Origin of the sequence: Pantoea sp. MBLJ3 (assembly GCF_000816655.1) — a bacterium.
GTDB lineage: Bacteria > Pseudomonadota > Gammaproteobacteria > Enterobacterales > Enterobacteriaceae > Pantoea > Pantoea eucalypti.
In genome coordinates this window covers 172,408-230,078 of sequence record NZ_JSUT01000004.1, presented here as the reverse complement: position 1 = coordinate 230,078, position 57,671 = coordinate 172,408, and the positions used below count along the sequence as shown (strand labels likewise).

51 protein-coding genes and 3 tRNA genes (2 of these 54 only partly in view) are annotated in these 57,671 nt (G+C 54.8%); 38 read left to right on the top strand and 16 right to left on the bottom strand.

The features are described 5' to 3' along the window. From NP77_RS06350 to tldD, 4 genes are all read left to right on the top strand, one after another. A protein-coding gene (locus tag NP77_RS06350) for a nucleoside triphosphate pyrophosphatase (protein ID WP_003855266.1) crosses the window boundary here: on the top strand, positions 1-388 show its 3' portion. The gene continues 206 nt to the left of window position 1, outside the view; 388 of the gene's 594 nt are visible here — the last part of the coding sequence; its start codon lies off the left edge, out of view; its stop codon occupies positions 386-388. Next, positions 378-1,847, top strand: a complete 1,470-nt coding sequence (gene rng, locus NP77_RS06345) for a ribonuclease G (RefSeq protein ID WP_008925811.1) — start codon at positions 378-380, stop codon at positions 1,845-1,847. Before NP77_RS06350 ends, rng begins: the two co-directional genes overlap by 11 nt. Before the next feature lie 150 nt (positions 1,848-1,997). Beyond that, positions 1,998-5,837, top strand: coding sequence for an AsmA2 domain-containing protein YhdP (gene yhdP / locus NP77_RS06340; protein ID WP_003855269.1), 3,840 nt, complete (start codon positions 1,998-2,000; stop codon positions 5,835-5,837). Between the two features lie 64 nt (positions 5,838-5,901). Next, on the top strand, positions 5,902-7,347 hold the full coding sequence (gene tldD / locus NP77_RS06335) for a metalloprotease TldD (RefSeq protein ID WP_039659443.1): 1,446 nt from the start codon (positions 5,902-5,904) through the stop codon (positions 7,345-7,347). Positions 7,348-7,380: 33 nt separating this feature from the next. Here tldD and aaeR read toward each other — a convergent pair whose 3' ends face one another. Further along, complete coding sequence (aaeR, locus tag NP77_RS06330; protein ID WP_003855274.1) at positions 7,381-8,298, bottom strand: HTH-type transcriptional activator AaeR; 918 nt, start codon at positions 8,296-8,298, stop codon at positions 7,381-7,383. A 232-nt stretch (positions 8,299-8,530) separates the two neighbouring features. Between aaeR and aaeX the strand changes: the two genes are divergently transcribed. The 5 genes from aaeX (at position 8,531) to NP77_RS06305 (ending at position 13,528) form a co-directional block, all read left to right on the top strand. Next, positions 8,531-8,734 (top strand): p-hydroxybenzoic acid efflux pump operon protein AaeX, encoded by a 204-nt coding sequence (aaeX, locus tag NP77_RS06325; RefSeq protein ID WP_003855277.1) that lies wholly within the window; start codon positions 8,531-8,533, stop codon positions 8,732-8,734. A 7-nt stretch (positions 8,735-8,741) separates the two neighbouring features. Further along, positions 8,742-9,674, top strand: coding sequence for a p-hydroxybenzoic acid efflux pump subunit AaeA (gene aaeA, locus NP77_RS06320; RefSeq protein ID WP_008925808.1), 933 nt, complete (start codon positions 8,742-8,744; stop codon positions 9,672-9,674). 9 nt (positions 9,675-9,683) lie between these two features. After that, entirely contained in the window at positions 9,684-11,636 is a 1,953-nt protein-coding gene (gene aaeB / locus NP77_RS06315; RefSeq protein WP_039659442.1) for a p-hydroxybenzoic acid efflux pump subunit AaeB, read from the top strand. A gap of 113 nt (positions 11,637-11,749) precedes the next feature. After that, entirely contained in the window at positions 11,750-13,201 is a 1,452-nt protein-coding gene (locus NP77_RS06310; protein ID WP_003855282.1) for an NAD-dependent succinate-semialdehyde dehydrogenase, read from the top strand. Positions 13,202-13,258: 57 nt separating this feature from the next. Continuing rightward, positions 13,259-13,528 carry a hypothetical protein gene (locus tag NP77_RS06305; protein WP_003855285.1) on the top strand — a complete coding sequence of 90 codons (270 nt, stop codon included), beginning with the start codon at positions 13,259-13,261 and terminating at the stop codon, positions 13,526-13,528. 53 nt (positions 13,529-13,581) lie between these two features. Here NP77_RS06305 and yhcN (NP77_RS06300) read toward each other — a convergent pair whose 3' ends face one another. The 4 genes from yhcN (NP77_RS06300) to argR all read right to left on the bottom strand — a co-directional run bounded on the left by yhcN (NP77_RS06300) (position 13,582) and on the right by argR (position 15,498). Continuing rightward, a complete protein-coding gene (yhcN, locus tag NP77_RS06300) occupies positions 13,582-13,845 on the bottom strand; it encodes a peroxide/acid stress response protein YhcN (protein ID WP_003855286.1) in 264 nt (87 codons plus the stop codon). Between the two features lie 92 nt (positions 13,846-13,937). Beyond that, complete coding sequence (locus tag NP77_RS06295) at positions 13,938-14,204, bottom strand: YdgH/BhsA/McbA-like domain containing protein (RefSeq protein ID WP_003855289.1); 267 nt, start codon at positions 14,202-14,204, stop codon at positions 13,938-13,940. A gap of 85 nt (positions 14,205-14,289) precedes the next feature. Continuing rightward, the gene (gene yhcN / locus NP77_RS06290) at positions 14,290-14,553 is read right to left on the bottom strand and encodes a peroxide/acid stress response protein YhcN (protein WP_003855290.1); all 264 of its coding nucleotides are present in this window, start codon (positions 14,551-14,553) and stop codon (positions 14,290-14,292) included. A gap of 474 nt (positions 14,554-15,027) precedes the next feature. Next, complete coding sequence (gene argR / locus NP77_RS06285) at positions 15,028-15,498, bottom strand: transcriptional regulator ArgR (RefSeq protein WP_003855293.1); 471 nt, start codon at positions 15,496-15,498, stop codon at positions 15,028-15,030. A gap of 440 nt (positions 15,499-15,938) precedes the next feature. Between argR and mdh the strand changes: the two genes are divergently transcribed. Then, a complete protein-coding gene (gene mdh, locus NP77_RS06280; protein WP_003855294.1) occupies positions 15,939-16,877 on the top strand; it encodes a malate dehydrogenase in 939 nt (312 codons plus the stop codon). Positions 16,878-16,926: 49 nt separating this feature from the next. Here mdh and mscM read toward each other — a convergent pair whose 3' ends face one another. The 3 genes from mscM to rsgA all read right to left on the bottom strand — a co-directional run bounded on the left by mscM (position 16,927) and on the right by rsgA (position 22,391). Continuing rightward, positions 16,927-20,256, bottom strand: coding sequence for a miniconductance mechanosensitive channel MscM (gene mscM / locus NP77_RS06275; protein WP_039659456.1), 3,330 nt, complete (start codon positions 20,254-20,256; stop codon positions 16,927-16,929). 14 nt (positions 20,257-20,270) lie between these two features. Continuing rightward, a complete protein-coding gene (gene asd, locus NP77_RS06270) occupies positions 20,271-21,170 on the bottom strand; it encodes an archaetidylserine decarboxylase (protein ID WP_039659441.1) in 900 nt (299 codons plus the stop codon). 171 nt (positions 21,171-21,341) lie between these two features. After that, the gene (gene rsgA / locus NP77_RS06265) at positions 21,342-22,391 is read right to left on the bottom strand and encodes a small ribosomal subunit biogenesis GTPase RsgA (protein ID WP_008925804.1); all 1,050 of its coding nucleotides are present in this window, start codon (positions 22,389-22,391) and stop codon (positions 21,342-21,344) included. Between the two features lie 101 nt (positions 22,392-22,492). Here rsgA and orn point away from each other — a divergent pair, with 101 nt between their 5' ends. From orn to NP77_RS06245, 4 genes are all read left to right on the top strand, one after another. Beyond that, positions 22,493-23,041: an oligoribonuclease gene (orn, locus tag NP77_RS06260; RefSeq protein WP_003855299.1), complete on the top strand. Its 549-nt coding sequence runs from the start codon at positions 22,493-22,495 to the stop codon at positions 23,039-23,041. A 154-nt stretch (positions 23,042-23,195) separates the two neighbouring features. Then, positions 23,196-23,271 (top strand) — tRNA-Gly (locus tag NP77_RS06255). Between the two features lie 28 nt (positions 23,272-23,299). Beyond that, a tRNA-Gly gene (locus NP77_RS06250) sits at positions 23,300-23,375 on the top strand. A gap of 26 nt (positions 23,376-23,401) precedes the next feature. Next, a tRNA-Gly gene (locus NP77_RS06245) sits at positions 23,402-23,477 on the top strand. A gap of 348 nt (positions 23,478-23,825) precedes the next feature. Here the strand turns inward: NP77_RS06245 and queG are convergent. Beyond that, positions 23,826-24,965, bottom strand: a complete 1,140-nt coding sequence (queG, locus tag NP77_RS06240; RefSeq protein ID WP_033763336.1) for a tRNA epoxyqueuosine(34) reductase QueG — start codon at positions 24,963-24,965, stop codon at positions 23,826-23,828. Here queG and nnr point away from each other — a divergent pair. The 15 genes from nnr (at position 24,964) to NP77_RS06165 (ending at position 43,260) form a co-directional block, all read left to right on the top strand. Then, positions 24,964-26,484 (top strand): bifunctional ADP-dependent NAD(P)H-hydrate dehydratase/NAD(P)H-hydrate epimerase, encoded by a 1,521-nt coding sequence (gene nnr / locus NP77_RS06235; RefSeq protein ID WP_039659438.1) that lies wholly within the window; start codon positions 24,964-24,966, stop codon positions 26,482-26,484. The two genes, queG and nnr, sit on opposite strands and share 2 nt — an antisense overlap. After that, a complete protein-coding gene (tsaE, locus tag NP77_RS06230; RefSeq protein ID WP_039659436.1) occupies positions 26,481-26,957 on the top strand; it encodes a tRNA (adenosine(37)-N6)-threonylcarbamoyltransferase complex ATPase subunit type 1 TsaE in 477 nt (158 codons plus the stop codon). The genes nnr and tsaE overlap by 4 nt, the downstream gene beginning before the upstream one ends. Then, positions 26,954-28,624, top strand: a complete 1,671-nt coding sequence (amiB, locus tag NP77_RS06225) for an N-acetylmuramoyl-L-alanine amidase AmiB (protein WP_003855309.1) — start codon at positions 26,954-26,956, stop codon at positions 28,622-28,624. Before tsaE ends, amiB begins: the two co-directional genes overlap by 4 nt. Positions 28,625-28,670: 46 nt before the next feature. After that, positions 28,671-30,536: a DNA mismatch repair endonuclease MutL gene (gene mutL, locus NP77_RS06220; protein WP_039659434.1), complete on the top strand. Its 1,866-nt coding sequence runs from the start codon at positions 28,671-28,673 to the stop codon at positions 30,534-30,536. After that, complete coding sequence (gene miaA / locus NP77_RS06215; RefSeq protein ID WP_033743148.1) at positions 30,529-31,479, top strand: tRNA (adenosine(37)-N6)-dimethylallyltransferase MiaA; 951 nt, start codon at positions 30,529-30,531, stop codon at positions 31,477-31,479. The genes mutL and miaA overlap by 8 nt, the downstream gene beginning before the upstream one ends. Positions 31,480-31,582: 103 nt before the next feature. Continuing rightward, complete coding sequence (gene hfq, locus NP77_RS06210; protein ID WP_003855314.1) at positions 31,583-31,897, top strand: RNA chaperone Hfq; 315 nt, start codon at positions 31,583-31,585, stop codon at positions 31,895-31,897. A 71-nt stretch (positions 31,898-31,968) separates the two neighbouring features. Next, positions 31,969-33,249: a ribosome rescue GTPase HflX gene (gene hflX, locus NP77_RS06205; protein WP_003855317.1), complete on the top strand. Its 1,281-nt coding sequence runs from the start codon at positions 31,969-31,971 to the stop codon at positions 33,247-33,249. Between the two features lie 224 nt (positions 33,250-33,473). Then, positions 33,474-34,712 carry an FtsH protease activity modulator HflK gene (hflK, locus tag NP77_RS06200; RefSeq protein WP_003855318.1) on the top strand — a complete coding sequence of 413 codons (1,239 nt, stop codon included), beginning with the start codon at positions 33,474-33,476 and terminating at the stop codon, positions 34,710-34,712. A gap of 3 nt (positions 34,713-34,715) precedes the next feature. Further along, on the top strand, positions 34,716-35,720 hold the full coding sequence (hflC, locus tag NP77_RS06195; RefSeq protein ID WP_003855319.1) for a protease modulator HflC: 1,005 nt from the start codon (positions 34,716-34,718) through the stop codon (positions 35,718-35,720). 56 nt (positions 35,721-35,776) lie between these two features. Beyond that, positions 35,777-35,977, top strand: coding sequence for a DUF2065 domain-containing protein (locus NP77_RS06190; protein ID WP_033743145.1), 201 nt, complete (start codon positions 35,777-35,779; stop codon positions 35,975-35,977). 164 nt (positions 35,978-36,141) lie between these two features. Further along, a complete protein-coding gene (locus NP77_RS06185) occupies positions 36,142-37,440 on the top strand; it encodes an adenylosuccinate synthase (RefSeq protein ID WP_008925795.1) in 1,299 nt (432 codons plus the stop codon). Positions 37,441-37,658: 218 nt separating this feature from the next. Further along, positions 37,659-38,102 (top strand): nitric oxide-sensing transcriptional repressor NsrR, encoded by a 444-nt coding sequence (nsrR, locus tag NP77_RS06180; RefSeq protein ID WP_003855325.1) that lies wholly within the window; start codon positions 37,659-37,661, stop codon positions 38,100-38,102. 16 nt (positions 38,103-38,118) lie between these two features. Continuing rightward, complete coding sequence (gene rnr, locus NP77_RS06175) at positions 38,119-40,608, top strand: ribonuclease R (protein WP_039659429.1); 2,490 nt, start codon at positions 38,119-38,121, stop codon at positions 40,606-40,608. A gap of 68 nt (positions 40,609-40,676) precedes the next feature. Then, positions 40,677-41,411 (top strand): 23S rRNA (guanosine(2251)-2'-O)-methyltransferase RlmB, encoded by a 735-nt coding sequence (gene rlmB / locus NP77_RS06170; RefSeq protein WP_003855328.1) that lies wholly within the window; start codon positions 40,677-40,679, stop codon positions 41,409-41,411. A gap of 220 nt (positions 41,412-41,631) precedes the next feature. Beyond that, positions 41,632-43,260, top strand: a complete 1,629-nt coding sequence (locus tag NP77_RS06165) for an isovaleryl-CoA dehydrogenase (protein WP_039659428.1) — start codon at positions 41,632-41,634, stop codon at positions 43,258-43,260. On the opposite strand, the gene bsmA is transcribed toward NP77_RS06165, so the two are convergent. After that, positions 43,234-43,560, bottom strand: a complete 327-nt coding sequence (gene bsmA / locus NP77_RS06160; RefSeq protein WP_003855330.1) for a biofilm peroxide resistance protein BsmA — start codon at positions 43,558-43,560, stop codon at positions 43,234-43,236. The two genes, NP77_RS06165 and bsmA, sit on opposite strands and share 27 nt — an antisense overlap. 56 nt (positions 43,561-43,616) lie before the next feature. Further along, on the bottom strand, positions 43,617-45,548 hold the full coding sequence (locus NP77_RS06155) for a methyl-accepting chemotaxis protein (protein WP_008925792.1): 1,932 nt from the start codon (positions 45,546-45,548) through the stop codon (positions 43,617-43,619). A 159-nt stretch (positions 45,549-45,707) separates the two neighbouring features. Between NP77_RS06155 and yjfP the strand changes: the two genes are divergently transcribed. After that, positions 45,708-46,457, top strand: a complete 750-nt coding sequence (yjfP, locus tag NP77_RS06150) for an esterase (RefSeq protein WP_008925791.1) — start codon at positions 45,708-45,710, stop codon at positions 46,455-46,457. A gap of 49 nt (positions 46,458-46,506) precedes the next feature. On the opposite strand, the gene NP77_RS06145 is transcribed toward yjfP, so the two are convergent. Further along, the gene (locus NP77_RS06145; protein ID WP_003855333.1) at positions 46,507-46,713 is read right to left on the bottom strand and encodes a hypothetical protein; all 207 of its coding nucleotides are present in this window, start codon (positions 46,711-46,713) and stop codon (positions 46,507-46,509) included. 404 nt (positions 46,714-47,117) lie between these two features. Here NP77_RS06145 and rpsF point away from each other — a divergent pair, with 404 nt between their 5' ends. Genes rpsF through rplI form a run of 4 tightly spaced genes read left to right on the top strand, consistent with a single transcriptional unit; the run spans position 47,118 to position 48,558 of the window. Continuing rightward, positions 47,118-47,513 (top strand): 30S ribosomal protein S6, encoded by a 396-nt coding sequence (rpsF, locus tag NP77_RS06140; RefSeq protein WP_003855334.1) that lies wholly within the window; start codon positions 47,118-47,120, stop codon positions 47,511-47,513. Between the two features lie 6 nt (positions 47,514-47,519). After that, a complete protein-coding gene (gene priB / locus NP77_RS06135) occupies positions 47,520-47,837 on the top strand; it encodes a primosomal replication protein N (protein WP_010256154.1) in 318 nt (105 codons plus the stop codon). Positions 47,838-47,841: 4 nt separating this feature from the next. Continuing rightward, entirely contained in the window at positions 47,842-48,069 is a 228-nt protein-coding gene (rpsR, locus tag NP77_RS06130) for a 30S ribosomal protein S18 (protein WP_002210155.1), read from the top strand. Between the two features lie 39 nt (positions 48,070-48,108). Beyond that, positions 48,109-48,558 (top strand): 50S ribosomal protein L9, encoded by a 450-nt coding sequence (rplI, locus tag NP77_RS06125; protein ID WP_003855506.1) that lies wholly within the window; start codon positions 48,109-48,111, stop codon positions 48,556-48,558. Positions 48,559-48,640: 82 nt separating this feature from the next. Here rplI and NP77_RS06120 read toward each other — a convergent pair whose 3' ends face one another. Continuing rightward, on the bottom strand, positions 48,641-49,315 hold the full coding sequence (locus tag NP77_RS06120) for a LysM-like peptidoglycan-binding domain-containing protein (RefSeq protein WP_156137289.1): 675 nt from the start codon (positions 49,313-49,315) through the stop codon (positions 48,641-48,643). Between the two features lie 220 nt (positions 49,316-49,535). On the opposite strand from NP77_RS06120, the gene fklB reads away from it, so the two are divergent. After that, positions 49,536-50,156, top strand: coding sequence for an FKBP-type peptidyl-prolyl cis-trans isomerase (fklB, locus tag NP77_RS06115; protein ID WP_003855508.1), 621 nt, complete (start codon positions 49,536-49,538; stop codon positions 50,154-50,156). Positions 50,157-50,200: 44 nt separating this feature from the next. Here fklB and NP77_RS06110 read toward each other — a convergent pair whose 3' ends face one another. Beyond that, positions 50,201-52,144, bottom strand: a complete 1,944-nt coding sequence (locus tag NP77_RS06110) for a bifunctional 2',3'-cyclic-nucleotide 2'-phosphodiesterase/3'-nucleotidase (RefSeq protein WP_039659424.1) — start codon at positions 52,142-52,144, stop codon at positions 50,201-50,203. A gap of 295 nt (positions 52,145-52,439) precedes the next feature. Between NP77_RS06110 and cysQ the strand changes: the two genes are divergently transcribed. Beyond that, the gene (gene cysQ / locus NP77_RS06105; RefSeq protein ID WP_003855511.1) at positions 52,440-53,183 is read left to right on the top strand and encodes a 3'(2'),5'-bisphosphate nucleotidase CysQ; all 744 of its coding nucleotides are present in this window, start codon (positions 52,440-52,442) and stop codon (positions 53,181-53,183) included. Positions 53,184-53,239: 56 nt separating this feature from the next. On the opposite strand, the gene NP77_RS06100 is transcribed toward cysQ, so the two are convergent. Then, entirely contained in the window at positions 53,240-53,797 is a 558-nt protein-coding gene (locus tag NP77_RS06100; protein WP_003855512.1) for a YtfJ family protein, read from the bottom strand. 314 nt (positions 53,798-54,111) lie between these two features. Between NP77_RS06100 and NP77_RS06095 the strand changes: the two genes are divergently transcribed. Continuing rightward, entirely contained in the window at positions 54,112-54,318 is a 207-nt protein-coding gene (locus tag NP77_RS06095) for a DUF1107 domain-containing protein (protein ID WP_003855513.1), read from the top strand. Positions 54,319-54,497: 179 nt separating this feature from the next. Here NP77_RS06095 and NP77_RS06090 read toward each other — a convergent pair whose 3' ends face one another. Continuing rightward, positions 54,498-55,820, bottom strand: coding sequence for a hemolysin family protein (locus NP77_RS06090; RefSeq protein WP_008925787.1), 1,323 nt, complete (start codon positions 55,818-55,820; stop codon positions 54,498-54,500). Positions 55,821-56,311: 491 nt separating this feature from the next. On the opposite strand from NP77_RS06090, the gene NP77_RS06080 reads away from it, so the two are divergent. Beyond that, on the top strand, positions 56,312-57,671 hold the 5' portion of the coding sequence (locus NP77_RS06080) for an autotransporter assembly complex family protein (RefSeq protein ID WP_003855515.1). 380 nt of this gene lie beyond the right edge of the window; 1,360 of the gene's 1,740 nt are visible here — the first part of the coding sequence; its start codon is at positions 56,312-56,314; its stop codon lies off the right edge, out of view.

The window sequence follows — 57,671 nt, the reverse complement described above, 5'->3', positions numbered from 1 at the left end:
GGATACCATCGTGGTGCTGAATGGCGACGTGCTGGAAAAACCACGCGATGCCGCCCATGCCCACGCGATGCTGCGCAAACTCTCGGGCCATACACATCAGGTGATGACGGCGGTAGCGCTGGCCGACAGCCAGCAGGCGCTGGATTGCGTTGTGACCACTGATGTGACATTCCGCACCTTAACGGAGACCGACATCGACGACTATATCGCTACCGGCGAACCGATGGATAAAGCGGGTGCATACGGTATTCAGGGCAGGGGAGGAAACTTTGTCCGAAAAATTAATGGAAGCTACCATGCAGTGGTCGGATTACCTCTGGTTGAGACAGCGGAGCTGATCAGCCATTTCCAGTCACTGCGTGCTGTAAGAGGTCAACATGACGGCTGAATTACTGGTTAACGTCACGCCTTCTGAAACGCGTGTTGCCTATATTGACGGCGGCATCCTTCAGGAAATACATATTGAGCGTGAAGCGCGGCGCGGCATTGTTGGCAATATTTACAAAGGACGTGTCAGTCGTGTTCTGCCCGGCATGCAGGCCGCCTTTGTCGATATCGGTCTGGAAAAAGCGGCCTTTCTGCACGCCTCTGACATCATGCCGCATACTGAATGTGTGGCGGGCGACGAAAAGAAAAACTTCATCGTGCGTGATATCGCTGAGCTGGTGCGTCAGGGACAGGATCTGGTGGTTCAGGTCGTCAAGGATCCACTGGGTACTAAAGGTGCCCGGCTGACGACGGACATTACCCTGCCTTCGCGTTACCTGGTCTTTATGCCGGGCGCATCGCATGTTGGTGTCTCTCAGCGCATTGAGAGTGAGAAAGAGCGCGATCGGCTTAAAGCGGTGGTGGCTGACTACTGCGACGACCTCGGTGGCTTTATCATCCGCACCGCCGCAGAGGGAATTGGAGAAGAGGAGCTGGCGCAGGACGCGGCTTTTCTCAAACGTCTCTGGACCAAAGTCAGCGAACGTAAAAAGCGCAACCAGACCCGCTGCCTGCTTTACGGCGAGCTGGCGCTGGCCCAGCGTATTCTGCGTGATTTTGCCGGCGCTGCGCTGGATCGCATCCGGGTCGACTCCCGTCTGACCTGCGACATGCTGGTGGAATTTACCGGTGAATATATCCCGGAAATGGCCGGCAAGCTGGAGCTTTACAACGGTAAACAGCCTATTTTCGACCTGTTTGATGTCGAAAATGAGATTCAGCGTTCGCTGGATCGCAAAGTTGAACTAAAGTCAGGCGGATATCTGATCATCGATCAGACCGAAGCGATGACGACTATCGATATCAACACCGGTGCGTTTGTCGGCCATCGCAATCTGGATGAGACGATCTTTAATACCAATGTTGAGGCCACTCAGGCGATCGCGCGTCAGCTGCGACTGCGTAATCTGGGAGGCATTATCATTATCGACTTCATTGACATGAGCAATGAAGACCACCGGCGCCGGGTACTGCATTCGCTGGAAAGCGCACTCAGTAAAGATCGGGTTAAAACCGGTATCAATGGGTTCTCGACGTTGGGTCTGGTGGAAATGACGCGTAAGCGTACCCGTGAAAGCATTGAGCACGTTCTATGTCAGGATTGCCCGGTCTGCAAAGGGCGCGGCACGCTGAAAACCGTTGAAACGGTTTGCTATGAGATCATGCGTGAAATTGTCCGGGTTCACCACGCCTATGATTCTGACCGTTTCCTGGTCTATGTTTCACCGACGGTCGGTGAAGCGTTAAAAACCGACGAGTCTCATGCACTGGCTGAAGTTGAAATCTTTGTCGGCAAGCAGGTCAAAGTCCATGTCGAAGCGCTCTACACTCAGGAGCAGTTCGACGTGGTGATGATGTAACACCAGTCCGAATACCGGTTTCTTCGGAAATCGGGCTGAAAAATCGCCCTTGTTTGAGATAAAATGCGCGCTTTTAACGCTTTCATCTGAAGACGGTCGGGTATTAAGAACCAACTATCCGTCGTTTACGGAACACAAGGAGAGGCGTGCGTGAGGCAGTTGCCGAGGATTTTGTTATTGCTGGTCGCGGCAATCATCGTGATTGTCGCGCTGCTGGTCAGCGGATTGCGTCTGGTGATGCCGCATCTCGACAGCTATCGCAGCAACCTTCTGCAATTCATCTCTGACCGCACAGGTGTGCCGGTTAACGCCAGCCAGTTAGAGGGCAAGTGGGAGAACTTTGGCCCGACTCTGCAGGTACGCGATCTCAACGTTGATCTTAATGAGAACGGTAAACTCTCGATCAATCGCATCAACCTGGCGCTCGACGTCTGGCAATCCCTGCTGCACTGGCGCTGGCAGTTTCGCGATCTGACCTTCTGGCAGCTGCACCTCGAGACTAATCGTCCTTTACTCGACAACGACAAAGAGAAAAACAGCTTCCGTCCGGCGCAGATTAATGAACTCTTTCTGCGTCAGTTTGACCACTTCGACCTGCGGGATAGCACCATCCGTTTCCGCACCCCTTCCGGCCAGCATGCTGAACTGGCGATTCCGCGACTCTCCTGGGTCAACGAAGACAACCGCCACCGGGCCGAGGGTGAAGTCAGTCTGTCGAGCTTTACCGGCCAGCACGGCGTAGTTCAGGTGCGGCTCGATCTCAATGACAGCAACGGCGTACTCAATGATGGTCGCATCTGGATGCAGGCCGACGACGTCGACATGCGTCCATGGCTGGGCCGCTGGGTGCGCGATAACACCCGCCTGGACAGCGCCCGCTTCAGCCTGGCAGCCTGGGTCAACCTGCGTGATGGCGACATTTATGCCGGTGATCTGCTGCTGCGCAAGGGGGGTGCCAGCTGGCAGGGCGAGACCGGCCGACACCGCATAGACGTCGATGGGCTGACCGCGCATTTGTCACGCTTCCAGAATGGCTGGGTCGTCAATGTGCCGCACACGCGGCTCAGCACTGACGGCCAGTCATGGCCCGCCGGCCACTTCTCTCTGTTATGGCGTCCTGAGGATAAACAGCTGCTGGGGCCGGACGGTCAGCCGGAAGTACGTGTTCGCGCGACACAACTGGTATTGAGCCATATTGCACCTATCGTTCCGCTGTTTGCGCCGCTCTCTCCGGCGCTGTTTGAAAACTGGCAGACGCTGCAGCCCCAGGGCACCGTCGATGGCCTGGCGCTGGATATTCCCTTACAGCAGCCTGAAAAAACCCGCGTCCAGGTAAAGTGGCGTGATTTCAGCTGGCAGCACTGGAAATTGTTGCCGGGCATCAGCCATTTAAGCGGTGAAGCGCGCGGCAGCCTGAGCAATGGTCAGGTCAGTGTAGATATGGGGGCGGCAACCGTTCCCTATGGCGATATGTTCCAGGCCCCTTTAGAGATTAAGCGCGTGACCGGTGCGGTGCGGTGGCTGCGTGATGAACATGGCCTCACGCTGGCGGGTGAAAACCTTGACCTGCAGGCTCGCTCGCTCTGGGCGCGTGGGGATTTCAGCTATCAGCAGAATAGCGGTGGTGAACCCCGTCTGGATATTCTGGCCGGAATCCGGCTTACCGATGCGGGCGATGCCTGGCGCTACTTCCCGGTACCGCTGATGGGCAATAGCCTGACGCACTATCTGAGTGGGGCAGTGAAGGGTGGCAGGGTGGACAATGCCACGCTGCTGTTTGCAGGTAACCCGGCACTGTTCCCGTTCAAGCACAATGATGGCATGTTCCAGGTCTGGGTACCGCTTCGCCAGGCGACCTATGCGTTTCAGCCCAAATGGCCGGCGTTGAGCAATCTCGATATTGACCTTAACTTCCTGAATGACGGTCTGTGGATGAAAGCACCCATTGCCCGACTGGGCGAGGTGGACGCGCATAATGTCACGGCGGTGATCCCGGACTATCTTAAAGAAAAACTGATCATCGACGGGGATATCAGCGGCGAAGGCCCGCAGATCGCTGACTATTTCGATCAGACGCCGCTGAAACCTTCATTGGGTGCCGCGCTGTCGGAGCTGGAAATCAAAGGCCGCGTCGGGGGCCATCTGAATCTGGATATTCCATTGGATGGCCAGCAGGTGCACGCCCGCGGCAATGTCGATCTGAACAATAATTCACTGTTTATCAAGCCGTTAAAAACCACGATCAACAACCTTTCAGGCCGCTTCCGTTACGACAATGGCAATCTGGAGAGTGAGGATCTGCGGGCAAACTGGTTTGGTCAGCCGATGGGCGTCCGTTTCAGCACCAAAGAGAACCCGGACGACTTTGGCGTGAACGTCAAACTTCAGGGCGACTGGCAACCCGCTAAAATCAGCGAGGTCCCGGCAGCTGTCAGTAAGCAATTGGGCGGGCATCTCCCCTGGCAGGGCGACGTGAATATCACGCTGCCCCATCATGGCGGGGCGCGTTATGACGTGGTACTGAACGGTAATGCCAAAGAAGTAAGTAGTCACTTACCTGCACCGCTCGATAAAAATGCCGGTGAGGCAATGCCGATTGCCATTCAGGCCAGCGGTGACCTGAACCATTTCGATCTCAGTGGCAGCATAGATGAAGACCACCGTTTTAACAGCCGCTGGTTGCTGGAGCCGACGTTGCGTGTTGACCGCGGCATCTGGCTGAATGATGCCCGGAAAACGCCGGCTCTGCCCGATCATGCTGGCATGGTGCTGAACCTGCCTGCGCTGGATGGCGAGGCCTGGGTGGCGATGATGGCTGCCGGAGGTTCTTCCGGGACACGTGCATCAGGCGGCGGTAGCGATTTCCAGACGGGTGGCGTCACGCTGCCGGGTAACATCACGCTGCGCAGTCCGGCAGTCACGCTGGCCGGGCAGCAATGGCATGATGTTGAGGCGACGCTGGCGCAGGGTTCAGGCGGCAATAGCCAGGTCAGCGTCAATGCGAAAGAGTTGCGTGGTGCGCTGCTAATGGCACCTAAAGCGCCGTGGCAAGTGAACCTGGATTACCTCTACTACAATCCGCAGTGGGGTAATGATGCAGGTGATGCCGATAAAGGCGGCAAAGCGTCTCCTCAGCAAGCCAAAAACATTAATTTCAGCCAGTGGCCCGCTCTGCAATTACGCTGTAAAGAATGCTGGGTGCTCGGCCAGAAATATGGTCAGATATCTGCGGCGCTGCAACCTGAAGGAGATAAGTTAGCGCTTACTAATGGTAAAGTGGATACCGGCAGTTCGCAGCTTAAAATTAACGGTGAGTGGATCAACCGTCCCGATGACCAGCGCACCTCGCTGAAGGGGACGCTCAAAGGCCCGAATGTCAATAACGCGACCAACTGGTTTGGTGTCAACACGCCGCTGCGCGATGCGCCATTTGATATTTCTTACGATCTGCACTGGCGCTCTGCCCCCTGGCAGCCCTCCGCAGAGACGCTGAGCGGTACCCTGAAGACCCACTTTGGCAAAGGCCAGATTGCGGATGTCAACACAGGCACAGCGGGAAAAATCCTGCGACTGGTGAGCTTTGATGCGCTGCTGCGCAAGCTGCGCTTCGACTTCAGCGACACCTTTACCAACTCGTTCTATTTCGATTCGATTAACGGCACCGCCTGGATCGAAAACGGCAGGATGCGCACCGATAACCTGCTGGTGGATGGGCTGGAAGCCGATATCGCCATGCAGGGCAATCTCGACCTGGTAAAACGTCAGATTGACATGGAAGCGGTGGTGGCGCCGGAAATATCCGCTTCAGTCGGCGTGGCAACCGCCTTTGCCATCAATCCGGTGATTGGTGCCGCGGTGTTTGCCGCCAGTAAAGTTCTGGGACCCCTTTGGAACAAGATATCGCTGCTGCGTTATCACATCAGTGGCCCACTGGATAAGCCGGAAATCAATGAAGTACTGCGTAAACCGCGTGAAACTGACAACAAGTGAATTTGACGCCGTACCGGAATTACCGCAGGCTATGATTATCTGAGCACATAATGAGTGAGAAACGATGACTCTGAACCTGGTAAGTGAGCAGTTACTGACTGCTAACGGCATTAATCAGCAGGACCTATTTTCCCTGTTAGGGCAGCTTTCAGAACGTCGTCTGGATTATGCCGATCTCTATTTTCAATCCAGCTTTCACGAATCCTGGGTGCTGGAAGATAAAATTATTAAAGATGGCTCATACCATATCGATCAGGGTGTGGGCGTTCGCGCGGTCAGCGGGGAGAAAACCGGCTTCGCCTATGCAGACCAGATCACACTGAATGCACTGCGTCTCTCCTCTGAAGCGGCACGTAGCATCGTACGTGAACAGGGAAATGGCAAGGCACACACGCTCTCTGCCGTAATGAACCGTCCGCTCTATTCTGCGGTCGATCCGCTGAGCAGCCTGACACGTGAAGATAAAATTGCCCTGCTGCATCGCGTTGATAAAGTGGCCCGTGCGGCTGATCCGCGCGTGCAGGAAGTCAATGCCAGCCTGACCGGTGTTTACGAACAGGTGCTGGTGGCCGCGACTGACGGCACACTGGCGGCTGACGTTCGTCCGCTGGTTCGCCTCTCTATCAGCGTTCAGGTTGAAGATCAGGGCAAGCGTGAACGCGGCGCAAGCGGCGGCGGTGCGCGTACCGGTTATACGTTCTTCCTTGAAGATGAAAATGGCGAAGTGCGCGCTGATGCCTGGGCGCGTGAAGCGGTGCGCATGGCGTTGGTTAATCTCTCTGCTGTAGCGGCACCTGCCGGCGCATTGCCGGTGGTGCTGGGTGCGGGCTGGCCTGGCGTCCTGTTGCATGAAGCAGTTGGTCACGGTCTGGAAGGCGACTTTAACCGCCGTGGCACCTCAGTGTTCAGCGGTAAAATCGGTCAGCAGGTTGCGTCTGAACTCTGTACCGTGGTGGATGACGGCACCCTCGAAGGGCTGCGCGGTTCACTGGCGGTGGATGATGAAGGCGTTCCCGGCCAGTACAACATGCTGATTGAGAATGGTGTGCTGAAAGGCTACATGCAGGACAAGCTCAATGCGCGACTGATGGGCGTCAGCCCGACCGGTAACGGACGCCGCGAATCCTACGCCCATCTGCCGATGCCGCGCATGACCAACACCTACATGCTGGCAGGCAAATCATCACCGCAGGATATTATTGAAAGCGTTGAGTACGGCATCTATGCGCCAAACTTTGGGGGCGGTCAGGTGGATATCACCTCCGGCAAATTTGTCTTCTCAACCTCAGAGGCTTATCTGATTGAGAACGGCAAAATCACCAAACCGGTCAAAGGTGCCACGCTGATTGGCTCCGGCATTGAAGCGATGCAGCAGATCTCGATGGTGGGTAACGACCTGGCGCTGGATAAAGGCGTGGGCGTCTGCGGTAAAGAGGGCCAGAGCCTGCCGGTCGGTGTCGGTCAGCCTACGCTGAAGCTGGATAAACTGACCATCGGCGGCACCGCCTGATGTGACCTCAACAACCCGCCACCTGGCGGGTTGTTAGCTTTTACGGTGCTGCTGATACTGTTCAGCCACCTGTTCAAAATAGCCGGTCAGGTAATCGATACAGACCTGCACCTTAAGCGGCAACTTATCTTTCTCGGTATAGAGTGCGTAGACCGGCCGCGGATCGGACTGATACTGCGGAAAAAGAATATCGATCTCACCCGCGTTGATCTCATTAATCACCCACATCATTGGCACATAGGCGATGCCATTGCCCGACTTCAGCCAGCGGATCAGCGTCAGAGAATCATTCGTCACGAAACGTCCCTGCGGTGACAGGCGGGTCACCAGGCCTTCCGGCGCAATCAGCTCGAAATTGTTGTCGGGCCGTACGCTATATTCCAGCCAGGAAAAATTATCAATGTCAGCTGGTTTCTCGGGCGTGCCATGCTGCGTCAGATAGCTTTTTGCAGCGCACACCACCATTGGCATGGCACCAAGACGACGTGAAAAGAGGCTGGAGTCTTTTAGTGCGCCCACCCGAATCACCAGATCCAGACCATCCGCAATCAAATCCGGCGCCGGTACACCGGTAACCAGATTCACACTCAGTCCCGGGTACTCCCGCAGCATGTCGCTGGTCATGCCGGCTAACACATTCTGCGCCATGGTTGAGGAGCTGCCGATTCGCAGCTCGCCAATGGGCGTGTTGTTAAACGCATAGAGCTGCTCATGCACCTGCGTCGCTTCGGCCAGCATACGGCGACAACCCTGATAATAGATTTTACCCGCTTCGGTCAGCCCGATACTGCGGGTGCTGCGATTCAGCAGCTTAACCTGCAATGCATCTTCCAGTTTCGCGACAATCTGGCTAATTGATGAGACGCTAAGATGAAGCTGGCGTGCCGCGGCGGTAAACGAACCCAGTTCGACCACTCTGGCGAAGACAGACATGCCTTTCAGTCGTTCCATTATTTACTCTGGCTTAAAAGTGATTTAGATCACATTCTGTAGAAAACGTATAGTCAGGCGCGTTACTATATGCGCGCCGGGGTATTTCCCGGTGATTCTTCATTGCCTGATACCCTTCGATGATACGCTATTATTAAGCCAGCTGCGGTTCGGATAGCGCTGCCAGATGGGTTTCCCGCGAAATCTGAAAAGGCAAAGGAGTATCCCGGCAAGGTCGAACTAAGGATTTTTGATGAGTGTGCTTCCGGTATTTGTCATGTTTGGGCTCTCTTTTCCGCCCGTTTTCATCGAACTTATTATTTCACTGATGCTGTTCTGGTTAGTGAAACGTGTGCTCACGCCGAGCGGTATCTACGATCTTGTCTGGCATCCGGCACTTTTTAATACAGCGCTTTACTGCTGTGTGTTTTACCTTGTCTCCCGTTTATTAGTCTGAGGTTGAAGTGAAAGCACTCATAAGAAAAATCGCGCGCTACGCGATCACTATTCTGCTGGTCATCATCGCTGTGGTAATCATTTTCCGCGCCTGGGTGTTCTACACCGAATCGCCCTGGACCCGGGATGCACGTTTCGCGGCAGACGTGGTGGCGATTTCGCCTGACGTCACCGGCCTCATTACCGATGTTCCGGTACACGACAATCAGCTGGTTAAAAAGGGCGATACGCTGTTTGTGGTTGATCGGCCGCGCTATCAGAAAGCGCTTGATCAGGCACAGGCGGATGTTGAGTACTATCAGGCACTGGTGAGTGAGAAACGTCGCGAAGCCGGACGACGAAATCAGCTTGGCACCTCCGCGATGTCGCGCGAGGCTATCGAGCAATCCAATAACGATCTGCAAACCAGCGAGCATCAGCTGGCGAAATCGGTGGCAACACGCGATCTGGCGGCGATTGACCTTGAACGCACCACTGTAAAAGCGCCATCCGACGGCTGGGTCACTAACCTTAATGTCTACCAGGGTGAGTTTATTACCCGCGGTTCTGTGGCAGTAGCGCTGGTTCAGCAGCACTCCTTCTATGTACTGGCTTACCTGGAAGAGACCAAACTGCACGGTGTTGAGAAGGGTTACCGCGCGGAAGTTACGCCGCTTGGCAGCAACATTGTATTGCGTGGCACGGTCGATAGTGTGGCGGCTGGCGTGACCAATAGCAGCAGCTCGGTCGACAGTAAAGGTATGGCAACAGTGGACTCCAACCTGGAGTGGGTCCGTTTGGCGCAGCGTGTGCCTGTGCGAATTCGGCTGGATGACCAGCCAGGTAATCGCTTCCCGGCAGGAACCACGGCAACGGTGGTGATAACGGGCCAGGTCGATCGTCAGCCTGAACAGGTGTCACCGATGATCCGACTGTTTAATCGCCTGCGTGAGTTTGGTTAAGAGGGCGATATGATCCAGTTTCTGCGTTTCCCGGTAAAACTCACCTTTGCGCTGGTATTAGCGCTGATGGTGGGGTTCCACCTGAACCTTGAAACGCCACGCTGGGCAGTGATGACCGCCGGGATCGTGGCGGGCGGCACCGCGTTTGCGGCCGGTGGTGATCCCTATTCCGGGGCGCTGCGTTATCGCGGTGTTTTGCGTATTATCGGGACATTCATTGGGTGTATTGCCGCGCTGACCATCATGATTGCCACCGTTCGTGCGCCGGTCGTGATGCTGCTGCTGTGCTGCATCTGGGCAGGGCTCTGCGTCTGGCTCTCGTCGCTGATCAAAGTTGAAAACTCTTACGCACTGGGACTGGCGGGCTACACGGCGCTCATTATTGTGGTCACGGCCAACGCCAGCGGCGGTCTGACACTGGTACCGCAATACGCCGTTGAGCGTTGCAGTGAAATCGTTCTCGGTATTTTGTGTGCCATTCTGGCCGACATGATCTTCTCGCCACGTTCAATCAAAAAAGTGATCGACGCCGAAGTGGATTCGCTGCTGGTGGCGCATTATCACCTGCTGCAACTCTGCGTCGCACATGGTGATAAAGAAGAGGTCGACAAAGCATGGGGAGCCCTGGTGCGTCGCACTTCAGCCCTGAACAGCATGCGCAGCCAGCTGATGATGGAGTCGTCACGCTGGAAGAACAGTCACCGCCGTTTGCAGATGCTGAACACGTTGTCGCTGACGCTGATTACGCAGGCTGCTGAAACCTTCCTCATTCAGAATTCTCGCCCTGACTACATTCCGCCTCAATATCGTTTGATGGTTGAAAAGCCCGCGTCGACGGTTGAAGAGGTGCACAAGCGGATGAAAGTGATGCGGCGGGTGATCGGTGCCAGTGGCAAATCGACGCCGGTCACGCTGGCCAGTTGGGTTAGCACTGCCACCGAATATCTCCTGCTGCTCAATGGTATCAAAAGCAACAGCCGAATCACCTCGCTGGAAGAGGAGATTTTACAGCGGGAAGTGGTGATTCAGGCGCGTTCCGCTGAAACACATCATGCGATGATCAACGGTATTCGTACCTTCGTTGCGACTGCGCTGGGTTCACTGTTCTGGCTTTATACCGGCTGGACCTCAGGCAGTGGCTGTATGGTGATGCTGGCGGTAATCACCGCACTGGCAATGCGTATGCCTAATCCACTGATGATGGCCAAAGATTTTCTCTACGGCATGACAGTCGCGGTTCCGCTGGGTGCGCTCTACTTTATGTATGTTCTCCCTGCTACTCAGCAGAGCGCATTGCTGCTCTGCATCGCAATTGGCGTGCTGGGCTTTATCGCTGGCATCTTTATTCAGCGGCGTCAGATCGGCACGCTGGGCGCCTTAATTGGTACTCTCAACGTCGTGGTTCTTGATAATCCGATGCAATTTCACACCAATGTCTTTCTGGACAACGTGCTCGGACAGGTTATCGGCTGCTTTGTGGCGATGATGGTGATCCTGTTAATTCGTGATAAATCAAAGGCGCGTACCGGACGCAAGCTGCTGAATCGCTTTATGTATGCGGCCGTCTCCGCCATGACCACCAATCAGGCGCGGCGACGTGAAAACCATTTGCCAGCGCTCTATCAGCAACTGTTTTTGCTGCTGAATCTGTTTCCAGGCGATATCAATAAATATCGCATCGCGCTGACACTGATCATTGGCCATCAGCGCTTACGTGATGCAGACGTGCCGGTTAACGCAGACCTCTCTGCGTATCACCGACAACTGCGTTACACCGCAGATCGGGTGATCTCCGCCAGCAGCGACGACAAGCGCCGTTACTACTTTGAGCGTCTGCTGAAGGAGCTGGATGTCTATCAGGAGAAACTGGTCCATTACGATGCACCCGTCAGCGTAACAGAACCCGTAAAACGACTGGCGATGATGCTGGATAAGTATCAGAACACGCTCATCCAAATCTGAAACTGGCCGCTGTCACCTGCAGCGGCCGGCGCAATCCCCGCCCGACACAAAATCTGTCGCTTTTGCCAACTATACTCTTCAGACGGAAGCGTAAAACTGACAGGAGCGAATCAATGAAATCACTGCAAGAGAGCGAACTGTTCCGGACCGGCTATTTAGCGGACGGTCAGTGGCATCAGGCTGCCTCCACTTTTGACGTCACTAACCCGGCAACCGGTGAGGTGATTGCGCAGGTTGCAAAAGCAGGGAAAGCTGAAACGGAACAGGCAATCGCCGCCGCAGAACGTGCCTTTCCTGCCTGGCGGGCGAAGACGGCGAAAGAGCGCGCTGACATTCTTACTCGCTGGTATCAGTTGATCATTGAGAATAAGCGCTGGCTTGGACAGCTAATGACGACCGAACAAGGCAAGCCCCTGAAAGAGGCGGAAGGGGAAGTCGAGTATGCCGCCAGTTTTATCCAGTGGTTTGCCGAGCAGGCGAAACGAGCTAATGGAGAGATCATTCCACCCGCAAAACCAGGCTCCCGTATTCTGGCCACTCGCGAGCCGATTGGCGTAGTGGCTGCCATCACGCCGTGGAATTTTCCGATGGCAATGCTGACCCGCAAACTGGGCCCGGCTCTGGCAGCAGGCTGTACCGGCATTATTAAACCCGCCAACAACACGCCACTTTCCGCCTTTGCCTTGCTGGCACTGGCGAAGCAGGCAGGCGTGCCAGATGGCGTACTGAACGCGGTCGCGGGTGATACTCATGCTATCAGCGATGCAATCATGGCCAGCAAAGGGGTGCGCAAAATCTCGTTTACCGGCTCTACCCAGGTGGGCAAGCTGCTGATGCGCAATGCCGCCGAAACCATGAAAAAAGTATCGATGGAGCTTGGCGGGAATGCCCCTTATATCGTGTTCGACGATGCCGACATTGAGGCTGCCGTTCAGGGTGCGATTGCCAACAAATTTCGCAATGCGGGCCAGGTGTGCGTCAGCGTTAATCGCTTTTACATTCACAACGCCGTCTATGACCGCTTCACACAACAACTGGCCGCCGAAGTGAACGCGCTGAAGGTGGGCAACGGGATGGAAGAGGGCGTCATTGTCGGCCCCTTAATTGAAGCATCAGCAGTGGAGAAGGTTGAGCAACACGTTAAAGACGCGGTAGCGAAAGGTGGCAAATTACTGGCGGGCGGCGAACGTCATGCACTGGGCGGCAACTTCTGGCAGCCGACCGTAATTACCGAGGCACACGAAGGTATGCAACTCGCCCAGGAAGAGACGTTTGGTCCGGTGGCCGCCTGTTTCCGCTTTGATGACGAAGAGGATGTCATCCGCCGGGCCAACGATACGCCGTTTGGTCTTGCCGCTTACTTTTACACTCAAAATCTGCAACGGGTGTTCCGTGTTTCAGCGGCGCTGGAAAGTGGCATGATCGGTATTAATGAATGTGCTGTTTCAACCGAGCTGGCACCCTTTGGTGGTGTTAAAGAGTCGGGTCTGGGTCGGGAAGGCTCGGTACTTGGCATGGAGGAGTATCTGGAGGTCAAAGCGCTGCATCTGGGCGGCTTGGACTAGCGGACATGAACGGGGGCGGCAAAGGCCGCCCGCAGACGGAGCATGGGAGCCGTCAGCATGAAAATCGAGCGTTTTGATTTTAATGAAATTGTCGATCAGGCCCATTTTTTCCGCCAGTTCAGCGAGCGTTTTACGCTGGAGGAACGCCGCATCTGCGACCTGGATGGATTATGGGATGTCGTGACGAGCGATCTGTTACCCATGCCACTGGAGATTGAATTTATAAATCTCGGCAGGGGACAGCGGCGTCGCTATGGTGCGCTGATTCTGTTATTTGATGAAGCGGAAGAGGAGCTGGAAGGCAGGCTGCACTTTAACGTCAGATAAAAAAAGGCCCCGGCGAGCGGGGCCAAAGGGTTCGTCATAAATCTGACGAGGAATTACTTATAAAGCTGTGCGGTGATGTGGTAGTTATCACCCGTGCGCGCTTCAATGACTTTATAGGCGCTGGCACCTTGTTCATCCGCTTTCTGTGAAAGCGCTGCACGGTAATCCATTGGTGCACCCGCGGTTCCACTGATGCTTACGGTGCCCGCAGGCTGCAGGTTCTGCGTCTGATCGCCGGTTACCAGCTGCGCAGCAGATGCGCCAAACGCCATAACGGAAAGCAGACTGACTGTAGCGATGGTTGTTTTGATATTCATGATTATCTCCTCAATACAATCAACAACCTGCGGTTACTCATAAAGGCGGGTCGTCGATATTTTCATGCGCCTTCAGGCGCCATCACGGTTAATTATTTATAAAGCTCAGCGGTGACATGCCAGGTGTTATCCTGGTTGTTTTCGATGATGCGATAGTGGCTTGCACCCTGTGCGTCCGCTTTCTCAGACAGGACCTGACGGACATGCGTCTGGTCACCGTTGCGTCCACCAATACTGATGGTCTGATTCATTGATTGCAGGCCCTGTGCCTGCTCATTGGACACCAGGCTTGCAGCACTGGCACCTACTGAGAACAGTGAAGCCAGACTCAGTGCGGCAATCGCTAATTTCGTTTTCATGGTCAAATCTCCTGAATTATTTGCTTCACTCCGGAGCGCAAAGGGCGCGTCAGACGGAGAACCACTGGCATTATCGGGCTACGCCTTAGTTATATAGTGCGGCGGTAGCGTGATAATTGCCGTTGTTGTAAGCCTCAATCACGCGATAGGCTTTTGCGCCCTGCTGATCGGCTTTGTCACTGAGTTGCTGCTTAATATCCATCGGTGAACCGGCAACGCCGCTGACACTGATGGTGCCGACTGCCTGCAGATCCTGTGCCTGAGAGGCATCGATAGATTCTGCGGCAACTGCACCAAATGAAAGGGCAGAGAGAATGCTCAGGGCAGCGATGGTAGTTTTTACGTTCATAGATATTTCCTCGTCGTCTATTTTTATCTTTTTAGTTAGTGTGATTTGCATCACGAAAAGAAGTATAGAACTAATAACGACAGAAATTAATACTCCGCTAATAATGTTTTTTTGTGATTCTTTATCCTTATGGCTACTTTTAATAACTTAACGTTATAAAAACGGGTTAAAAAGTAGCCTTTGAGGGTTTTATAATCACAAAAACAGTGAGATAGATCACTTTAACGTTTAGTGCGAAAGTTGGCGGGGATTGGACTGGAGTTTGATCTGGATCCGGGCAATGTTACCGGATCGGTGATGTAAAGCAGTGTAAAATAGCGCAAATAGTGAAGCAGAGTAAGCGATATGTCTGACGGTCAGGCGCATGAAAGCGGGCTTATGACATATTAAGCAGCGGAACAGTGTGATGTAACACGGTGAGAAGAGAAAACAAACTGACGACCTGGCACGGGAGTGCAGGCCGTCAGTCAGCAATCACAGTTCCTGTTCAAACAGGTTCAGGATTGCGCTGTGCAGTTGCTTAACCGTGAAGTCGCGCGCACGGGTGATAAAGATCGTGTCATCGCCAGCAATGGTGCCAAGAATTCCTTCCGACTTACCCAGTGAATCCAGCAGGCGTGCAATCAGCTGTGCTGCGCCCGGGCTGGTATGAATTACCACCAGGGCATCGTTGTAGTCGATATCCAGTACCAGGTTTTTTAACGGACTTGTCGTGGTCGGCACACCCAGCTCAGCAGGCAGGCAATAGACCATCTCCATCTTGGCATTGCGGGTGCGCACAGCGCCAAACTTGGTTAGCATGCGCGAGACTTTGGACTGATTGATATTTTCAAAGCCCTGATCCTGAAGCGCCTGAACAATTTCGCCCTGGGAACTGAATTTTTCTTCTTTTAATAAGGCTTTAAAAGCCTTGATCAGATCGTCTTGTTTCGATGGGTTTCGCATAGGTTACCAATAAATAGAGAGAATAACCGCGCAGCCGCCTGCGGCAGAGTGGTGATTATGCATTTTAATGCATTTTTATGCAATCGGTCGATTGATGAGCAGGGTTCGGGCGGCTAGCGGGCGGCGATAATAGCAAATAAATACGCTCAGACCAAAACCCCCGTCACAGCCCCGGAAGGCGAAGGTTGCAAAGTTGTTATATTATTGGTGGTGTAGTAACAGAAATAGCAACAGAAAACGCTCACAGCCGTTCTCTGTCTGACGACGGCAAAGTTGTCGGTCATTCAGGCGCAATGATAAGTAACTTTTGAATCCGGCGATTAACTGTGAAAACACGTAGAATTAACAGCGGATATTTATCATCGCCTGAGCAGTTGATTAAGGTCTGACACAGATAGAATTTCGGCCCATCTCTGCCCCACCTTAATAAGGAGTTAAGAATGAAAGTTGCCGTTCTCGGTGCCGCTGGCGGCATAGGCCAGGCGCTCGCACTTCTGCTCAAAACCCAGCTTCCCGCAGGTTCAGAACTCTCACTGTATGACATCGCGCCGGTTACACCGGGCGTTGCCGTCGATCTCAGCCATATTCCTACTGCAGTGTCTATCCAGGGGTTCAGTGGAGAAGATGCCACCCCCGCCTTACAAGGTGCAGATGTGGTACTGATTTCCGCGGGTGTCGCACGTAAACCTGGTATGGATCGCGCAGACCTGTTTAACGTTAACGCTGGTATTGTTCGGAACCTGATCGAACAGGTCGCTACCACGGCGCCTGAAGCATTGATTGGTGTTATTACCAATCCGGTTAACACCACCGTTGCGATTGCGGCAGAAGTGCTGAAAAAACATGGCGTTTACGACAAAAATCGCCTGTTCGGTGTCACCACACTGGACATCATCCGTGCCAATACCTTCGTGGCAGCGCTGAAAGGCAAACAGCCAGATCAGATTGAAGTACCGGTCATTGGCGGTCACTCTGGTGTAACCATTCTGCCGCTCCTGTCGCAGGTCAAAGGTGTCAGCTTCAGCGATCAGGAAGTGGCTGATCTGACCAAACGCATTCAGAACGCCGGTACCGAAGTGGTGGAAGCCAAAGCGGGTGGCGGTTCGGCCACGCTGTCGATGGGCCAGGCAGCTGCACGTTTCGGTTTATCACTGGTTCGTGCACTGAAGGGTGAGGCGAATGTGGTGGAGTGTGCTTACGTGGAAGGTGAGGGTGAACATGCCCGCTTCTTCTCTCAGCCATTGCTGTTAGGTAAAAACGGCATTGCTGAACGCATGCCAATTGGTACTCTCAGCGCGTTCGAACAGCAGGCGCTGTCAGGCATGCTGGACACGCTGAAGAAAGATATCGCTCAGGGCGAAGAGTTCGTTAAGCAGTAACTGACGGCTCAGAGTTGTAATAACGCCCGGCTTTGCCGGGCGTTTTGCATTACAGGCCGCCAGATTTATAGGCGCGGGCTGCAGGTGCCCCGTTGCTGGCAGGCACCTTCTTGCCCAGGGTCTCCATACGCATCTGGAATGGCGGGAACGGCATCTCAATACCGTGCTGGTCAAATCCGCTCAGAATCAACTGATGCAGCTCGTGGCGCAGCGGCATTCGGTGTCCCATCTCCGCAGCATGCACACGGAGTTCAAACAACTGAATTCCCTGCTGCAGATCGACCAGGAAGGCTTCTGGCTGCGGCGTGTCCAGCACATAGCTGCAGCGCTCAGCCGCCTGAATCAGAATGGTTGTGACCTGTTCACTACTCACTTTCGCCGGTGCCGGAATAGTCAGTACCACGCGCGTGACGGAATCTGACAGCGACCAGTTAATAAACTGCTCGGTGATAAAGGCCTTGTTGGGCACGATGATCTCTTTGCGGTCCCAGTCGGTAATGGTGGTCGCACGGGTATTAATCCGCGTGATACTGCCGGTCAGGTCACGGATCGTCACGGTATCGCCGATACGAATGGGCTTTTCGAACAGGATAATCAGGCCAGAGATAAAGTTGGCAAAAATCTCCTGCAGACCAAACCCCAGTCCTACACCCAGTGCGGCAACCAGCCACTGCAGTTTCGACCACTCAATGCCGATCATTGAGAAACCAATCAGTCCGCCAATCAGCAGCAGCAGATATTTGGTCAGTGTGGTGATGGCATAACCTGTGCCAGGCGTCAGATTGAGATGCTGCAACAACGCCAGTTCAAGCAGTGCGGGCATGTTACGCACAAGCTGCGTGGTGATAATAAACACCAGAATAGCGATCAGGACTGACCCCAGCGTGATGGGTTGAATCGACTCGACGCCCTGTACGGACGTACTGACATCCCACAGCTGAATATTCTCCAGGAAGCCGAAGGCCGAGTGGATCTCTGACCACAGCACAATCACAGAGACCAGAGCGATCAGCGTCAGGATCGAGCGCACCAGCCGCAGCGACTGCGCACTGATCGCATCCAGATCGATCACAGGCTCTTCGATCTCAATCGCGTCGGTATTGAGAGAGCCTTGCTCCTTCTCTTCTTCGCTGCGCGCACGATTAGCCAGCATATCGGCACGGCGCTGACGGGCGCGATCAAAGCCAAGACGGCGGCGCTGAATCAGCATCCAGCGGCGGATGATGTGATAGATAACCAGAAGCAGGAACCAGATGGCGACGGAGGTCTCCAGTCGCGCCAGCAGCGCCTGCGCAGTAGCCAGATAACCCACAGCAGAGGCGAGGGCAGCCATCAGTGGCATGGCGATCATCAGGTTCCACAGCATCCGGTTCACCATGTTCTCGCCATTTCCTTCTTTATCGAGATAAAGCGGAATGCCGGAACGTTTCAGGCTGACGGTAACAATGCTGATTGCCCCGCAAATCAGGATGAAACAGAGACGGCCCAGTGACGAGGAGAACTGTCGATCCTCCAGATTGCCAAAGGCGATCAGCAGCATAATAAGCGGCACAATCAGGCCGATACTCAGCGAGTAGTAGCGCATGGCGCGCGCCACCCGATTTTGCGGCCAGCGGAAATGCACAATGAAGAGTCCGTTGGGACGGGCAAAGGCGGCGCTGATCATAAACGCCCACAGCAGCGGCAGCGTGGCGGTAATACCATCACCAATTGCCACGGCGATAGGGTAGGGCCAGGCGTTCTGCAGACCATAACCCAATGCCCCCCACAATACCGGTAGCGGTAGCGCCACCAGGATCGACCAGAACACGGTGCGGATGGTCAGGCGGAAACGATCCTGGGTGACCTTGCCGACTTTGCTGGCGGAGCGATCAAGGAAAGCATTGAAGTGACGACGAGAACTGATGCTGAAGCCGACCAGCAGCAAGGCACCCATAATGGGGATCACCGAATTGCGGCTGGTAAACATCATCGCCATCGCTTTGCCAAGCTGACCCAGCGTATCCAGCGACAGCAGACGGGAAAGATCTTTGGCCAGATCCAGCGGATAACTTAAACCGATCGGACTGACATCGGCGGTCCAGAAAAGATAGCGGTGGGTCGCGTCTTTGACTTCCGTCAGCGCATCCTGCAACTGGGTGTTGCCGACTTTGAGCTTGGTAATCTCCAGAATCAGCGTGTCACAGCCAGATATCAGCGAATTAAGCAGCTCCCGCTGGGTGCGTAGCTGTGCATCAAGAATACGCTTCTGTTCAGCAGTAAAGGGTTGACCATCGGCCTGTCGTCCCTTGCGCAGCGTCTCCTGGCGCTCCAGCAGATCTTCATAATAGAGACGCTGTACGCGAAGCTGTGCCATCTCATTGTCAATCTGCTGCGACTTAGGCATCTCCGGCAGGCGCGCAACCTGTGCCCGAAGCGCTTCGCCCAGCAGATTAGAAGCCCCCAGCCACTGGGACTGCTCGCGCAGTGTAGAGAGCGCCTGACGGACCTGAATAATCTGATTAGTCGCCAGCCGCTGCTGCGATGCCACCAGATCCATGCGCTGCGCCTGTTGATTCAGGGCAACCGAGAGTTCACGGTTAACCCGAAACTGATCGCTAATCTCTGGGGGCAGATCGCCACTGTTTTCCGCCAGTTGCTCGGTACGGGCCAGTGCAACTTCCGCTTCGCGTTGCCGCTGATCGTTGAGCTGGTTACGCAGTGCCTGCAGATAGTTGTCGAGCTGAGTGGCTTTGCGCTGGTGGGCTTCAGCCCGCATCCGCGCCAGTTCCTGGCGATTATTGGCAGAGAGCTGTGCCAGCTCAAGTTCATCGACGAGTGCTTTATTCGCGGCACTTTCAGCCTGACGCGCTGCCAGCTGCAACTGGCCCTGCGGTGAACTGCTGCTGACGCCCTGCAGCCGGCGTTCACTCTCCGTCATCGCCCGACGCGCTTCCGTCTGCTGCTGTGGAAGCTGCGACAATGAATCACTGATCTCCCGCGCACGATCCTGCTCCTGGCGCGCCTGACGGCCCTCTTCCAGCAACTGGCTGCTAACCTGCAGGATCTCCTGATCCAGCTCGGCGCTGCTCATGTTGCTTCGCACCGTTTTTCCGTTGTCACTCAGCGCAGCAATCTGCTGACGCAATTCGCGCGCCAGACGCGGGAAGTCATCAATCACCTGCTGATATTGCGCCGCGCGCTCCAGGGAATCATCACGTTCTGAGAGGAAGTTTAAGGCGGCTTCAATTGTCTGGATCTGTTCGGCCTGAGCCGGAGAACTTTTGGCCGATTTTATCTCTTCCAGCTGCTGTTTGAGCTGGCTGGCGTCAGGAAGGCTGGCCGCAAAGGCCGGGCTGCTGAGCCACAGGCTCAGCAGCAGGAGGAGAATCGAACGCACAGAGGACACTCAATTTAATCGACAATGACGTCGGAAATGTCTGTGGAGACCGGCAGCGCAATCGCCAGCGGTTGACCCAGACGGGTTTTGCTTTCTGCTTCCAGGCTTTCCGCCAGCTTGACGCGACCGGGCGCGAACAGGTTGATGACGGTAGAGCCGAGTTTAAAGCGGCCCATTTCCTGACCTTTCAGCAACACCACGGCGCCTTCGTCGTCCGCAGCCGGATAATGCCAGCGCTTAATTACGCCTTCACGAGGCGGCGTTATCGTGCCAGCCCAGACGGTCTCAATACTGCCGACAATGGTGGCACCCACCAGGATCTGCACCATCGGGCCGATATCGGTTTCGAAGTAGCAGATAACGCGCTCGTTACGGGCAAACAGGTTAGGAATGTTACGCGCGGTCAGCGGATTTACAGAGTAGAGGTCTCCGGGCACGTAAATCATCTCACGCAGGATACCGTTACACGGCATGTGGACGCGGTGATAATCGCGTGGAGCCAGATAGGTAGTGACGAACTCACCCTCCACAAATTGAGCGGCCATCCGCTCATCGCCGGCCAGCAGGGCATCAATGGTGTAGTGATGACCTTTAGCCTGGAAAATCTGATCGCCATGAATATGGCCGAGCTGACTGATCGCACCATCCGCAGGCAGGGCAATGAGGCTGGCGTCAGCATCCAGCGGACGCGCATCGTCTTTGAGCGGACGAACGAAAAAGTCATTAAACGTGCGATAGCTTGCGGTATCAGGCTTACGCGCTTCCGCCATATCGACTTTGTAAAACCAGACAAAGATGTCAATGACCAGTTTGGTCAACCAACCACCGCGGCGACTGGCGCCCCAACCGGCAAGTTCAGTCAGCCATTTCTTCGGGAGAATATGATTCAAGCCGAGTTTTAAACGATCAAACACCTTAGCCTCCTGGCTATTTCAGGACGTTGTAAAAAAGGGGACGGATTGTAGCAGCGCCCCGTTCAGATGGCGACTATACGCGATTTCCGGCACGCTGCACGGCCTGAACGCACCACTGGAACGCACTTCGCAAAAAGCGCCGGCTTATCCGTTCAGACGCGGTTATACCGATTAATTTTCGCTATCAGGGAAATTTTTACGCGTTTTTACCTGCGCCATGCTCTCCAGGATGCGGTGGTAGTTAGCGAAACGGGACCGGTTGATTTTTCCCTGTTCGACCGCTTCACGAATGGCACATCCCGGATCGCTGTCATGTTTACAATCGCGGAATTTGCAATAGCCCAGGAAGGGTCGGAATTCGACAAAGCCGCGTGTTACCTGTTCCGGCTCCAGATGCCACAAACCAAACTCACGGACGCCAGGAGAATCGATCACGTCGCCGCCGTGCGGGAAGTGATACAGCCGCGATGCGGTCGTGGTGTGCTGGCCTAAGCCAGAGCCATCCGACACTTCGTTGGTCAGAATCGCGACCTGCTCTTCTTTGTCGAAGCCGAGCAGGGCATTCAACAGACTCGATTTACCCACACCGGACTGACCAGCAAAGATACTCACGCGGTCGGTCAGGGCCGCTTTCAGATCGTCCAGGCCGTTTTTTGCCCGGCTGGAGACCATCACTACGCGGTAGCCAATGTTGCGATAGATATCCATCTGTTGATCGACAAAGGCGCGCGCCTTGTCATCCAGCAGATCGGTTTTGTTCAGGACCAGTAACGGTTCGATGTCCAGCGTTTCGCTGGCGACCAGATAGCGATCGATGATGTTAAGCGACAGTTCCGGCAGGATCGCAGAGACGATAATGATCTGATCGATATTCGCCGCCATGGGCTTCACGCCGTCGTAGAAATCGGGGCGGGTTAATACGCTGGTGCGCTCATGCACCGCTTCAACAATGCCTTTGCCGCCGCTGGTGGCCGGACGCCACATCACCCGGTCGCCCGTTACCAGAGAACGGATCGTGCGGCGGATATTGCAGCGGTGGGTGACGCCTGCGCTATCCTCAACATCAGCATGCATGCCAAAACGACTGACAACGACCCCATCTGCAGCTTCACCAAACATGTTGTCATCCGCTTCCGGACGCTCTCTGCGTTGGTTGAGACGGCGATCGTGGTTAGCGCTTACGCGACGTTGTTGGCCCTTCGACAGTTTATTTTTACTCACTCACCCTCACAGCGTTAGCCAGATTTCGCCCGGCTGGGCAAAACGTCTATGATACACCTTATTCATCGTGAATGACGACTACAGCAACCGCAGGAAAAAGCATGGCTACTGGAAATGAACAGAATCTGATCTGGATTGATCTTGAGATGACCGGACTGGATCCGACGCACGATCGCATTATTGAGATTGCAACCCTGGTGACTGACGCCAACCTGAACATTCTGGCAGAAGGTCCGGTCATGGCGGTCCATCAGTCCGATGCGCAGCTGGCGCTGATGGATGAGTGGAATGTCCGCACCCATACCAACAGCGGTCTGGTTGCGCGGGTGAAGGAGAGTCAGATTGACGATCGCGCAGCAGAGCTGGCGACCATTGAGTTCCTGAAACAGTGGGTTCCGGCGAACACGTCGCCTATCTGTGGTAACAGTATCGGGCAGGATCGTCGCTTCCTGTTTAAGTACATGCCAGAACTGGAAGCGTATTTCCATTATCGCTATCTGGATGTCAGTACGTTGAAAGAGCTGGCACGTCGCTGGAAACCGGAGATCCTGCCTGGCTTCAAAAAAGGTGGTACGCACCAGGCGCTGGATGATATCCGTGAGTCTGTCGCGGAGCTGGCTTACTACCGCGAACACTTTTTGCAGCTTTAATCCACTGAGGGTGCGCATGAAATCACCAGTTTGCTGTTTTAATCATCAAACGCGCTGAAAGCGAAAATATTTGCTTTCAGACGCTTGCAGCAGCAACGATTTCTCGTATAATGCGCACCCCGTACCGGTGAAGAATTTATTAACGGTACAAGGCGCGGGAATAGCTCAGTTGGTAGAGCACGACCTTGCCAAGGTCGGGGTCGCGAGTTCGAGTCTCGTTTCCCGCTCCAGTTTTAAAATGTAAGCAGTAACCTCTTTGCGGGAATAGCTCAGTTGGTAGAGCACGACCTTGCCAAGGTCGGGGTCGCGAGTTCGAGTCTCGTTTCCCGCTCCAGTTTTGATTAAGCAGTGCCCTTCTATGCGGGAATAGCTCAGTTGGTAGAGCACGACCTTGCCAAGGTCGGGGTCGCGAGTTCGAGTCTCGTTTCCCGCTCCAGATTTACATCACCCTGTTTCAGTCCGTTTTCCGGCTGTTTTACGCCGCGGGGTTTTGATTGTTTCCTGAAGGTTATCCACAACACTGCATCCCATCATCTGCGCCCTTTACGGCGATCTGTAAATTGTTTTTGAACAGAGTTATCCACAGCTTTGTGCTTTAACCGAAGCGATAGCCTCATTATCAAATAAACACAACTTTTACATAAGTTATTGATATTTAGATAAATGAAGATATTTCAATGTGTTATTTCGCAGCGAAATCAGTGTTATTGCATTTGAATGACAACAGCTTTTTATTTTTATTCACAGCATGTGGAAAACGATAATTCACGATCGGGCTGTACAATCACGCATCACGCGGTAATCCCTTCTCTACTGCACGAACCAGCCGCTTCTGCTGGGCAGGCTGCACTTCAACCACGATTTGCTCGCGTTTCTGCTGCTGCTGTGCGATTGCCCACAGAATGTGTTCATCCAGTAGTTCACTCTCACCCAATCGTTGCTCCAGAATCTGAATAATTTCGGGTGACCAGGGCGCATTGCCCAGCGCGACAGCGATGTTACGCAGCCAGCGTAAATGACCAATGCGACGAATCGCTGAGCCTTCTGTTATGCGTAAAAACTTCGCCTCATCCCACTGAAACAGATCGATCAGTTCCGGTGCATGTAACGCCGCTCGCGGTGAAAAATCGCTTTCGTCACTAAGTTGTCCATAGCGATTCCACGGACAGATCAGCTGGCAGTCGTCGCAGCCATAAATCCGGTTGCCCATCAGCGGACGAAACTCTTCCGGGATAGCCCCTTCCAGCTCAATGGTGAGATAGGAGATACAGCGACGGGCATCGACGACGTAAGGCTCAACGATAGCGCTGGTGGGGCAGATGGTCATGCAGGCGACACAGCGACCACACTGCTCCTCCTGCGGGGCATCTGACGGTAGCGGAATATCGATGAGCAGTTCGCCGAGGAAAAACCACGAGCCCGCTTCCCGATTCAGAATCAGAGAATGTTTGCCCGTCCACCCCAGTCCTGCTTTAGCCGCCAGTGGGCGCTCAAGCAGCGGCGCCGAATCCACGAACGGTCGAAAATTCAGCTCGCCACAATGCTGCTGGATCATTTCTCCGAGCTTTTTCAGTCGATTGCGCAATACTTTGTGGTAATCGCGACCGAGTGCATAACGGCTGACATAGCCCAATTGAGGATTTTTCAGCGTGCTGGCAAAGGCGGCTTTGGCCGGAAGGTAGTTCATGCGAACGCTGATGACACGCAGCGTGCCGGGTAGCAGTTCATGAGGACGCGCCCGCATCATGCCGTGTCGCGCCATCCACGCCATCTCGCCTTGATATTGTTTGTCCAGCCACGCCTGCAGGCGCGGCTCTTCTGCGCTGAGATCGGTGTCGGTGATGCCGACCTGCTGAAAGCCGAGATCCAATCCCCATTGTTTAATCTGTTGTGCGAGTTGATGAAGATCGAGAGGGTATGACATGAGTGACCAGGATTCGAAGAAAAACAGCCGTAGTTTACCATATTCTGTCTGGCCTGCGCAGGCTGTGCCAACGCTTGAGCAACAGGGCGCCGATGTACTCGGAATTACCCTGTATGAGCTCATGCTGCGAGCCGGGCAGGCTGCTTATAACCATCTGAATGCGTACTGGCCTGATGCCAGCCACTGGCTGATTCTGTGCGGTCACGGCAACAACGGTGGTGACGGTTATGTCGTGGCGCGGCTGGGGCAGGCGGCTGGGAAAACCGTTACGCTGCTGGCGTGCGAAAGTGAAAAAGCGTTGCCGGAAGAGGCGCAGCGCGCGCGGGAGGCATGGCTGGATGCGGGCGGTGAAATTCATGCGGCCGATGCCGCCTGGCCAGAGCGGGTGGATGTGATTGTTGATGCGCTGCTGGGAACCGGCTGTAATCGTGCGCCCGGGAAACCCTATGTCTCACTTATCCAGCGGGCCAACGCCCACGCTGCACCCATACTCGCCATTGATATGCCTTCCGGCTTATCCGCCCGCAACGGCACCGCACCTGGTGAGGTGATTAATGCCAGCCATACGCTGAGTATGGTCGCACTGAAACCGGGTCAGATCACCGGCAAGGCGCGAGACTACATCGGACAGCTCTGCTATGCCGATCTCGGCCTGGCCACCTTTCTGGCGGGCGAAGCGGCGCCCATCGCGCGTTATGACGCCAGTGCATTAACCCGCTGGCTAAAACCGCGTAAGCCGACCTCCCACAAGGGCAGTCATGGGCGGCTGCTGGTCGTCGGGGGCGATGCCGGTACCGCGGGCGCGGTACGAATGACCGCAGAAGCCGCGCTACGCAGCGGCAGCGGATTAGTGCGAGTACTTACTCACAAAGATAATATTATTCCGATTCTTACCGCCCGGCCCGAAGTTATGGTCGATGAGCTGACCGATGAACGGCTGACTGAGGCGCTGGAGTGGGCCGATGTTATTGCGATTGGGCCTGGTCTGGGTCAGCGTGAATGGGGCAAGCGGGCGCTGGAGCAGGTCGCGCTTAGTGAAAAGCCGATGCTTTGGGACGCGGATGCGCTTAACCTGCTGGCAATCAGTGCGGAGAAACGTCAGAATCGCATTATTACGCCGCATCCTGGAGAAGCGGCGCGTTTACTGAATATAGAGACCAGTGAAATTGAGAGTGACCGCTTACATGCAGCGCAGACATTGGCGCAGCATTATGGTGGCGTAGTGGTTCTGAAAGGTGCCGGCACGATCATTGCCAGTGAGCGGGGCGAACTGGCCTTTGCGGATGTGGGCAACGCCGGCATGGCTTCTGGTGGTATGGGCGATCTCCTGAGTGGAATTATCGCCTCGCTGGTGGGTCAGAAACTCACGCTGTTTGATGCAGCCTGCGCTGGCTGCGTGGCACATGGTGCAGCGGCCGATGCGGTGGCTGCAGAACGCGGAACACGCGGTATGCTGGCAACTGATTTACTGGATCTGCTGTGGCAATTTGTTAATCCTGAGATGAATAAAGAAGCATGAAGACCTGTGTTATTTCTTTGCCCGATGAGGCGGCTACGCTCGATTTGGGCGCTCAACTGGCGCGCGCCTGTGGCAGCGCGGCAGTCATTTATCTCTATGGCGTTCTGGGGGCGGGTAAAACCACCTTCAGCCGCGGCTTTCTGCAGGCGCTGGGCCATCAGGGCAACGTCAAAAGCCCCACTTATACGTTGGTTGAGCCTTACTCGCTTAACAACCATACGCTCTATCATTTCGACCTTTATCGACTTGCCGATCCTGAAGAGCTTGAGTTCATGGGCATCCGTGACTACTTCAGTGGCGATGCCATCTGTCTGGTGGAATGGCCGCAGCAGGGTGCCGGTTTTCTGCCCTCGCCCGACCTTACGTTAACGCTGCGCTACGTGGGCGAAGCGCGTGAGGCAGAGCTGACGGCACAGTCGGCATCGGGCCAGAAATGGCTGGAACTGTTTGATCAGAGCAGGGATAAGACATGATGTCACGGATGAAAATAGCGCTGGTAACACTGCTGCTGCTGGTCTGTACGCCTCTTTTTGCCGCTACTCTGTCAGATATCAAAGTGGCCAATGGCGACAGTCAGGCCACCATCACCCTGAACTTTGCAGGACAGCCTGCCTATGCCTTTTTCTCACTGCACAACCCGAATCGTGTGGTGCTTGATGTTAACCAAAGCGGCGTGGTTCAGGGACTGCCACTCAATTTCAGCGGCGAAAATATCGTAAAGCGGATTCGTACCAGCACCCCTAAAGATAAACAGAGTGTGCGGCTGGTGTTTGAACTGACGCAGGCGGGTAAAACCCGAGCGGTCACCCAGCGCAATGGCAATAGCTATAGCGTGGTCTTCACAATTACCGGTAAGGCGCCTGCTATTACGCGCAGTGCGCCTGCGCCGGTCACGGCCCCGAGACCTGTGCCGACACAGAGTGCCGACGCGGTTAACCCATTTAATTCCAATCCAGTGACCTCAGTGACCAGCACGGCCAGCACCGTACGTCCAGGTCGTGCGGTCAGCCAGAATGACACCGTGATTGTGGCGATTGATGCCGGACATGGCGGTCAGGATCCGGGTGCTATCGGGCAGCGCGGGTTGAAAGAGAAGAACGTCACAATCGCCATTGCCCGCAAACTGCGAGTGTTGCTAAACAATGATCCGATGTTCAAAGGCGTGCTGACGCGTGATGGCGACTATTTTATCTCGGTCATGGGCCGCTCTGATGTCGCGCGTAAAGCCAATGCCAACGTGCTGGTGTCAATTCACGCTGACGCCGCGCCGAGCCATGCGGCGACTGGCGCATCGGTCTGGGTATTATCCAACCGTCGCGCAAATAACGAGATGGCTAACTGGCTGGAGCAGAAAGAGAAACAGTCTGAGCTGCTGGGCGGCGCAGGTGACCTGCTGGCCAACAGTCAGGCCGATCCTTACCTCAGCCAGGCGGTACTGGACCTGCAGTTTGGTCACTCGCAGCGCGTGGGTTATGACATCGCCCAGAAAGTGTTACAGCAGCTACGCAGCGTAACGTCGCTGCATAAACGTCTGCCTGAGCATGCCAGCCTGGGCGTGCTGCGTTCGCCAGATATCCCTTCTTTGCTGGTGGAAACCGGCTTTATCAGTAATTCCTCGGAGGAGCGACTGCTTGGCAGTAGCGCACACCAGGATAAGATTGCGCAGTCGATCTACAGAGGTCTGCGCACTTATTTCCTGGCGCACCCGCTACAATCCATCCCAAAGGAGGAAAACCGGCCGCTGGGCTCGTCGCCAGCGGTCAGCGTAGCCAGTAATCCGGCGACCGGTGTACCGCAATACACCGGTGTGACACAGCGTCATACAGTGACGCGCGGTGAGACACTTTCCGGCATTGCCGCAAAGTATGGTGTCAGCATGGACACGCTGCGTGGGATGAACGCGCTGAAGCGTGATGTGGTTTGGGTCGGACAGCGATTAAAAGTCCCGGCCAGTGCAGTGGCCAGTCGAACTGCGCGCGCGGCACCACGCGGTGTAGTACGCCATAAAGTGGTGGTCGGTGATTCGCTGACTGGCATTGCCGCACATTACGGCGTCAGCCCGAAAGCGATAATGCAGACTAATAATCTCAAGTCGACCAACGTCATGTTGGGGCAGAACCTGAAAATTCCTGCATCCTGATTGCTTGCCCGGCCGCTGCGCCGGGCTACCAGTTAAAAGGAAAACCATGCCGATTCAAATTTTACCGCCACAACTGGCTAACCAGATTGCGGCGGGTGAAGTCGTTGAGCGTCCTGCATCGGTGGTCAAAGAGCTGGTGGAGAACAGTCTGGATGCTGGCGCTACGCGCATTGAAGTTGATATTGAAAAGGGTGGCGCAAAGCTTATCCGGATCCGTGACAATGGCTGCGGCATCGTTAAAGCTGAGCTGTCGATGGCGCTGGCCCGGCACGCTACCAGCAAAATAGCCTCACTGGATGACCTGGAAGCGATTATGAGTCTGGGCTTTCGCGGTGAAGCGCTGGCCAGCATTAGTTCGGTCTCCCGCCTGACCTTAACCTCACGTACCGCCGATCAAACTGAAGCCTGGCAGGCCTATGCGGAAGGGCGTGACATGACGGTGACAGTTAAACCGGCAGCGCATCCCTGCGGCACCACGCTGGAAGTGCTGGATCTTTTTTATAACACCCCGGCACGCCGCAAGTTTATGCGCACGGAGAAAACCGAATTCGGCCATATCGACGAAGTGATTCGTCGTATTGCGCTGGCACGTTTTGACGTGGCGATATCATTAAGTCACAACGGTAAAATGATGCGTCAGTACCGTGCTGTCAGTGAGGAGAGTCAGCGTGAACGGCGACTGGCGGCAATCTGCGGCACCACCTTTATGCAGCATGCGCTGCGAATTGACTGGCAACATGATGACCTCTCGCTGCGTGGCTGGGTCGCCGATCCCGCAGGGTCGCGACAGGTCACCGATCTGCAGTATTGCTACGTCAATGGCCGGATGATGCGCGACAAGCTGATCAATCATGCTATCCGTCAGGCATTCCAGACACAGCTTCAGGATGACCAGCAGCCCGCTTACGTGCTTTATCTGGAGATCGATCCGCATCAGGTGGATGTCAACGTTCACCCGGCCAAGCATGAAGTACGATTTCACCAGTCACGTCTGGTACATGACTTTATTTATCAGGGCGTGGTCAGCGCGCTTCAGGCGATGGCGGCACCCACCTTACCCGCGCTGCAGGCCGAAGAACCCGCGCCACGCTGGCAGCCTGAAAATCGTCAGGCGGCCGGGGGAAATCATTTTGCGCAGCCTGCAGCGTCTGCCAGTGAGACAAAACCCTCGTCCGCGCGTGAAACACCGCCTGCCTGGCAAAACAAAGAGAATGTTTATCGTCAGCGTGAAGGTGCGGTTTATCAGCAACTGCTGAAAACCCCTTCTGGCCCCCCCTCGTCCGGCACCACACCGCCGCTGAGCGCCCGCGAGCCAGCACCGCGTCCGGCCGCGAAACCCTCGCCGCTGGCCCCCCATGCCCAGAGTTTTGGCCGGGTGCTGACGATTTTGCACAATCACTTTGCGCTGCTGGAGCAGGACCAGACATTAATGCTGATGTCGCTGCCGGTTGCGGCACGCTGGCTGAAACTGGCTCAGCTTGAACCGGGTGAAGAGGGGCTTAAGCCGCAGCCGCTACTGATTCCGGTCAGGCTGAAAATTGCGCTGAATGAACGACAGGCAGCAAAAGAAAACAGTAGTCTGCTCAATCAGATGGGTATCGATCTTCAGATCGATGGTGACCACGTGACGCTGCGCGCGGTGCCTTTACCGTTACGAACACAAAATTTACAAATCTTGATTCCTGAGCTGTTAGGCTATCTCGCCCGGCAGCAGGAGAACACTGCGACGCAACTGGCCCAGTGGCTGGCGCAGCGTCAGGAAACAGCGTCCTCCGACTGGAATCACTCACAGGCGATCAACCTGCTGGCAGAGCTTGAACGGCTTTGCCCACAGCTGCTTAAATCGCCGCCTTCAGGCTTATTACAGCCCATAGAGATTGAGAGCGCGGTCAACGCGTTGAAGCATGAGTGAATTAAACCAGGCTGGCCGGCCAAAGGCTATTTTTTTGATGGGACCTACGGCTTCGGGTAAGACCGCTTTAGCGATTGAGTTGCGTAAGCACTTACCCGTGGAACTTATCAGCGTTGATTCTGCCCTTATTTATCGTCAGATGGATATTGGTACGGCGAAACCGTCGGCTGAAGAGTTAGCAGTGGCGCCCCATCGTCTGCTCGACATCCGCGATCCCGCAGAAGCCTATTCGGCAGCGGAGTTCCGGCGGGATGCTTTAGCAGAAATGGCGGAAATCGTTGCAGCCGGACGAATACCGTTGCTTGTTGGTGGAACCATGCTCTACTTCAAGGCGTTACTTGAAGGATTGTCGCCGTTGCCCTCGGCCGATCCTGATGTTCGTCAGCGGATAGAGCAAACGGCGCGTGAAAAAGGCTGGGATGCTTTACACCGCCAGCTTTGTGAAATCGACCCGGTTGCCGGCAGTCGTATTCATCCGAATGATCCGCAGAGACTTTCGCGAGCACTGGAAGTTTTTTTTATTTCGGGTAAAACTTTAACGGAACTGACAAAAACATCCGGTGAAGCGTTACCCTACGACGTGCAACAGTTTGCCATCGCCCCCGCGAGCCGCGAATTGCTGCACCAGCGCATCGCGTTGCGTTTTGAGCAGATGTTAGCGTCAGGATTTGAAGCGGAGGCTCGGGCCCTGTTTGCACGAGGTGATTTGCATACGGACATGCCTTCCATTCGTTGTGTTGGCTATCGTCAGATGTGGTCTTATTTATCGGGCGAAATCGATCACAGCGAAATGGTTTATCGGGGAATTTGCGCGACCCGGCAACTTGCTAAGCGACAGATAACCTGGTTACGCGGTTGGGAAAATGTTCACTGGCTTGACAGTGACGAGCCCCGGCTGGCGCTTGATACAGTGTTACAGGTTCTTAGTGCGAAGCATGGGTGATTGTGTACAATTGATGGGTTATCGTGCGCAAATTTTTACGCAGTATTTTTCGAACCATAGGTTCTACTAGCAACAAACAACAAGCATATAAGGAAAAGATAGAATGGCTAAGGGGCAATCATTACAAGACCCGTTTTTGAACGCACTGCGTCGTGAACGTGTTCCGGTTTCGATTTATCTGGTTAACGGTATTAAGCTGCAGGGTCAGATCGAGTCATTTGATCAGTTCGTCATTTTGTTGAAAAACACGGTAAGTCAGATGGTTTATAAGCATGCCATTTCTACCGTTGTTCCTTCGCGCCCGGTTTCTCACCATAGCAATAATACCGGCGGCGGCGGCAGCAACAATTATCATCAGGGCGGCAGCAACACAACTGCGCAGCCACAGCCACAACAAGACGGTGATAGCGCAGAATAACGCGTCATCGTACAGCCAGGCACGGAAGACAAACGTTTTCCGTCCTGGTCTTTATTTAGCGAGGTTATAGCTTGTTTGACCGTTATGAAGCCGGTGAGCAGGCCGTACTGGTACACATCTGGTTCTCCCAAGACAAAGAAGTAGAAGATTTACAGGAGTTTGAAACCCTGGTTTCTTCTGCTGGCGTTGAGGCGCTGCAAGTGGTTACTGGCAGCCGTAAAGCGCCGCACCCCAAGTATTTTGTCGGTGAAGGAAAGGCCGTTGAAATTGCCGATGCGGTAAAAACAACTGGAGCATCGGTCGTGTTATTCGATCATGCCCTCACGCCCGCTCAGGAAAGAAACCTCGAGCGCCTGTGCGAATGCCGCGTCATAGATCGCACTGGTTTAATTCTGGATATCTTCGCCCAGCGTGCACGTACCCACGAAGGTAAATTGCAGGTTGAGCTGGCACAGTTACGCCATCTTGCGACACGTCTGGTACGTGGCTGGACTCACCTTGAACGCCAGAAAGGCGGGATCGGTTTGCGTGGTCCGGGTGAAACACAGTTAGAAACAGACCGACGACTGCTGCGCGGACGAATCAGTCAGATTTTGTCTCGTCTTGAGCGGGTTGAAAAACAGCGTGAGCAGGGACGTCAGTCTCGTGCCAAAGCGGATGTGCCAACGGTTTCGCTGGTGGGTTATACCAACGCCGGCAAGTCGACCCTCTTTAACGCCATGACTTCTGCCAACGTCTTTGCCGCAGACCAGCTGTTTGCGACCCTTGATCCCACACTGCGCCGCCTGAATGTTGCCGATGTCGGAGATGTGGTGCTGGCAGACACGGTCGGCTTTATTCGCCATCTTCCTCACGATCTGGTTGCCGCTTTTAAAGCCACACTGCAGGAGACGCGTCAGGCGACGCTGTTAATGCACGTGATTGATGGCGCGGACCTGCGCGTGACAGAAAATATCGCCGCTGTTGATGCCGTACTGGAAGAGATTGAAGCGGATGAAATCCCGACGTTACTGGTAATGAATAAAATCGATATGCTTGACGGTTTTGAACCGCGTATCGATCGTAACGAAGAGAATCTGCCCATTCGCGTTTGGCTCTCCGCTCAGACCGGTGTGGGTATTCCGCTGCTATGGCAGGCGCTCTCTGAACGTCTGGCGGGTGAAATTGCCCAGCATGCGTTACGTCTGCCACCGGAAGCGGGGCGACTTCGTAGCCGTTTCTATCAGTTGCAGGCGATTGAGAAAGAGTGGAATGAAGAAGACGGCAGTGTAGGATTGCAGATACGTATGCCCATCATTGAATGGATGCGTTTATGTAAGCAGGAACCGTCGCTGACCAGTTACATCGTTTGATATTGCCCGACGCACTTACCTCAAAATTGAAGATTGTCGCATTTTCGTTGCAGGCCAGATACGCAGGATTTACCCGGGTATTTCGGATTTCAGCAAGGCGGCAACTGAGTGAATCCCTGGGTGCTTACTGCTGTAAGTGACCGGGGTGAGCGAAGGCAGCCAACATCGCTGCAATCCGAAAGATGAAGGGTAAAAACCGTAATTACAATAAATGGAGTAGAGACATGGCGTGGAATCAGCCCGGAAATAACGGACAGGACCGCGACCCGTGGGGAAGCAGCAATAATCAAGGCGGCAACTCTGGGGGAAATAAGGGAGGACGGGAATCCGGGCCTCCTGATCTGGATGATATCTTCCGTAAGCTGAGCAAGAAGCTTGGTGGACTGGGCGGTGGCAAACAGAGCGACAGCGGTCAACGCGGCTCCGGCAGCGGTGGCAAAATTGTTGGCATCGTGGCTGTTGCTGCTGTAGTCATCTGGGCTGCAAGCGGTTTCTACACCATCAAAGAAGCGGAGCGTGGCGTAGTGACGCGTTTCGGTAAGTTCAGTCACCTGGTCGAACCGGGCCTGAACTGGAAACCTACATTCATTGATCAGGTTCGTGCGGTTAACGTTGAATCAGTACGTGAACTGGCGGCTTCAGGTGTCATGCTGACCTCGGACGAGAACGTTGTGCGTGTCGAAATGAACGTGCAGTATCGCGTGACCGATCCGGAACGTTATCTTTATGCAGTCACCAGCGCGGACGACAGCCTGCGTCAGGCAACTGACAGCGCGCTGCGCGGCGTGATTGGTCGTTCCACCATGGACCGCATTCTGACTGAAGGCCGTACCGTGGTGCGTAGCGAAACCCAGCGTGAAATCGATGAGACGATTCGTCCTTACAACATGGGCGTCGCGGTTGTGGACGTTAACTTCCAGGCTGCCCGTCCGCCGGAAGAAGTGAAGTCTGCCTTTGATGACGCGATTGCGGCACGCGAAAACCGTGAGCAGTACGTCCGTGAAGCAGAAGCTTACGCCAACGAAGTTCAGCCTCGAGCTAACGGCCGTGCGCAACGTATTCTGGAAGAGGCGCGTGCATACAAAGAGCGTACCGTTCTGGAAGCGCAGGGTGAAGTGGCGCGCTTTGCCAAGATTCTGCCGGAATATAAAGCCGCGCCTGAAATCACCAAAGAGCGTCTTTATATCGAGACGATGGAACGTGTGCTGAGCCATACCCGCAAAGTCCTGGTTAACGATCGGGGTAATAACCTGATGGTGCTGCCGCTGGATCAACTGATGCGTGGCACCCAGGCTGCACCGGGCCAGAGCGGTCAGAAGGGCAGTAACAGTTCTTCGCTGCCGGCTATCTCCGATCGCGGCGCCAGCCGCAATGACACGTCGTCATACAGTCCGGACAACATCATGGATCAGCGTCGGGCCAATGCTCAGCGCAGCGACAGCCAGCGCGAAGGGAGAGAGTAATCGATGCGTAAGCCAATAGTATTTTTGATCATTGTCGTGCTGGTGGCGCTCTATGCGTCGCTGTTTGTGGTGCAGGAAGGGGAGCGAGGCATTGTTCTGCGCTTCGGCAAAGTCCTGCGCGATGGTGAAAACAAACCGCAGGTGTTTGCGCCGGGCCTGCATTTCAAGATCCCATTCCTGGAAACGGTTAAAACGCTGGATGCGCGCATTCAGACCATGGATAACCAGGCCGATCGCTTCGTCACTAAAGAGAAGAAAGATCTGATCGTCGACTCTTACATCAAGTGGCGTATTAGCGACTTCAGTCGCTACTACCTGGCTACCGGCGGCGGTGATGTCTCTCAGGCGGAAGTGCTGCTGAAACGTAAGTTCAGTGACCGCTTGCGTTCTGAAATGGGCCGTCTGGATGTGAAAGATATCGTAACGGACTCTCGTGGTCGCCTGACGACGGATGTCCGTGATGCGCTGAACACCGGTTCTGCTGGCAGCGATGATGAAATCGCAACGCCTGCTGCCGATGACGCTATTGCCAGTGCAGCGGCTCGTGTAGAGCGTGAAACCAACAGCAGCGAGCCGGCGCCCAATCCGAACAGTATGGCGGCATTAGGTATTCAGGTGATGGATGTGCGCATCAAGCAGATCAACCTGCCGACTGAGGTTTCCGATGCGATCTTCAACCGTATGCGTGCCGAGCGTGAAGCGGTAGCGCGTAGCCAGCGTTCGCAGGGTCAGGAAGAGGCTGAAAAACTGCGTGCTCAGGCCGATTATCAGGTGACACGTACTCTGGCTGAAGCCCAGCGTGAAGCGCTGATTACACGTGGTGATGGTGATGCGGAAACGGCGCGGTTGTTTGCGGATGCGTTCAGCAAAGATCCTGACTTCTACGCTTTCATTCGTAGCCTGCGCGCCTATGAAAACAGCTTCAGTGAAAATCAGGATGTGATGGTGTTAAGTCCGGATAGCGACTTCTTCCGATATATGAAGGCGCCCTCTAACGCGACACGTTAAGAACTGATATAACCTGTAGGCCGACAATGTTGTCGGCCTTTTTTTTGGGTATCAGAATGAAAACGAGCATCTGGATGGCACTGGCGCTGGTATTAGTGCTGGAAGGGTTGGGACCGATGTTTATGCCACGCGCCTGGCGACGCATGATCCTGACGATGAGCCGTTTACCCGATCGCCTGCTGCACCGATTTGGTGGTGGACTGGTGGTGGCTGGCATGGTGATCTATTGCATGCTGAGTCTGCACGGCAACCTGTAAACCGGGAGAAGATCGGCTAAATTGTGCCTCTTTGCGCCGTTATCCCCAATATGTTGTAGTGATCAAAACGCAGGCAAAAAAGCGCGCAATCGTATGCTAAAAGTGCTGAAAAGCATAGGATCAGATGGTAGAATCCTTTTTTAAGCAATCGGTGATTTTGAGAAATGGGTAAGAACGTCGTCGTACTGGGCACCCAATGGGGTGACGAAGGTAAAGGTAAGATTGTAGACCTTCTGACTGAGCGCGCGAATTACGTTGTGCGTTATCAAGGCGGCCACAATGCGGGCCACACGCTTGTCATCAACGGTGAAAAAACCGTCCTCCACCTGATCCCTTCTGGCATTCTGCGCGATAACGTGACCAGCATCATTGGTAACGGCGTAGTGCTCTCTCCTGAAGCCTTAATGAAAGAGATGAAAGGCCTGGAAGCGCGCGGAATTCCGGTACGCGAGCGTCTGCTGATTTCTGAAGCCTGTCCGCTGATCCTGCAATATCATGTTGCGATGGATATGGCGCGTGAACGTGCCCGTGGTGCCAAAGCGATTGGTACGACTGGCCGTGGCATCGGTCCTGCTTATGAAGATAAAGTTGCCCGTCGTGCACTGCGCGTCAGCGACCTGTTTAATAAAGAAACATTTGCCGCCAAACTGAAAGAAGTCGTCGATTTCTACAACTTCCAGCTGGTGGAGTATTACAAAGAGCCGGCAGTCGACTTCGATAAAGTGCTGAGCGATGTGATGGAAGTCGCTGACATCCTGACTGGCATGGTGGTTGACGTCTCTGAACTGCTGGATGTCGCGCGTAAGCGTGGCGATCTGATTATGTTTGAAGGTGCGCAGGGTACGCTGCTGGATATCGATCACGGGACTTATCCGTACGTGACCTCATCCAACACGACCGCAGGTGGTGTTGCAACCGGTTCAGGCATTGGTCCGCGTTATGTCGACTACGTTCTGGGTATTGTGAAAGCTTACTCAACCCGCGTTGGTGCAGGCCCGTTCCCGACCGAACTGTTCGACGAAACCGGCGAATTCCTCTGTGCGCAGGGTAATGAGTTTGGTGCGACCACCGGTCGCCGCCGCCGTACCGGCTGGCTGGATGCAGTAGCGGTTCGCCGCGCGGTTCAGATCAACTCCCTGTCAGGTTTCTGCATGACCAAGCTGGACGTGCTGGATGGCCTGAAAGAGGTGAAAATCTGTGTGGCTTACCGTATGCCTGATGGTCGCGAAGTGACCACTACGCCACTGGCGGCAGAGAACTGGGAAGGCATTGAGCCGGTTTACGAGACCCTGCCAGGCTGGAGCGAGACAACGTTTGGCGTGAAGACGCTGGAAGGTTTGCCTCAGGCCGCGCGTGATTACATCAAGCGTGTTGAAGAGGTAACAGGTGTGCCGATTGATATCATCTCAACCGGTCCCGATCGTAGTGAAACGATGATTCTGCGCGACCCGTTTGACGCATAATCATTCAGGCCGGACACTGTCCGGCCCTTGTTTTTCCACTCTCAGATGCCACTTAATCTCCCTTCGCTTGTCAAACCTTGTGCTGGCTTAAAAAAACGCACGGCTGATCAGACTCTGGTTTATCATCGTAGTTAATCGAATGGCGATCCGATTCAATCCTGACATCAATCGTAAGGCGAATAACCTAATGCCACGCCTGAAGGTTCAACGAGGTTACTGTGCAGCTCACGAGTTTTACTGATTATGGCTTACGCGCCCTGATTTATCTGGCATCGTTGCCAGAAGGTCAGCAGACCAATATTACGGAAGTGACAAACACCTATGGTTTGTCCCGCAATCATATGGTCAAAATCATCAATCAGCTGAGCCGGGCGGGCTATGTCGCCGCCACGCGTGGTAAAAACGGCGGCATTCGTTTGGGTATGCCAGCGCGCCAGATTGTCATTGGCGACGTGGTACGTAAGATGGAGCCACTACAACTGGTTGACTGCGCCTCCTGTTCCATCACGCCAGCCTGTCGTCTGAAGCAGGCATTACATGATGCAGTGCAGCGATTTTTGCAGGAGCTGGATAACTATACCCTGGCAGACCTGGTCGAAGGCAATACACCACTTTATGAGATCATCTTGTCCAGATCGCCAGTGGCAATAAATATTAAATGACATCGGAGGAACCGCTATGTCAAAAGATCCATTTCAGGATAGAGAAGCTGAAAAATACGAAAACCCTATTCCGAGCCGTGAATTTATTCTGGCTCTGCTAGAAAAACGTGAAAAACCGGCCAGCCGTGAAGAGCTGGCTGAAGAGATGAATTTGCAGGAAGAAGAGCACCTTGAGGCGCTGCGTCGCCGCCTTCGCGCTATGGAGCGTGATGGTCAGCTGGTGTTCACCCGCCGTCAGTGTTATGCCCTGCCAGAACGCCTTGATCTCCTGCGCGGTAAAGTCATTGGCCATCGTGATGGCTACGGCTTCCTGCGGGCAGAAGGCCAGAAAGATGACCTTTACCTCTCCGCAGAACAGATGAAATTCTGTATGCACGGTGACGTGATCCTGGCGCAGCCGCTGGGTGCCGATCGCAAAGGCCGCCGCGAAGCGCGTGTGGTTCGCGTGCAGGAACCCCGCAACAATCAGATCGTTGGCCGTTACTTTACCGACGCTGGCGCAGGTTTTGTGGTACCGGACGACAGTCGCCTGAGTTTTGATATTCTCATCCCGCCTGAAGAGACGATGAATGCCCGTATGGGTTCCGTGGTGGTGGTTGAGCTGGTCCAGCGTCCGAACCGTCGCAGCAAGGCGATCGGTAAAATTGCAGAGATTCTGGGCGATGATATGGGCACCAGCCTGGCCGTAGATATGGCGCTGCGTACCCATGAAATTCCGCACACCTGGCCGCCAGAAGTGGAAGCGCAGATCAGTAAGCTGAAAGAAGAAGTGCCGGAAGAGGCCAAAAAAGGCCGCGTCGATCTGCGTAAACTGCCGCTGGTCACCATCGATGGTGAAGATGCCCGTGACTTTGATGATGCTGTCTACTGTGAGAAGAAGCGCGGTGGCGGATGGCGTCTGTGGGTGGCGATTGCCGACGTGAGTTACTACGTCCGTCCTGGCACGCCACTGGATGACGAAGCGCATCAGCGCGGCACCTCAGTTTACTTCCCGTCGCAGGTTGTTCCGATGCTGCCCGAAGTACTGTCGAATGGCTTATGTTCGCTTAACCCGCAGGTCGATCGTCTCTGTATGGTGTGCGAGATGACCATTTCGACCAAGGGCAAGCTGACAGGCTTTAAGCACTACGAAGCGGTAATGAATTCCCATGCGCGTCTGACCTATAACAAAGTCTGGAACATCCTGCAGGGCGACAAAGAGCTGCGTCAGCAGTATGCACCGCTGGTCAAAGACCTCGAAGAGCTGAATAACCTCTATCATGCGCTGGAAGCTGCCCGTGAAGAGCGTGGCGGAATCTCGTTTGAAACGGAAGAGGCGAAGTTCATCTTCAACGCCGAGCGCCGTATTGAACGTGTTGAGCGTGCATCACGTAATGACGCCCACAAACTGATTGAAGAGTGCATGATCCTGGCGAACATCGCCTCGGCACGCTTCGTTGAGAAAAATCAGGAACCGGCACTGTTCCGCGATCACGATCGCCCGACCGACGAGAGCATCAAGAGCTTCCGTACCGTGCTTAATGAGCTGGGACTGACGCTGCCTGGCGGCAATAAACCGCAGCCGGTTGATTATGCAGCGCTGCTGAAGCAGGTTGCCGATCGTCCTGATGCGGAAATGCTGCAAACCATGCTGCTGCGTTCGATGAAGCAGGCCGTTTACGATCCGGAAAACCGCGGTCACTTTGGTCTGGCACTCTCGTCCTATGCGCACTTTACTTCGCCGATTCGCCGCTACCCGGATCTGACGCTGCACCGCGCTATCAAGTATCTGCTGGCGAAAGAGCAGGGTGAAGGCAAGGGACTGGTTCAACGTGCCATCAAGTACCTGATGCCTAAAGATAAAAATGCCAAAGATCTCACTACGGCAACCGGCGGCTATCACTACGAGATGCCGGAGATGCTGCAGCTGGGTCTGCACTGCTCCCTGACCGAGCGCCGTGCGGATGAAGCGACCCGCGACGTCGCGGACTGGCTCAAGTGTGACTTTATGCAGGATCAGGTTGGCAATGTCTTCAACGGCGTCATCTCCAGCGTCACCGGATTTGGCTTCTTTGTCCGCTTAAGCGATTTGTTCATCGACGGTCTGGTGCACGTTTCAACGCTCGACAACGATTACTACCGTTTTGATCCGGTTGGTCAGCGTCTGATTGGTGAATCGGGCGGTCGCACCTATCGTCTGGGTGACACGGTTGAAGTGCGTGTTGAAGCGGTCCACATGGACGAGCGTAAAATCGACTTTGCTCTGATCTCCAGCCAGCGTCAGGTCCGTGGTGAAGGTAAAACCGCGCGTGACCGGGCAAAACGTGACGATAACGCCCCAACGAAACGCCGTCGCAATGCGAGCAGGAAGTCTAACTTCGAGCCGGATTCTGCGTTCCGGGGTGATAAAGGCAAGCCCGCCGCTGCGGATTCCGCGAATAAAAGTAAAAATGTCTCGGAAAAAACCCGTAAAATCGCCGCCGCCACCCGGGCGAAGCGCGCCAGAAAAAAGGCGCAGCCTGACTGATGCGCGCACCCGCCCTTTCTCCTGAGAAAGGGCGGTCATTTATTCATTTCCAAACACTGAGCAGATCGATGAGCGAAATTATTTTTGGTATCCATGCCGTGCAGGCGTTGCTGGAACGTGACCCACAACGTTTCCAGGAAGTCTTTATCCTCAAAGGCCGCGACGATCGTCGCCTGCAACCCGTGGTCGCCGCGCTGGAAGCTCAGGGGATTGTTATTCAGCTGGCCGAGCGCAAGTGGCTCGACAGCCAGGTTGAAGGCGGTGTGCATCAGGGTATCGTAGCCCGGGTGAAACCGGGCCGTCAGTATCAGGAAGGCGATCTGCCGGATCTGCTGCAGAGCCTGGACAAACCGTTCCTGCTGGTGCTGGACGGTGTCACCGATCCCCATAACCTGGGTGCCTGCCTGCGCAGCGCTGATGCTGCCGGTGTTCACGCGATCATCGTGCCGAAAGATCGTTCCGCTCCCCTGAACGCCACCGCCAAAAAAGTGGCCAGTGGCGCGGCAGAGAATGTGCCGTTGATCCGCGTGACCAACCTGGCGCGTACTCTGCGTCTGCTGCAGGAATATAACATCTGGGTCGTTGGCACCGCAGGTGAAGCGGACCATACCGTCTTCCAGAGCAAAATGACCGGCCCGATGGCGCTGGTGATGGGCGCAGAAGGGGAAGGCATGCGTCGTCTGACCCGTGAGCATTGCGATGAGCTGATCAGCATTCCGATGGCGGGCAGCGTTTCTTCGTTGAATGTCTCGGTCGCCACCGGCGTCTGCCTGTTTGAAGCGGTGCGTCAGCGCAACGCCTGATCCCCGATGTGATCCTCGCCACAAATTAGTTTCTGTACCAGGCATAACTGCACGTCATTCGTATATACCCAAAGAATTTCGGGTTGCATTGAGGCGGCAAGAGAACGAATCCCGATGAGCTTACATGAGTAAGTGATTCGGGTGAGCGAACGCAGCCAACAAACATGCAGCCTGAAAGACGACGGGTATACTTACTGAGTGACATCCGCGAGGAGCCGTTATGACCTGGACAACACACACTGTTTTTAATCAGCCTCATCCTCTGAGCAACAGCAATCTGTTTCTGTCTGATACGCCGCTTGGCGAGGCACTGTCACGCGAAGGTGCCGGATGGGATCGGGAATGGCTGGCATCGGTAGGTCGTCAGCTGGGCAGCGCCGAGTCTCTGGAGCTGGGCCGACTCGCCAATGCTGAGCCGCCTGAACTGCTGCGCTACGACGCCCGTGGCGAACGCATGGATGAAGTTCGTTTCCATCCCGCCTGGCATCTGCTGATGCAGGGTGTCTGCGCCAGTCGCCTGCACAACCTGAGCTGGCAGCCCACGGTTCGTGAACAGGCCAGCGTGGCGCGCGCTGCGCGCTTTATTCTGCATGCGCAGGTTGAGGCGGGCACGCTCTGCCCGGTGACCATGACACACGCGGCCATTCCCCTGCTACAGACTTATCTGCCGGCCGCCTTTGAAGGCTGGCTCGATCCGCTGCTCAGCGATCGCTACGACACCCATGCACAGCCCGGCGACCAGAAGCGGGGTCTGCTAATCGGAATGGGTATGACGGAAAAGCAGGGCGGCAGCGATCTGCTCACCAGCACCACCCACGCTGAACCGCTGGGCGCGCGTGGCGCAGGTGAAGCCTACCGCCTGACGGGCCATAAATGGTTTTTCTCCGTGCCACAGAGTGATGCGCATCTGGTGCTGGCTCAGACGCCTGCCGGATTAAGCTGTTTCTTCCTGCCGCGGCTGTTACCCGATGGGTCACGCAATGCCATCCAGCTGGAGCGGCTAAAAGATAAGCTGGGTAATCGTTCCAATGCCAGCTGTGAAGTGGAGTTTCGCGACGCGACTGGCTGGCTGCTGGGTGAGGAGGGCGAAGGCGTGCGGCTGATCCTGAAGATGGGCGGCATGACGCGTTTCGACTGCGCCCTTGGCAGTCACGGTCAGATGCGCCGCGCTTTCTCGGTAGCCGTCTCGCATGCCCATCAGCGTCAGGTAATGGGGAAAAATCTGGTGGAGCAGCCGCTGATGCGTCAGGTTCTGGCTCAGCAGGCATTGCAGCTGGAGGGGCAAACTGCACTGCTGATGCGGCTGGCGCGCGCCTGGTCACAGCCGGCAAAACCGCATGAAGTCACCTTTGCCCGCCTGTTTACGCCCGCGGCAAAATATGAGATCTGCAAAGCGGGTGCGCCGTTCGTTGCGGAGTCGATGGAGGTGCTGGGAGGGATCGGCTATTGCGAGGCCAGTGAGCTCCCGCGCCTCTATCGTGACATGCCCGTCAATAGCATCTGGGAAGGATCGGGCAACGTGATGTGCCTTGATGTGCTGCGCGTGCTTGCCCGTCAGGCAGAGGTTACCGCGATGCTAAGTCAGGAATTTGAAGCAGTGAAAGGGAGTAACCGCCATTTTGATACGCGCTGGCGTCAGCTGCGTCTGAGGCTTAACCACGTTCCTGAAGAGCAGGCGCGTGAGGTTACCCGCACGCTGCTGCTGCTGGCAATGGGTGCACAGCTACTGAAATATGCCGAACCTCCGCTGGCGGATGCATGGTGCCAGCAGTGGCTCGACCAGCGTGGCTCGCGCCCGCTTGAGGCCGCGATTACCGATCGTTTACTGGACCGTGCCTGCGGCAGGTGATGCGCCGTAGAGAATCGCACTGGCGTACCAGAAGCCCGGCATGACCGTTTCGCTCACCATCACGATCTGATAGTAAGCGGCTCCGGCCTGATTGGCCTGGGCGGCAACGGCACGCTGGGCATCATCCGGTGAGCCGTGTACGTTAACGGTAATATTGCCCAGCTTCGGCAAACCGCCACTCTGCGCCCGTGAAATCTCCTGTGCCTGTTGAGTCGGCGCAGGCGGGGCTTTTGGCGTGGTGTCAAACGCCGAACAGCCTGCCAGCAGCAGGCTGAACACCAGTAAATAAGCAGAACGCATAGCAAAACCCTTTTTCAGGACGAGACAATGAGTGTACGTCATCGCCCTGAAAGACGTCAGGATTTCAGGCTGAATACGCTGACCAGCTGGGTCAGGTGGTGCCCTTTATCACTCAGGTTCTGCGCGCTGTTTTCCGCCTGTGCCACCAGTTCGCTGTTCTGGTGCGTCGCCTGACTGATCTGGTTCATCGCAATATTAACCTGACCGATACCTGCCGCCTGCTCCTGCGCCGCCACGTTGATCTCGCCCATCAGTGCCTGCACCTGCTCGATGTGCGTCACAATGTTGGTCATTGCATCGCGCGTCTGCTCAGAGAGCTGATGGCCCTCTGCCACGTTGCTGATAGAGGTCGCAATCAGTCCGTCGATCTCTTTAGCGGCTTGCGCGGAACGCTGAGCCAGCGCGCGCACCTCGGCGGCTACCACGGCAAAACCCCGGCCCTGTTCGCCAGCACGCGCCGCTTCAACCGCAGCATTCAGCGCCAGGATATTGGTCTGGAAGGCGATCGACTCAATCACATGCGTGATATCCGCAATGCTTTGCGATGAAACCTTAATGGCTGACATGGTATTGACAGAGCGCACCACGGTTTTGCTGCCGTGACTGACGATATTGCTGGCTTCGGCCACCAGTGACATCGCCTGACGCAGGCTTTCGGCGGTGTGTTCAACCGTGGCACCAAACTGCTCCATGCTGGCAGAGGTCTGCTCGACGCTGCTGGCCTGACGCCCGATCTGCTCGCTGATGTTATGGCTGCTGGCCGCGATGGTGTCCGTGCCGTCGCTGATCTCCTGCGCCGCACCGCGCACCTGGCCGACAATTTTCTCCAGGCCATCGCCAATGCCGTTAATTGCAATGATCAGCTGGCCAACTTCGTCGCGACGAAGCGTATCCATATGGACCTGCAGGTTGCCGGCGGCATACTGCTCCGCCAGATGAATCACCTGCTGCAGCGGACGGGTAATCGCCCGACGGCTGTACCAGACAAAGCCCAGCGCAAAGACGATTACCAGAACCAGTCCGGTAATCAGGAACAGGTTACGGCTATGCGTAATGGGCGCAAGCAGGCTGTCGCGGTTAACTTCGCCGGTAATCACCCAGTTCCAGTCCGGCAATTGCTCCCAGGCCAGAATCTGCATCTCACCATTGATCTCCACCTGCTGCATACCTTTCGGCTCCGTCAGCAGCGGTTTCAGCGTTGCATCATCCCAGTCGGGGCGTTTTCCTTCGTCGTGCTGATCGAACAGATACGCTCCCTGCGTTTTACCGGGCGTGCCGTTGAGCACGAAGAAATGACCGCTATCACCCAGCTTACGCGCCAGGATTTTTTCTCGCATCAGCGCATACTGTTTATCAATACCCACACCGACGAACAGAATGGCAACGACTTTACCGCTCTCATCTTTTATCGGCTGATACTGTGTGATATAGCGATGGCCGAACAGCGTCGCCAGCCCGCGGTAGACTTCGCCCTGGTGAACACGTTTCCAGGCCGCCCCGGTGCGGTCAAGCTGCGTACCGATTGCGCGACTGCCATCCTCTTTTTTCAGCGAGGTTGAAACACGGACAAAGTCATCGCCATCGCGCACGAAAATGGTCGCCACGGCGGCGGTGCGCTCGGTGAAATCGTCTACGGCAGTTTGATCGAGATTCAGTGTTTTCAACCCGGCACGCAGCACTGGCGTCGAAAAGGCACCGACCTGCACCCGCGAGCTTTCATCCAGGCTAAAGCGCTTAGGCAGGAAGCTGGTAAACAGATCGGTATAGTGAGCCACCTCTTCGGTGAGGGTGGCATTAAACATAGTGGCCATTTCACTGATGCCCTGCACCTGGTTGTGCATGTCATCGATGGCGAGATTTTCCAGCTGGCGCGAGGCGTTGTGGCTTTGAGTCAGTGTCAGCACCAGCAACAGCAGTGCAACGCTGAGAGACGTCAGTACAGACAGCTTAACTCCGAGACTCAGTCCGCTGAGAGAGAGACGCTTCATAAATTACCTTTGATCAAGTTAAGGGAGTACACGATCAACGGCAGAGTGCGGGAAAAGTTTAGGGAGAAGTTAGACAGCTAAGCGGAGCGGGTGATTTCGCAAATCAACCCGCAGAACACAGACTTGATCGGCATGCCTTGCTGCCTCTCAGGAGAGACCATGATTGAACTCACTACAGAAACACTGGCCGGTATCGAATGCCTGCACGCCACGCCTGCCGGACAACGGCATCAGCCACTGCCAACCGTGCTGTTTTATCACGGCTTTACCTCATCAAAAGAGGTCTACGCCTATTTCGCCGTGGCGCTGGCACAGGCGGGGTTTCGGGCGGTGATGCCAGATGCGGAGCTGCACGGCGCGCGTTATCACGGTGATGCCAATGCACGCCTGGGCCGCTTCTGGGAGATTCTGAAACAGAACATTGATGAGCTGCCATTGCTGGAGGCTGCGCTGCGTAGAGACAATCTGATCGCTGACAGGCGTTTCGCAGTGGCGGGTGCGTCGATGGGTGGCATGACGGCACTGGGCGCGATGGCGCGTTATCCGCAGATCCAGAGCGTCGCCTGTATGATGGGATCGGGCTATTTTATGCAACTGAGCGAATCGCTGTTTCCACCGCTGGTGGCTGATACGCCGGAGCAGAAAGCGCAGTTTGCGGCCCGTATGGCTCCCCTGACGGACTATGATCCCTGCAACCATCTGGAGGCACTGGCTAACCGTCCGCTACTGTTGTGGCATGGCGAAGCGGATGAGGTTGTGCCCTGGGCGGAGAGTGTCCGGCTGGAGAGGGCGCTGCGTGACAATGGACTGGCGCAGCATCTGACCTCACTGTCGGAAAAACAGATCGGGCATAAGATCACGCCCTCTGCATTAACGGCGCTGGTCAGCTTTTTTAAACAGCAGCTATAAATAATGAACGGGCGGAGAAGGACTCTGCCGCCCGTAAAGTTACCAGCACTTACCAGAACGCAGACGCTTTTTCTGCTGCGCTGGCAGGCGCATTAACCGGGTTTCTTTCCGGCGTATCCAGCCGGTTAACGTAAACATAACCCGATGCCGCTTCGCTGCTGTGACTTCTCATCTGCTGCGCACAGTCAGCATGGCTGGCAAGAGCGGGTGGAGACAGGAAGAGACCCAGTAAAGTGGCGATGACGAACGTTTTCATGCCCGACTCCTCACTTCAGGGAACACACTCTGCGTGACGCCACTAAGCGAACCGTGACGTCTCTAATCAGTTTAGCGACTGAGTAAATTATCGCCAGATCATCCACCTGAACCTCTTTGTCAGCATTTTTGAACCTTCGCCGCCCAACCTGCTGTATTTACGTCATTAGCACAAAAAGCCCCGATATCTGGCACGACGCCTGCGATTTGTTTAAATGTGCGCTTGAGTTCAGGCACCTTCGCCGGTATGATTACGCGTCAATTTTTCAGCCGCATTCTCAGGCTGTGTCCCACAAACGCTCGTCACTGCGAACCTTTGTGGGACACAGCCTATAACGTTCCTTGCTTCCATGGGCCGCGGTTGACCCCGACAGGAGGCTGAATAATCCGTAAGGAGCAATTTCGATGCGTCATTACGAAATCGTATTTATGGTTCATCCTGACCAGAGCGAACAGGTTCCTGGCATGATCGAGCGTTACACTGGTGCTATCACTGGTGCTGAAGGCACGATTCACCGTCTGGAAGACTGGGGCCGCCGTCAGCTGGCTTACCCGATCAATAAACTGCACAAAGCGCATTACGTTCTGATGAACGTTGAAGCGCCGCAGGAAGCGATCGATGAGCTGGAAACGAACTTCCGCTTCAACGACGCCGTTATCCGTAGCATGGTTATGCGCGTTAAAAACGCGGTAACTGAAGCATCACCGATGGTTAAAGCGAAAGATGAGCGTCGTGATCGTCGCGAAGATTTTGCTAACGAATCCGCTGATGAGTCAGATGCTGGGGATTCTGAAGAGTAATCCATCGTGACGGTCAATCGACTTCGCCTGTCTGGCACTGTGTGCAAGACACCGGTTCGAAGAGTTAGCCCGTCAGGAATTCCTCACTGTCAGTTTGTGCTTGAGCACCGCTCAGTGCAGGAGGAGGCCGGGTTTCACCGGCAAGCCTGGTGTCGTATGCCTGTTATTATTAGCGGCAGCGCCCATCAGGTGATTACTCAACATATAACGGTCGGCACGCAACTCACACTCGACGGTTTCATTAGTTGCCATCAGGCACGAAATGGCCAGAGCAAAGTGGTGTTCCATGCCGAGCAGATTGAATTGATAGATTCTGGAGACTAGCCTAATGGCACGTTATTTCCGTCGTCGCAAGTTCTGCCGTTTCACCGCGGAAGGCGTTGTTGAGATCGATTACAAAGACATCGCAACGTTGAAAAACTACATTACCGAAAGCGGTAAAATTGTCCCGAGCCGTATCACCGGTACTCGTGCAAAATACCAGCGTCAGTTGGCTCGCTGCATCAAGCGTGCGCGTTACCTGTCTCTGCTGCCGTACACTGATCGTCATCAGTAATCGGCAACTGTCCATTAACGACTTTAAGAGGATAAGGTAATGCAAGTTATTCTGCTTGATAAAGTAGCAAACCTTGGCACCCTGGGTGATCAGGTTAACGTTAAAGCGGGCTATGCTCGTAACTTCCTGGTACCACAGGGCAAAGCTGTTCCTGCTACCAAGAAAAACGTTGAGTTCTTCGAAGCACGCCGTGCTGAACTGGAAGCCAAACTGGCTGACGTTCAGTCTGCAGCAACTGCACGCGCTGAGAAAATCAATGCACTGGGCACTGTAACCATCACGTCTAAAGCGGGCGATGAAGGTAAACTGTTCGGTTCAATCGGTACCCGCGACATCGCTGATGCAGTTACTGCAGCTGGCGTTGAAGTCGCTAAGAGCGAAGTTCGTCTGCCGAACGGCGTTCTGCGCACTACCGGTGAGCATGAAGTAAGCTTCCAGGTTCACAGCGAAGTCTTCGCTAAACTGAACGTGAAAGTTGTTGCTGGTTAATTTTATTAACTGAGCACGACATCAACGCCGGCCTTGTGCCGGCGTTTTTGTTTTTATGCCTTTCAATAAACTGCTGTTGGCCTTACTGCGCGCGAATAAAGCTGCCATCTGGCTGACGCGTAAACAGCACCGGGCCATTTGCGCCATCAACGGTCAGACCGGTTACCACACCCTGCGCATCCTGACGGATTTTCACCTGCTGACCACTTTTCAGTGAGCTGAGCGGCTGGTCACTGCCTTCCACCCGCGCCATCGCAAACACATCATTGACCGGCAGACTGTTGTCACGAAACAGCTGCGCCAGCGTCTGACCCGACGCAATGGTCATATTGCGCCATTCGCCCTGAGAATCAGCTTTTGGCGTCTGCTGAGACGATGAGGATGAAGGCTGACGGGCACGGTTGTTATCATAAATATCCGCCTGCATCGGCACCTCTTTCTCCGCAGAAGGAGAAGACTGCTCGACCGGATAGCGCAGGGTACTGGTGGGCCAGAGAAACGCCACCAGCATCACCAGCAGTGCCGCCACAATGCCACGACGGTGCGGCGCAGGCAGCGGATCCATCCAGCGAATATGGTCGGTAAAATGCCAGATACGCTGAAGCCATGTCGGCAGGCGGGATGACGTGTCTGAAGCCATTCGGGTTTCCTCCTCTCCGGCAGTTTGCTGTAGCCTGCGTGCGGCCAGCCAGGTCTGCAGCCGGGATACCATTTGTTTTGCACGCATCCTGCGGCGGCGTGGGGCAATCTGGCCCATGTTTGCTCTCTTATTCAGGTGCTACAGATGAGGTGATCCCCATCGATAGTTATAGTATGGGCAATACCGGCGCGAAGTGCCTGCCAGCATTGATAAATTTGACGTGGCTATTGTTTCTCTTTCATCAGCAAAAGTCATCTGCGACGCAGGGCATTTTACGCCAGCGGCCTGCGCTGCTATGCTGCCGGTTCGAATTTATCCGAGAGTGAAAGGAACGAAGATGACTACCCCTTCTTTCGACAGCGTCGAAGCACAAGCAAGTTACGGTATTGGTTTACAGGTTGGCCAGCAGTTGCTGGAATCTGGTCTGCAGGGTCTGCAACCAGAAGCACTGCTCGCGGGTCTGCGCGACGCGCTGGAAGGGAACTCGCCGGCCGTACCGGTTGATGTGGTTCATCGCGCACTGCGTGAAGTGCACGAACGCGCGGAAGGCGTGCGTCGTGAGCGTACCGAAGCTATGGCCGCAGAAGGTCAGGCATTCCTGCAGGAACATGCGCAGCGTGAAGGCGTGAGCAGCACCGAATCAGGCCTGCAGTTCAGCGTGATTACTCAGGGTGAAGGTCCAATCCCATCACGTCAGGATCGCGTACGCGTTCACTACACCGGCAAACTGATCGACGGCACCGTGTTCGACAGCTCAGTTGCCCGTGGCGAACCGGCAGAATTCCCGGTAAGCGGCGTTATCCCTGGCTGGATTGAAGCGCTGACGCTGATGCCGGTTGGCTCAAAATGGGAACTGGTGATCCCACAGAACCTGGCGTATGGCGAGCGCGGTGCGGGTGCCTCTATCCCACCATTCAGCACGCTGCTCTTCGAAGTTGAGCTGCTGGAAATCCTGTAAGATAAGACGCTGCAACCACCCCGGTTGCAGCGTTTTCTCCCGCCTTATTTCTGCTGTAAATTTACCTGCCACAGTGCAAAGCCAATCGCATCTGTTCCTTTGGGCTGAAGCGGATATTGCGCATGCTGCTTAATAAATCCGGTCGCCTTATCGCCCGGTGCCGTTTCAAACTGAATATCGAGCGGAGTGGATGAGGTAATCGGTGCCAGACGCCAGTTATTGTCCGCCTTCGGCTGAACTGCGCCATGCGCTTTGGTTTCCGCGCTGATGTAGGCTGCTACCACCGAACGGTTCTCATCTGGCGAGGCAAAGGCGATGTACTTATCTCCGGTGCCGGCAAACTTGCCGCCATATGCGCGATAGTTATTGGTCGCCACCAGGAAGATAGCCTGCGGATCGATGGGTTTACCCTGCCAGGTAAGCTGACGGATGCGTGAGGCGTCAGGATGGATCAACTGACACTCTGCGTCATAACGCGCGGGCTGGGTCACATCAATCTGATAATTGACTCCATCAATCACATCGAAGTTATAGGTGCGGAAATCCCAGTTAATCAGCGACTGCGTTTTGCTGCTGTGCGGATCGATCTGGTTAAACTGGCCTGCTGAGCATTCCAGCCACTCTTTCACCTGCGCACCCGTGACTTTCATCACGACCAGAGTATTGGGATAGAGATAGAGATCGGCCGCATTACGGAAGGTCAGGGCACCTTTCTCCACTTCGACATAGCTGGCAGGATCGTTTTTACGTCCGCCCGCTTTAAACGGCGCGGCAGCAGAGAGCACCGGCAAACGGCCCAGATCCGGATCGCCCTGAATGAAATGCTCCACATAAGCGCGCTGCGCATTATTGACGATCTGCACCGTTGGATCGTCCTGAACCAGCGACAGATAGCTGTACATTACGTCAGCCGACTTGCCGATGGGCTTCGCCACAAACTCCCGCGTGGCGCGGTGATCGTCAGCCAGCACTTTCACCAGCGCCGGATCTTCCGCCGCCAGCGATTTCTTCGCGGCATTATCGTAGATCGGTCGCGCCTCTGCTTTGCCGCTGCTCACCTGCCAGCGTCCGCCCTCATTGTTCAGCACCAGATCGACCACGCCAAGATGATCGCCCCACATGCCTGGCATCACCGCCGGAACCCGGTTCAGCGTGCCGTTAGCAATGTCTGCGCCTTTGATGCCAGCAAACTCCTTGCTGGGGAAGACGGCATGCGCATGACCAAACAGGATGGCGTTAATACCTTCCACCTGGCTGAGGTAGTAAACCGAGTTTTCTGCCATTGCGTGATACGGCTCGCTGCTCAGGCCGGAGTGAGGGATAGCAATAATCAGATCGGCACCCTGCGCGCGCATCTCAGGCACATAGCGGCGAGCTGTTTCGGTGATGTCATCCACCCGTACCTTGCCCTGCAGATTGGCTTTATCCCACACCATGATCTGCGGCGGCACAAAGCCGATATAGCCAATCTTCAGGGTCTGCGATTTGCCCTCGCGATCAACCACCGTCGTGGATTTGATGAGGTAAGGGGTAAACAGCGGTTTGCCGCTCTTCACATCAATCACGTTGGCGTTCACATAAGGGAAGCGCGCACCCGCCAGCGCTTTTTTCAGGTAGGGCAGGCCATAATTGAATTCATGGTTACCGAGGTTGCCGACAGCGTAATCCAGCGTATTAAGCGCCTTGTAGACCGGATGGATTTCACCCTCACGCAGCCCTTTAGCCGCCATGTAGTCGCCCAATGGGCTGCCCTGAATGATGTCGCCGTTATCAACCAGCAGGCTGTTCTTCACCTCCTGCCGGGCGGCGTGAATCAGCGTGGCGGTGCGCACCAGACCAAATTTCTCGGTTGGCGTATCTTTGTAGTAGTCGAAATCCATCATATTGCTGTGCAGATCGGTGGTTTCCAGTACGCGTAAATCCACCGTCGCGGCCTGGGCGGCGACGGAAACGCTCAGGGCCAGTAACATCATTCCGGGCTTAAACATGCTTGCTCCTGCTGCAAATTAAATTCAGGCTCTCAAAATAATGTAAAAGCATGACAGATAGTCATTTTAAATCGTGATGGATATAACGTTTTGATGCATCGGCCTGCGACTCATTCTTATACGATAAAGGCTCACTGGCGTCAGCATGGCGATAAGCACGTAACTATGATATTGATATATCTATAAATTGAATCGCCGCCGGACCAGTAAACAGGCTGGTCAGGCGGAACTGCTAAAATGTCACTATCTGAAGATGGACTGATCCTGCAGCAGACAGACAAAAACGAGGTGAAAAATGTTAGAGCAAATCTGCCAACTGGCACGCGAAGCTGGCGACGCGATTATGCAGGTCTATAACGGTGCCGCGCCGCTTGACGTTTCTCACAAATCGGACGATTCGCCGGTGACCGCTGCGGATATCGCGGCGCATGAAGTCATCATGGAGGGGCTGAAACAGCTATCGCCTGACATACCGGTACTTTCAGAAGAAGATCCGCCAGCCTGGGATGTCCGTCAGCACTGGCAACGCTACTGGCTGGTTGATCCGCTGGATGGCACCAAAGAGTTCATCAAGCGTAACGGTGAATTTACCGTCAATATTGCGCTGATTGAAGCGGGCAAGCCGGTGATGGGCGTCGTCTATGCGCCAGTGCTGGGCGTAATGTATTCCGCGGCAGAGGGTAAAGCGTGGAAAGAAGAGGGCGGTCATCGCGAACAGATTCATGTCCGTGACGCACGTCCTCCGCTGGTCGTGGTAAGCCGCTCACATGGTGACGACGACGAGATGAAAGAGTACCTGAAGCAGTTGGGTGAGCATCAGACCGTTGCGACCGGCTCCTCACTGAAATTCTGTCTGGTGGCAGAAGGTAAAGCTCAGCTCTATCCCCGTTTCGGGCCAACCAATATCTGGGATACCGGCGCGGGTCATGCCGTGGCGATGGCTGCGGGTGCGCATGTACATGACTGGCAGGGCAAAACCCTGGACTATGCGCCGCGCGAATCCTTCCTGAATCCCGGCTTCCGCGTTTCGCTCTTTTAAGACGGTATTGGCATAAATGCCCGGCGAGCGATTCTCTCGCTCCCGGGTGTTCAGCATTACTCTTTCAGCAGTGAGTTGACCAGCGCGATAACTTTTGTCACTTCATCCTGCGTCAGCGAACCATCCTTCACAAACTTCACTTTGCCCTGCTTATCCAGCACCACTATGGCGGAACCACCAGGCTGTAACTGCCAGCTGTGCTGCACGTTGCCTTTGCTGTCTATGACAAACTGAGACCAGGGATATTGCTGCTTGTTGGTCTCGACGCTGCTGCGCACAAACATGCCCGTGCCCGGAATCGCGTCATCGGTATTGACGATGGTGGTGGTCTGATAGCGATCATGCGGCAGCTTCGCGGCTTTGATCGCTTCTACCAGTGCCGCGTTCATCTCTTTCGCAGATGAGCGACCCGCAATATGCTGGATGACGCGAACTTTTCCGCTGAGCTGCGCGCTATTCCAGTTTTTGTAGCTAAACTTCTCCTGTTGCAATAACAGCTCGCCTTTGTCATTCACGCCTACAGCCGGTACCCGCATATCCAGTCTGAGGTTATGAGCCATCGCGCCTGCCGGTATCAACAGAGACAACGCCACAGCTGCCAGGGTTATACGCATTGTTATTTCCTTAGGTGATCAGACCAGTCAGTCATTTTACTGCAATAGTAAGCAGGGATGATGCGCCTGTCCTGGAAAGGTGTCAGGTTTGTTATGGCCGCCACAATTCCTTAATCAATGAAGGTTTATACTGTGTTGTGTGAGCCTGATAACAGAGTGTTCTGTAATGATGTGTCAATTCAGTAAAAAAATTCACTTTTAGGAACATCAGTCAGTTTTAGTGTTCTATAGTTATCGCGAATTCGCGCTTCATGGGCTGGAACCAAATTTGGAAACGGCGAAGCGTGCTTAAAAATGTACAGGAGTTAAACAGCATGAAGATCTTCCAGCGCTATAATCCGCTACAAATAGCGAAATATGTAAAAACGCTTTTCAAAGGAAGGTTGTATATCAAGGACGTGGGCGCGTTCGAGTTCGATAAAGGGAAAGTATTAATCCCTCGCGTCAAAGACAAACAGCACCTGAGCGTGATGTCAGAAATTAACCGCCAGGTCGTTCGTCTCAAACTTGAGTTCAACTAATAACAAGGGCGCCGATGGCGCCCTTAGTGTATGACCTATCAGGCTATTCCCTTTGCCTGTCCGAACACGGACGGTGCCCACAATCTCCAACTGCTACGTAAACGTTCCGGTTGTTCCGCGCGCTCTGTATCCAGGACTGCCTGGGACAATAATAGCCGCCGGGACACGCTCTGAGTCATTTACTCTTCTTCGGTTTTGGTCAGGTTCAGCACGGGTGGTCGTTCATCAATGCGGGTGACCAGCAGCTGATCGATACGGTAGCTATCGATATCTACCACTTCGAACTTATAGCCAGCAAACTTCACAAAATCGGTACGCTTTGGAATCTTACGCAGCATATACATCATAAAGCCGCCGATGGTTTCGTAGTTGCCTGACTGCGGGAAATCATCGATGTCCAGCACGCGCATTACGTCATCAATCGGTGTGCCGCCTTCAACCAGCCATGAATTCTCATCGCGCGCCACGATCTGCTCTTCCATGCCCTGACCGACCAGATCGCCCATCAGTGTGGTCATGACGTCATTCAGCGTAATGATGCCCACGACCAGCGCATATTCGTTCATGATCACCGCGAAATCTTCACCAGCGGTTTTAAAACTTTCCAGCGCTTCTGAGAGCGTCAGCGTGTCCGGCACGATTAGCGCAGAGCGAATCTGCAGGCCGCTGTTCAGCGCCATGCTCTGATTGCCGAGTACGCGCAGCAGCAGCTCTTTTGAGTCGACATAGCCAACGATATGATCGATGTCGCCGCTGCAGACCAGAAACTTCGAATGAGGATGCTGGGCGATTTTGGTCTTGAGGCTGGTCTCATCTTCGTGCAGATCAAACCAGACAATATTCTCGCGTGAGGTCATTGAAGAGGGAACGGTACGTGACTCCAGCTCAAACACGTTTTCAATCAGCTCATGCTCCTGCTTGCGCAGAACGCCCGCCAGCGCACCGGCTTCCACCACCGCGTAGATATCGTCGGAGGTGATGTCATCTTTACGCACCATCGGCAGCTTGAAAATACGGAAGAAGACGTTGGCCAGGCCATTAAACAGAAATACCAGCGGACGCATCACTAACAGGCAGAAACGCATCGGATTGATGATGCGCAGCGCGATGGTTTCCGGTGCGACCATGCCAACCCGCTTTGGTGTTAAGTCGGCAAACAGGATAAACAGGCTGGTCACGATGGTGAATGAACAGATAAAGCTGAGCTGTTCCGCCAGTTCCGGCGAAACAAAGCGGTTAAACAGGCCGCTGAAAACCGGTGAAAATGCCGCGTCGCCGACAATACCGCCCAGGATGGCGACAGCGTTAAGGCCAATCTGCACCACGGTAAAGAACATGCCCGGCGTTTCCTGCATTTTCAGCACACGCTGGGCATTGACGTTGCCTTCGTCGGCCAGAAGTTTCAGTTTGATCTTACGGGCGGCCGCCAGCGAGATCTCCGACAGGGAGAAAAAGGCACTGATTACAATCAGCAATAAAATGACAAGCAAGCTATCTAACATATGAGATCCAAAGGGTTATCCACTTGTCATTTTTGGCCTGGGCAGCGTGGGTAAGCGCAAACAGAGTTGGTTTATCCGTGAAACAGAGCTATCCGTGCCAAAAATGTCTGCGCCAGTTCGACAACGTACATGTCGGGGCAGAAATGAAAACAGGCGGAATGCCTGTGGTGGCAGATTATAGCAGGAGCGCTCATCGGGCCGCCAGAGGGCAATCTGCCGCTTCCCTCAGGATTAGCAGGCAGAACGGTACGTTATCGACTCAGATTTATCTGAGTGAATCATTTTGGACCGCTCATTCCCGCCTGCAGGAGTTGTATCAATCTCCCCATTTACCGACAATAGCCGCGTTATTTGAGTTAGAAGTCGATTTTGCGCCGCCGTTTGCCATAAAGTGCGGCTATGATGAGGATGTTGCCGTTGCGGTAGTGCGGGCAAAGATGATTAATAAGTGCCCCGCGGAAAAGGGGCCGGCATGATTAACAGGAGTACAGGTGCCACGATTTTATGTTTATTGCATAGCTGGCCTGCTGCTTGCCGCGCCCGCCCTTGAGGCGGCGACCGTGCGATTACAGGTAGATGGCTTAACCGGGGATCTGCAAAAGAATGTCAGGGCGCGCCTTTCCACCATCGGCAGCGACGAGGTCTCGAATGATGGCCGTTTTCGTGCACGTGTCTCTGTTGCAATAAAAGAGGGGCTGCGCGCCCTTGGTTATTACGAGCCGACCATCGATTTCGAATCCCGCCCCGCGCCTGCGAAGGGAGGACGGCCGGTATTAGTCGCACATGTGACGCCGGGCGAGGCTGTCAAAATTGGCGGCAGCACCATTGTGGTGGAAGGTGATGCGCGCAATGATCCTGATTACAAAGCCTGGGTGAAGCAGGGACGGCCCAAAGTGGGCACGCAGCTTAACCACGGGCAGTATGACAAATTTAAAAGCGGCTTCTCTAATCTTGCGCTGCGTAACGGCTACTTCGACGGCACCTTTAAAAAAAGCCAGCTCGGCGTCTCGGTTGAGCGCCATGAAGCGTTCTGGGATATCGACTACGACAGCGGCGAGCGCTATCGCTTTGGTGACGTCACTTTTCAGGGATCGCAGATTCGTGAAGAGTATCTGCAAAATCTGGTGCCCTTTAAAGAAGGGGATTACTACAGCTCACGCGATCTGGCCGAACTGAATCGCCGCCTCTCCGCCACCGGCTGGTTTAATTCGGTGGTGGTCGCGCCGGAATTCAGCAAGGGACGACAGACTAAAGTGCTGCCGCTGAGTGCCGTGATGTCACCCCGCACCGAAAACACCATTGAAACCGGCGTCGGCTACTCAACTGACGTCGGTCCGCGGCTGAAAGGAACGTGGAAAAAACCGTGGATCAACGACAGCGGCCACAGCCTGACAGCCAGCGCCTACGTGTCTGCGCCGGAACAGCAGGTCGACCTCAGCTATAAAGTCCCGTTACTGAAGAGCCCACTGGAGCAGTACTACACCTTCTCCGGAGGCCTCAAGCGTACCGACCTTAACGACACCAAAGCCGACACCACCACGCTTGCGATGTCGCGCAACTGGGACAGCAGCAGCGGCTGGCAGAAGGCGGTCAACCTGCGCTGGAGCCTGGATCACTTTACGCAGGGCAGTGTGACCAATACCACCATGCTGCTCTATCCCGGCGTCAGCGTAAACCGCACCCGCTCGCGCGGCGGTCTGATGCCGACCTGGGGCGACTCACAGCGCTACTCCGTCGACGTTTCCGATACGACATGGGGCTCCGACGTCGACTTCCTGATTCTGCAGGCGCAAAACGTCTGGATTCGCACTCTCGGTGACAGTCATCGCTTTGTGGCGCGCGGCAATCTTG

What these genes read in the sequence shown, in the direction of transcription:
- rng (WP_008925811.1), top strand. Translation starts at nt 378, where the DNA reads ATGACGGCTGAATTACTGGTTAACGTCACGCCTTCTGAAACGCGTGTT.
- tldD (WP_039659443.1), top strand. Translation starts at nt 5,902, where the DNA reads ATGACTCTGAACCTGGTAAGTGAGCAGTTACTGACTGCTAACGGCATT.
- aaeR (WP_003855274.1), bottom strand. Translation starts at nt 8,298, where the DNA reads ATGGAACGACTGAAAGGCATGTCTGTCTTCGCCAGAGTGGTCGAACTG.
- aaeX (WP_003855277.1), top strand. Translation starts at nt 8,531, where the DNA reads ATGAGTGTGCTTCCGGTATTTGTCATGTTTGGGCTCTCTTTTCCGCCC.
- aaeB (WP_039659442.1), top strand. Translation starts at nt 9,684, where the DNA reads ATGATCCAGTTTCTGCGTTTCCCGGTAAAACTCACCTTTGCGCTGGTA.
- NP77_RS06310 (WP_003855282.1), top strand. Translation starts at nt 11,750, where the DNA reads ATGAAATCACTGCAAGAGAGCGAACTGTTCCGGACCGGCTATTTAGCG.
- NP77_RS06305 (WP_003855285.1), top strand. Translation starts at nt 13,259, where the DNA reads ATGAAAATCGAGCGTTTTGATTTTAATGAAATTGTCGATCAGGCCCAT.
- yhcN (WP_003855286.1), bottom strand. Translation starts at nt 13,845, where the DNA reads ATGAATATCAAAACAACCATCGCTACAGTCAGTCTGCTTTCCGTTATG.
- NP77_RS06295 (WP_003855289.1), bottom strand. Translation starts at nt 14,204, where the DNA reads ATGAAAACGAAATTAGCGATTGCCGCACTGAGTCTGGCTTCACTGTTC.
- yhcN (WP_003855290.1), bottom strand. Translation starts at nt 14,553, where the DNA reads ATGAACGTAAAAACTACCATCGCTGCCCTGAGCATTCTCTCTGCCCTT.
- argR (WP_003855293.1), bottom strand. Translation starts at nt 15,498, where the DNA reads ATGCGAAACCCATCGAAACAAGACGATCTGATCAAGGCTTTTAAAGCC.
- mdh (WP_003855294.1), top strand. Translation starts at nt 15,939, where the DNA reads ATGAAAGTTGCCGTTCTCGGTGCCGCTGGCGGCATAGGCCAGGCGCTC.
- orn (WP_003855299.1), top strand. Translation starts at nt 22,493, where the DNA reads ATGGCTACTGGAAATGAACAGAATCTGATCTGGATTGATCTTGAGATG.
- nnr (WP_039659438.1), top strand. Translation starts at nt 24,964, where the DNA reads ATGAGTGACCAGGATTCGAAGAAAAACAGCCGTAGTTTACCATATTCT.
- queG (WP_033763336.1), bottom strand. Translation starts at nt 24,965, where the DNA reads ATGTCATACCCTCTCGATCTTCATCAACTCGCACAACAGATTAAACAA.
- tsaE (WP_039659436.1), top strand. Translation starts at nt 26,481, where the DNA reads ATGAAGACCTGTGTTATTTCTTTGCCCGATGAGGCGGCTACGCTCGAT.
- amiB (WP_003855309.1), top strand. Translation starts at nt 26,954, where the DNA reads ATGATGTCACGGATGAAAATAGCGCTGGTAACACTGCTGCTGCTGGTC.
- mutL (WP_039659434.1), top strand. Translation starts at nt 28,671, where the DNA reads ATGCCGATTCAAATTTTACCGCCACAACTGGCTAACCAGATTGCGGCG.
- miaA (WP_033743148.1), top strand. Translation starts at nt 30,529, where the DNA reads ATGAGTGAATTAAACCAGGCTGGCCGGCCAAAGGCTATTTTTTTGATG.
- hfq (WP_003855314.1), top strand. Translation starts at nt 31,583, where the DNA reads ATGGCTAAGGGGCAATCATTACAAGACCCGTTTTTGAACGCACTGCGT.
- hflK (WP_003855318.1), top strand. Translation starts at nt 33,474, where the DNA reads ATGGCGTGGAATCAGCCCGGAAATAACGGACAGGACCGCGACCCGTGG.
- hflC (WP_003855319.1), top strand. Translation starts at nt 34,716, where the DNA reads ATGCGTAAGCCAATAGTATTTTTGATCATTGTCGTGCTGGTGGCGCTC.
- NP77_RS06190 (WP_033743145.1), top strand. Translation starts at nt 35,777, where the DNA reads ATGAAAACGAGCATCTGGATGGCACTGGCGCTGGTATTAGTGCTGGAA.
- NP77_RS06185 (WP_008925795.1), top strand. Translation starts at nt 36,142, where the DNA reads ATGGGTAAGAACGTCGTCGTACTGGGCACCCAATGGGGTGACGAAGGT.
- rnr (WP_039659429.1), top strand. Translation starts at nt 38,119, where the DNA reads ATGTCAAAAGATCCATTTCAGGATAGAGAAGCTGAAAAATACGAAAAC.
- rlmB (WP_003855328.1), top strand. Translation starts at nt 40,677, where the DNA reads ATGAGCGAAATTATTTTTGGTATCCATGCCGTGCAGGCGTTGCTGGAA.
- NP77_RS06165 (WP_039659428.1), top strand. Translation starts at nt 41,632, where the DNA reads ATGACCTGGACAACACACACTGTTTTTAATCAGCCTCATCCTCTGAGC.
- bsmA (WP_003855330.1), bottom strand. Translation starts at nt 43,560, where the DNA reads ATGCGTTCTGCTTATTTACTGGTGTTCAGCCTGCTGCTGGCAGGCTGT.
- NP77_RS06155 (WP_008925792.1), bottom strand. Translation starts at nt 45,548, where the DNA reads ATGAAGCGTCTCTCTCTCAGCGGACTGAGTCTCGGAGTTAAGCTGTCT.
- yjfP (WP_008925791.1), top strand. Translation starts at nt 45,708, where the DNA reads ATGATTGAACTCACTACAGAAACACTGGCCGGTATCGAATGCCTGCAC.
- NP77_RS06145 (WP_003855333.1), bottom strand. Translation starts at nt 46,713, where the DNA reads ATGAAAACGTTCGTCATCGCCACTTTACTGGGTCTCTTCCTGTCTCCA.
- rpsF (WP_003855334.1), top strand. Translation starts at nt 47,118, where the DNA reads ATGCGTCATTACGAAATCGTATTTATGGTTCATCCTGACCAGAGCGAA.
- rpsR (WP_002210155.1), top strand. Translation starts at nt 47,842, where the DNA reads ATGGCACGTTATTTCCGTCGTCGCAAGTTCTGCCGTTTCACCGCGGAA.
- rplI (WP_003855506.1), top strand. Translation starts at nt 48,109, where the DNA reads ATGCAAGTTATTCTGCTTGATAAAGTAGCAAACCTTGGCACCCTGGGT.
- NP77_RS06120 (WP_156137289.1), bottom strand. Translation starts at nt 49,315, where the DNA reads ATGGGCCAGATTGCCCCACGCCGCCGCAGGATGCGTGCAAAACAAATG.
- fklB (WP_003855508.1), top strand. Translation starts at nt 49,536, where the DNA reads ATGACTACCCCTTCTTTCGACAGCGTCGAAGCACAAGCAAGTTACGGT.
- NP77_RS06110 (WP_039659424.1), bottom strand. Translation starts at nt 52,144, where the DNA reads ATGTTTAAGCCCGGAATGATGTTACTGGCCCTGAGCGTTTCCGTCGCC.
- cysQ (WP_003855511.1), top strand. Translation starts at nt 52,440, where the DNA reads ATGTTAGAGCAAATCTGCCAACTGGCACGCGAAGCTGGCGACGCGATT.
- NP77_RS06100 (WP_003855512.1), bottom strand. Translation starts at nt 53,797, where the DNA reads ATGCGTATAACCCTGGCAGCTGTGGCGTTGTCTCTGTTGATACCGGCA.
- NP77_RS06095 (WP_003855513.1), top strand. Translation starts at nt 54,112, where the DNA reads ATGAAGATCTTCCAGCGCTATAATCCGCTACAAATAGCGAAATATGTA.
- NP77_RS06090 (WP_008925787.1), bottom strand. Translation starts at nt 55,820, where the DNA reads ATGTTAGATAGCTTGCTTGTCATTTTATTGCTGATTGTAATCAGTGCC.